The organism is Streptomyces kanasensis, assembly GCF_043077165.1.
Classification (GTDB): domain Bacteria; phylum Actinomycetota; class Actinomycetes; order Streptomycetales; family Streptomycetaceae; genus Streptomyces; species Streptomyces changanensis.
Genome location: NZ_JBIBSF010000001.1, coordinates 712,096 through 768,394, shown reverse-complemented (window position 1 = coordinate 768,394; position 56,299 = coordinate 712,096). Strand labels below are relative to the sequence as shown.

50 protein-coding genes, 1 tRNA gene and 1 pseudogene (1 of these 52 cut by a window edge) are annotated in these 56,299 nt (G+C 75.3%); 21 read left to right on the top strand and 31 right to left on the bottom strand.

Features of this window, described 5'->3' with window-relative positions:
* Window positions 1-20 precede the first annotated feature (20 nt).
* Window positions 21-542 (bottom strand): DUF309 domain-containing protein, encoded by a 522-nt coding sequence (locus ACF053_RS03370; RefSeq protein ID WP_391952240.1) that lies wholly within the window; start codon window positions 540-542, stop codon window positions 21-23.
* Window positions 543-708: 166 nt separating this feature from the next.
* On the opposite strand from ACF053_RS03370, the gene ACF053_RS03365 reads away from it, so the two are divergent.
* Window positions 709-782 (top strand) — tRNA-Pro (locus ACF053_RS03365).
* Between the two features lie 548 nt (window positions 783-1,330).
* A complete protein-coding gene (locus tag ACF053_RS03360) occupies window positions 1,331-1,735 on the top strand; it encodes a hypothetical protein (protein ID WP_391952239.1) in 405 nt (134 codons plus the stop codon).
* Window positions 1,736-1,851: 116 nt separating this feature from the next.
* On the opposite strand, the gene ACF053_RS03355 is transcribed toward ACF053_RS03360, so the two are convergent.
* From ACF053_RS03355 to ACF053_RS03345, 3 genes are all read right to left on the bottom strand, one after another.
* Window positions 1,852-3,297, bottom strand: a complete 1,446-nt coding sequence (locus ACF053_RS03355; protein WP_391952238.1) for a serine/threonine-protein kinase — start codon at window positions 3,295-3,297, stop codon at window positions 1,852-1,854.
* Complete coding sequence (locus ACF053_RS03350; protein ID WP_391952237.1) at window positions 3,294-4,103, bottom strand: serine/threonine protein kinase; 810 nt, start codon at window positions 4,101-4,103, stop codon at window positions 3,294-3,296. Before ACF053_RS03350 ends, ACF053_RS03355 begins: the two co-directional genes overlap by 4 nt.
* 612 nt (window positions 4,104-4,715) lie before the next feature.
* The gene (locus ACF053_RS03345; protein ID WP_391952236.1) at window positions 4,716-5,912 is read right to left on the bottom strand and encodes a hypothetical protein; all 1,197 of its coding nucleotides are present in this window, start codon (window positions 5,910-5,912) and stop codon (window positions 4,716-4,718) included.
* Window positions 5,913-6,346: 434 nt separating this feature from the next.
* Between ACF053_RS03345 and ACF053_RS03340 the strand changes: the two genes are divergently transcribed.
* Window positions 6,347-7,000, top strand: a complete 654-nt coding sequence (locus ACF053_RS03340) for a cutinase family protein (protein WP_391952235.1) — start codon at window positions 6,347-6,349, stop codon at window positions 6,998-7,000.
* Between the two features lie 192 nt (window positions 7,001-7,192).
* Here the strand turns inward: ACF053_RS03340 and ACF053_RS03335 are convergent, their stop codons facing one another.
* From ACF053_RS03335 to ACF053_RS03300, 8 genes are all read right to left on the bottom strand, one after another.
* Window positions 7,193-8,392 (bottom strand): BTAD domain-containing putative transcriptional regulator, encoded by a 1,200-nt coding sequence (locus tag ACF053_RS03335; protein WP_391952234.1) that lies wholly within the window; start codon window positions 8,390-8,392, stop codon window positions 7,193-7,195.
* Between the two features lie 528 nt (window positions 8,393-8,920).
* Window positions 8,921-14,347 (bottom strand): NaeI family type II restriction endonuclease, encoded by a 5,427-nt coding sequence (locus tag ACF053_RS03330; protein ID WP_391952233.1) that lies wholly within the window; start codon window positions 14,345-14,347, stop codon window positions 8,921-8,923.
* Window positions 14,340-15,275, bottom strand: coding sequence for an AAA family ATPase (locus tag ACF053_RS03325; RefSeq protein ID WP_391952232.1), 936 nt, complete (start codon window positions 15,273-15,275; stop codon window positions 14,340-14,342). The genes ACF053_RS03330 and ACF053_RS03325 overlap by 8 nt, the downstream gene beginning before the upstream one ends.
* Complete coding sequence (locus tag ACF053_RS03320) at window positions 15,272-17,335, bottom strand: vWA-MoxR associated conflict system protein (RefSeq protein ID WP_391952231.1); 2,064 nt, start codon at window positions 17,333-17,335, stop codon at window positions 15,272-15,274. Before ACF053_RS03320 ends, ACF053_RS03325 begins: the two co-directional genes overlap by 4 nt.
* Complete coding sequence (locus ACF053_RS03315) at window positions 17,332-18,309, bottom strand: alpha/beta hydrolase (protein ID WP_391952230.1); 978 nt, start codon at window positions 18,307-18,309, stop codon at window positions 17,332-17,334. Before ACF053_RS03315 ends, ACF053_RS03320 begins: the two co-directional genes overlap by 4 nt.
* 295 nt (window positions 18,310-18,604) lie before the next feature.
* Window positions 18,605-19,639 (bottom strand): 2-dehydropantoate 2-reductase, encoded by a 1,035-nt coding sequence (locus ACF053_RS03310; protein WP_391952229.1) that lies wholly within the window; start codon window positions 19,637-19,639, stop codon window positions 18,605-18,607.
* A gap of 49 nt (window positions 19,640-19,688) precedes the next feature.
* Window positions 19,689-19,964, bottom strand: a complete 276-nt coding sequence (locus tag ACF053_RS03305; protein ID WP_391952228.1) for a hypothetical protein — start codon at window positions 19,962-19,964, stop codon at window positions 19,689-19,691.
* Window positions 19,965-20,036: 72 nt separating this feature from the next.
* Window positions 20,037-20,357, bottom strand: a complete 321-nt coding sequence (locus ACF053_RS03300) for a CU044_2847 family protein (protein WP_391952227.1) — start codon at window positions 20,355-20,357, stop codon at window positions 20,037-20,039.
* Window positions 20,358-20,592: 235 nt separating this feature from the next.
* Between ACF053_RS03300 and ACF053_RS03295 the strand changes: the two genes are divergently transcribed.
* A complete protein-coding gene (locus ACF053_RS03295) occupies window positions 20,593-21,549 on the top strand; it encodes a CAP domain-containing protein (RefSeq protein ID WP_391952226.1) in 957 nt (318 codons plus the stop codon).
* 149 nt (window positions 21,550-21,698) lie between these two features.
* On the opposite strand, the gene ACF053_RS03290 is transcribed toward ACF053_RS03295, so the two are convergent.
* Entirely contained in the window at window positions 21,699-23,327 is a 1,629-nt protein-coding gene (locus tag ACF053_RS03290; RefSeq protein ID WP_391952225.1) for a sigma-70 family RNA polymerase sigma factor, read from the bottom strand.
* Window positions 23,328-23,551: 224 nt separating this feature from the next.
* On the opposite strand from ACF053_RS03290, the gene ACF053_RS03285 reads away from it, so the two are divergent.
* Window positions 23,552-24,223: an SGNH/GDSL hydrolase family protein gene (locus ACF053_RS03285; RefSeq protein WP_391952224.1), complete on the top strand. Its 672-nt coding sequence runs from the start codon at window positions 23,552-23,554 to the stop codon at window positions 24,221-24,223.
* Here the strand turns inward: ACF053_RS03285 and ACF053_RS03280 are convergent.
* A complete protein-coding gene (locus tag ACF053_RS03280; RefSeq protein ID WP_391952223.1) occupies window positions 24,189-24,953 on the bottom strand; it encodes a peptidoglycan recognition protein family protein in 765 nt (254 codons plus the stop codon). The genes ACF053_RS03285 and ACF053_RS03280 overlap by 35 nt on opposite strands.
* 221 nt (window positions 24,954-25,174) lie before the next feature.
* On the opposite strand from ACF053_RS03280, the gene ACF053_RS03275 reads away from it, so the two are divergent.
* Both ACF053_RS03275 and ACF053_RS03270 read left to right on the top strand, forming a co-directional pair.
* Window positions 25,175-26,626 carry a WGR domain-containing protein gene (locus ACF053_RS03275; protein WP_391952222.1) on the top strand — a complete coding sequence of 484 codons (1,452 nt, stop codon included), beginning with the start codon at window positions 25,175-25,177 and terminating at the stop codon, window positions 26,624-26,626.
* Window positions 26,623-27,117 carry a hypothetical protein gene (locus ACF053_RS03270; protein ID WP_391952221.1) on the top strand — a complete coding sequence of 165 codons (495 nt, stop codon included), beginning with the start codon at window positions 26,623-26,625 and terminating at the stop codon, window positions 27,115-27,117. The genes ACF053_RS03275 and ACF053_RS03270 overlap by 4 nt, the downstream gene beginning before the upstream one ends.
* 398 nt (window positions 27,118-27,515) lie before the next feature.
* On the opposite strand, the gene ACF053_RS03265 is transcribed toward ACF053_RS03270, so the two are convergent.
* Window positions 27,516-27,938: a DUF350 domain-containing protein gene (locus ACF053_RS03265; RefSeq protein ID WP_058941194.1), complete on the bottom strand. Its 423-nt coding sequence runs from the start codon at window positions 27,936-27,938 to the stop codon at window positions 27,516-27,518.
* 279 nt (window positions 27,939-28,217) lie between these two features.
* Between ACF053_RS03265 and ACF053_RS03260 the strand changes: the two genes are divergently transcribed.
* Together ACF053_RS03260 and ACF053_RS03255 are read left to right on the top strand one after the other, a co-directional pair.
* A complete protein-coding gene (locus ACF053_RS03260; RefSeq protein ID WP_391952220.1) occupies window positions 28,218-28,883 on the top strand; it encodes an NADPH-dependent FMN reductase in 666 nt (221 codons plus the stop codon).
* Window positions 28,884-28,992: 109 nt separating this feature from the next.
* The gene (locus tag ACF053_RS03255) at window positions 28,993-30,798 is read left to right on the top strand and encodes a thiamine pyrophosphate-requiring protein (protein WP_391952219.1); all 1,806 of its coding nucleotides are present in this window, start codon (window positions 28,993-28,995) and stop codon (window positions 30,796-30,798) included.
* Between the two features lie 82 nt (window positions 30,799-30,880).
* On the opposite strand, the gene ACF053_RS03250 is transcribed toward ACF053_RS03255, so the two are convergent.
* Window positions 30,881-31,732 carry a TetR/AcrR family transcriptional regulator gene (locus tag ACF053_RS03250; RefSeq protein WP_391952218.1) on the bottom strand — a complete coding sequence of 284 codons (852 nt, stop codon included), beginning with the start codon at window positions 31,730-31,732 and terminating at the stop codon, window positions 30,881-30,883.
* A gap of 166 nt (window positions 31,733-31,898) precedes the next feature.
* Here ACF053_RS03250 and ACF053_RS03245 point away from each other — a divergent pair, with 166 nt between their 5' ends.
* From ACF053_RS03245 to ACF053_RS03235, 3 genes are all read left to right on the top strand, one after another.
* Window positions 31,899-33,107: a cytochrome P450 gene (locus ACF053_RS03245; RefSeq protein ID WP_391952217.1), complete on the top strand. Its 1,209-nt coding sequence runs from the start codon at window positions 31,899-31,901 to the stop codon at window positions 33,105-33,107.
* Window positions 33,108-33,110: 3 nt separating this feature from the next.
* On the top strand, window positions 33,111-33,347 hold the full coding sequence (locus ACF053_RS03240; RefSeq protein ID WP_391952216.1) for a ferredoxin: 237 nt from the start codon (window positions 33,111-33,113) through the stop codon (window positions 33,345-33,347).
* Window positions 33,348-33,532: 185 nt separating this feature from the next.
* The gene (locus ACF053_RS03235; RefSeq protein WP_391952215.1) at window positions 33,533-34,051 is read left to right on the top strand and encodes an HAD domain-containing protein; all 519 of its coding nucleotides are present in this window, start codon (window positions 33,533-33,535) and stop codon (window positions 34,049-34,051) included.
* A gap of 4 nt (window positions 34,052-34,055) precedes the next feature.
* On the opposite strand, the gene ACF053_RS03230 is transcribed toward ACF053_RS03235, so the two are convergent.
* The 9 genes from ACF053_RS03230 to ACF053_RS03190 all read right to left on the bottom strand — a co-directional run bounded on the left by ACF053_RS03230 (window position 34,056) and on the right by ACF053_RS03190 (window position 43,347).
* Window positions 34,056-34,496, bottom strand: a complete 441-nt coding sequence (locus ACF053_RS03230; RefSeq protein ID WP_391952214.1) for a thioesterase family protein — start codon at window positions 34,494-34,496, stop codon at window positions 34,056-34,058.
* A 111-nt stretch (window positions 34,497-34,607) separates the two neighbouring features.
* Window positions 34,608-35,912: an MFS transporter gene (locus tag ACF053_RS03225; protein WP_391952213.1), complete on the bottom strand. Its 1,305-nt coding sequence runs from the start codon at window positions 35,910-35,912 to the stop codon at window positions 34,608-34,610.
* A 47-nt stretch (window positions 35,913-35,959) separates the two neighbouring features.
* A complete protein-coding gene (locus tag ACF053_RS03220; protein WP_391952212.1) occupies window positions 35,960-37,162 on the bottom strand; it encodes an acyl-CoA dehydrogenase family protein in 1,203 nt (400 codons plus the stop codon).
* A 212-nt stretch (window positions 37,163-37,374) separates the two neighbouring features.
* Window positions 37,375-38,358, bottom strand: a complete 984-nt coding sequence (locus ACF053_RS03215; protein WP_391952211.1) for a 3-oxoacyl-ACP synthase III family protein — start codon at window positions 38,356-38,358, stop codon at window positions 37,375-37,377.
* Between the two features lie 17 nt (window positions 38,359-38,375).
* Window positions 38,376-39,713, bottom strand: coding sequence for an aminotransferase (locus tag ACF053_RS03210; protein WP_391952210.1), 1,338 nt, complete (start codon window positions 39,711-39,713; stop codon window positions 38,376-38,378).
* A gap of 30 nt (window positions 39,714-39,743) precedes the next feature.
* The gene (locus ACF053_RS03205; protein ID WP_391952209.1) at window positions 39,744-40,481 is read right to left on the bottom strand and encodes an SDR family oxidoreductase; all 738 of its coding nucleotides are present in this window, start codon (window positions 40,479-40,481) and stop codon (window positions 39,744-39,746) included.
* Between the two features lie 4 nt (window positions 40,482-40,485).
* Window positions 40,486-41,484, bottom strand: a complete 999-nt coding sequence (locus ACF053_RS03200; RefSeq protein WP_391952208.1) for a hypothetical protein — start codon at window positions 41,482-41,484, stop codon at window positions 40,486-40,488.
* 471 nt (window positions 41,485-41,955) lie between these two features.
* The gene (locus ACF053_RS03195; RefSeq protein WP_391952207.1) at window positions 41,956-43,185 is read right to left on the bottom strand and encodes an ATP-grasp domain-containing protein; all 1,230 of its coding nucleotides are present in this window, start codon (window positions 43,183-43,185) and stop codon (window positions 41,956-41,958) included.
* A 3-nt stretch (window positions 43,186-43,188) separates the two neighbouring features.
* Entirely contained in the window at window positions 43,189-43,347 is a 159-nt protein-coding gene (locus ACF053_RS03190) for a hypothetical protein (RefSeq protein ID WP_391952206.1), read from the bottom strand.
* A gap of 119 nt (window positions 43,348-43,466) precedes the next feature.
* On the opposite strand from ACF053_RS03190, the gene ACF053_RS03185 reads away from it, so the two are divergent.
* The gene (locus ACF053_RS03185; RefSeq protein ID WP_391952205.1) at window positions 43,467-44,441 is read left to right on the top strand and encodes a LuxR C-terminal-related transcriptional regulator; all 975 of its coding nucleotides are present in this window, start codon (window positions 43,467-43,469) and stop codon (window positions 44,439-44,441) included.
* A gap of 126 nt (window positions 44,442-44,567) precedes the next feature.
* Window positions 44,568-45,302, top strand: coding sequence for a 3-keto-5-aminohexanoate cleavage protein (locus tag ACF053_RS03180; RefSeq protein WP_391952204.1), 735 nt, complete (start codon window positions 44,568-44,570; stop codon window positions 45,300-45,302).
* A gap of 34 nt (window positions 45,303-45,336) precedes the next feature.
* Here ACF053_RS03180 and ACF053_RS03175 read toward each other — a convergent pair whose 3' ends face one another.
* Window positions 45,337-46,131: an MBL fold metallo-hydrolase gene (locus ACF053_RS03175; RefSeq protein WP_391952203.1), complete on the bottom strand. Its 795-nt coding sequence runs from the start codon at window positions 46,129-46,131 to the stop codon at window positions 45,337-45,339.
* Window positions 46,132-46,206: 75 nt separating this feature from the next.
* On the opposite strand from ACF053_RS03175, the gene ACF053_RS03170 reads away from it, so the two are divergent.
* The 5 genes from ACF053_RS03170 (at window position 46,207) to ACF053_RS03150 (ending at window position 50,774) form a co-directional block, all read left to right on the top strand.
* The gene (locus ACF053_RS03170; RefSeq protein ID WP_391952202.1) at window positions 46,207-46,869 is read left to right on the top strand and encodes a CGNR zinc finger domain-containing protein; all 663 of its coding nucleotides are present in this window, start codon (window positions 46,207-46,209) and stop codon (window positions 46,867-46,869) included.
* A gap of 268 nt (window positions 46,870-47,137) precedes the next feature.
* Window positions 47,138-48,511 carry a TrkH family potassium uptake protein gene (locus tag ACF053_RS03165; RefSeq protein WP_391952201.1) on the top strand — a complete coding sequence of 458 codons (1,374 nt, stop codon included), beginning with the start codon at window positions 47,138-47,140 and terminating at the stop codon, window positions 48,509-48,511.
* Window positions 48,504-49,214 (top strand): potassium channel family protein, encoded by a 711-nt coding sequence (locus ACF053_RS03160; protein WP_391952200.1) that lies wholly within the window; start codon window positions 48,504-48,506, stop codon window positions 49,212-49,214. The genes ACF053_RS03165 and ACF053_RS03160 overlap by 8 nt, the downstream gene beginning before the upstream one ends.
* A 217-nt stretch (window positions 49,215-49,431) precedes the next feature.
* Complete coding sequence (locus tag ACF053_RS03155; protein ID WP_391952199.1) at window positions 49,432-49,836, top strand: BlaI/MecI/CopY family transcriptional regulator; 405 nt, start codon at window positions 49,432-49,434, stop codon at window positions 49,834-49,836.
* Window positions 49,837-49,841: 5 nt separating this feature from the next.
* On the top strand, window positions 49,842-50,774 hold the full coding sequence (locus tag ACF053_RS03150; RefSeq protein ID WP_391952198.1) for a M56 family metallopeptidase: 933 nt from the start codon (window positions 49,842-49,844) through the stop codon (window positions 50,772-50,774).
* An 86-nt stretch (window positions 50,775-50,860) separates the two neighbouring features.
* On the opposite strand, the gene ACF053_RS03145 is transcribed toward ACF053_RS03150, so the two are convergent.
* Window positions 50,861-51,316 carry a tellurite resistance TerB family protein gene (locus ACF053_RS03145; protein WP_391952197.1) on the bottom strand — a complete coding sequence of 152 codons (456 nt, stop codon included), beginning with the start codon at window positions 51,314-51,316 and terminating at the stop codon, window positions 50,861-50,863.
* A 120-nt stretch (window positions 51,317-51,436) separates the two neighbouring features.
* Window positions 51,437-51,712: pseudogene (locus tag ACF053_RS03140) on the bottom strand (sporulation protein); the annotation flags it as partial.
* A gap of 259 nt (window positions 51,713-51,971) precedes the next feature.
* Here ACF053_RS03140 and rpmF point away from each other — a divergent pair.
* Together rpmF and ACF053_RS03130 are read left to right on the top strand one after the other, a co-directional pair.
* Window positions 51,972-52,142 carry a 50S ribosomal protein L32 gene (rpmF, locus tag ACF053_RS03135; protein ID WP_058941174.1) on the top strand — a complete coding sequence of 57 codons (171 nt, stop codon included), beginning with the start codon at window positions 51,972-51,974 and terminating at the stop codon, window positions 52,140-52,142.
* Window positions 52,143-52,147: 5 nt separating this feature from the next.
* Window positions 52,148-53,320 (top strand): GTP-binding protein, encoded by a 1,173-nt coding sequence (locus tag ACF053_RS03130; RefSeq protein ID WP_391952196.1) that lies wholly within the window; start codon window positions 52,148-52,150, stop codon window positions 53,318-53,320.
* A gap of 300 nt (window positions 53,321-53,620) precedes the next feature.
* Here the strand turns inward: ACF053_RS03130 and ACF053_RS03125 are convergent, their stop codons facing one another.
* The 3 genes from ACF053_RS03125 to ACF053_RS03115 all read right to left on the bottom strand — a co-directional run.
* The gene (locus ACF053_RS03125) at window positions 53,621-54,094 is read right to left on the bottom strand and encodes a Fur family transcriptional regulator (protein ID WP_391952195.1); all 474 of its coding nucleotides are present in this window, start codon (window positions 54,092-54,094) and stop codon (window positions 53,621-53,623) included.
* Between the two features lie 103 nt (window positions 54,095-54,197).
* On the bottom strand, window positions 54,198-55,442 hold the full coding sequence (locus ACF053_RS03120; protein WP_391952194.1) for an MFS transporter: 1,245 nt from the start codon (window positions 55,440-55,442) through the stop codon (window positions 54,198-54,200).
* A gap of 197 nt (window positions 55,443-55,639) precedes the next feature.
* On the bottom strand, window positions 55,640-56,299 hold the 3' portion of the coding sequence (locus ACF053_RS03115; RefSeq protein ID WP_391952193.1) for a Rossmann-like domain-containing protein. It continues 162 nt past the right edge of the window; only the last 660 of its 822 coding nucleotides appear in the window; its start codon lies beyond the right edge, outside the window; its stop codon occupies window positions 55,640-55,642.

Genomic DNA, 56,299 nt, shown 5'->3' with positions numbered 1-56,299 from the left:
AGGGCGCCGGGCCTGGCGAGTCAGTGCGTCGTCAACCGTGGTGCCTCGGTGACCGGGTCGACGGTGACCGCTCCTCCCTCCGTCCCGGCGCCCTCGGTCAGCCGCTCCGCGAGCCCGCGGGCCCACCGCGCCAGACCGGCCGTGTCGACACCGTGCGGCCCCCGCCCACCGGTCCCGTACGGGGTGATGCGGTCCGCGCCGCGCAGCAGCAGCCGCACGCCGCCGACGGTGTTGCCACGCGCGGCGTGCGTCAGACCCACCGCAAGCTGCGCCAGACCGCGCCACAGCTCACGTTCCGGCCCGCGTCCCTCGTCGCCGCACGTCTTCCACGCGTCCTCCAGCACCTCGTGTGCGTGGAACGGCATGCCCGCGTCCAGCAGCCGCTGGGCCTCCCGCAGGCTTTCCTCCGGGGCGCGCACCACCCCCTCCGGCTGCCGCTCCACCCCCGGCGCCCCGTACGGCAACGGCCTCCCCAGACCGTCCCGGGGCCGGGCGCTGCGGGCGCGCCCCTCGTCGTCGCGGTCCCTCCGAGCCCTCTCCATCCGCCCATTGTCACCCCGGGGGCCCGTCCCACACCCGTCCACCGCCGGCGGCCCCCTGGGTGGCCTGCCGCGTCCTCGGCGCCCGGCCGGGCCCTGTCCGAGTCGTCGGCGGAGTGGGGTAATGTTCTCTTGCGCGCTCACCCGGCGGGAGTCGGATCGAGCGCACCGGGACGTGGCGCAGCTTGGTAGCGCACTTGACTGGGGGTCAAGGGGTCGCAGGTTCAAATCCTGTCGTCCCGACTCGCGAGAGTCGCAGGCGAAGGGCGGTTTCGGAGGAATCCGAAACCGCCCTTCGTCCATGTCCGGGGGCTGCCGACGACAGGGCGTCGGCGCCGGAGACGCCGGCTGCCGGGCGGCGACCGGCCTGTTCGATCGGGTGCGAGGGCGGAGGGGGACCAGGAGCCGTGTCGCACAATCCGAAAGACGTGTTCTTCGGCAGTCCGGGCTTCATGTGTCTGAACATCGCGGCCTTCGGTTGGACAGCGGCCAGTACCGGCCACGGCCCCTGGTCGAGGGGGGTGGCGGCGGTGATTCTGGCGGCCTGGGTGGCGCTGCTGACGAGGCTGCTCGTACGACGTACCCGCGCGCGGTCGGCGGAGCGCCGGAGGGGTGCCGTCGAGGACCGGTGATCCCGGGACGGACCTGATCCCCTCTTGTGGCACGCCGGACCGGAAGGCGGCCTGGCCCAGTCGGACGGGCGTCGCAGCGTCGTGCCATGCCGTGCCGGCGCCGGAGCCGCGGCTGAGGGACGGGGCCCACTGGGGGACTGCGACAGTGACGCCTGGCGCGTGGTCGCTCGCGCCTATGCCGCTCTTGGCGCGGCCTTCGCCGTCCTGAGCCTGGTCCGCGATTGCGGAGGAGGGCCGCTCAGCCTCGCGGCCGCCGTGATCGCCGGGGTGAGCGCCGCCCTCGCGCTGATGGCGGCGGCGGGGTCCCGGCGGCTCGCTCCGGGGGCGGGTCCGATCGTCGCGGATCTGGCGCAGTGCGGTCGGGGCTTCCTGAGCCTGCTGTGGACGCCGCTGTCGCTCCTGATGCCCGCCGCCGTGGTCGTCTGGCTGTTCGCGCCGGCCGAGCGCCGCACCGGAGAAGGGCTGCGGGCGACGGTCGCGCTGCCGGTGTTCCTGGTCTTCGGGGCCCTCGTGCGCCAGGCCCACCGCCTGGCGGCCGCGACGTTCGACCGCAGCACCCGGTGAGGTCGGGACGCGTGCACCCGCGCACCGTGCACCTCGGGAAGGCGGGGCGGCTTCCTGCGGCGACGTGGGCCGGGCCGCAGGAAGCCGGGTGGGGCCGGTCGCGCTGCCGCCCGGCGTCAGCGTGCGGACGTGGGGCGCGGGCACTCCGGCAGAGCCGGTCGCTCCTTCGTACGGACGGCGGGGAGCCACGCCGCGGGGGGAGCGGAGCCGGGCGGGAGGCGGACACGGAACCAGCGGGTGGACCGCAGGTCCTCCTCGTCGATGATGGGCTGCCCCTCGGCCAGCTGGCAGTCGGCGGTGAGGACGTCCCCGTGCCACACCCGGGTCGGTACGACGTTGTCCGCGACGTACGGCTGTACGGGGTCGATCGCCAGGCCCAGGCTGCACTGCGGGTCCCGGTCGGCCCGGTCCTGGCAGCCCCGCTCCGCGTTGAACACCCGGATCGCGCCGGTCGCCGCGGCGCGGTCGGGCGGTGCGGACGGGACCACCCGTACCGCGTCCGAGGCCAGGCCCGGGCCGGCGATCCCACAGAGCGCGGTGGCGAGGACGGCGGCACGGGTCCGGCCCCGCAGCCCTGCCACCCCCGCCCCGCGCGCCTCCTGGTGGGCGCGGATGCGGGCGAGCAGCCTCTCGGCGGTGTGCGGGGCACGCGCCGCGTGGGTCGGGGCGAGGCAGTCGGCGGCCAGCTCGCGCCAGAACGGCGGCAGGGCGGAGTCCATGCGCAGCGGGGCGCGCCCCGCGCCGTACTCCTGGACCGCGGCGCCCCGCGCCACGGGCGTGGCCCCGTGAAACGGTGAGCCACCCGACGCGAACACCTCGTGGATGACGATGCCCAGGGCCCAGATGTCGGCACTCGGCCGGACCTGCACCCCGAACTCCCCGAGAGGCGCCCGCCAGCGCTCGGGCGGGAGGTAGTCCAGGGTGCCCAGGGGAGGGGCGTACCCGTGCGTCCCCGTCAGCTCGGTGGCGAGGCCGAAGTCCGACAGCCTCACCGAGTGGTCCTCGCCCAGCAGGATGTTCTCCGGCTTGAGATCGGCGTGGACCCAGCCTGACCGGTGGAGGTGGGAGAGCCCCTCGCAGATCTCCGCGATCAGCCGGCTGCGGTCGGCCTCGGGCACCCCGGTGTGGACGAGCTCCCGCAGACTGCCCGCGGCCCTCTCCATGACCAGGACGAGCGCGCCGTCCAGGGCGGGCCGGTCCGGTGCGGCGAGGACGAAGGCCTCCAGGAAGCCGATCAGCCGCGGATGCCCCGCCCGGCGCCCGAGTTCGACCTCGCGGCGGGCGGACTCCACGATCCTGCGCGCCTGACGCGGCGCGAGCCCGGCGGTCGGCATGATCTTGAGCGCGACGTCCGTGGGCCGGGCGGTGGGGCGGCCCGCGGGCCGGTCGGAGGCCCGGTCCGGGTGCCGGTCGGCCGACCGTGCCGCGTAGACCGTGGACCAGCCTCCGGAGCCGATCAGCTCGGTCACCACCCAGGCTCCCACCCGGTGGCCGGGCGGGAGCAGGTCCGTGCGCTCGTCCCCCGCCTCCGTGATGCGGCCCGGCCCGTGCGGCGGGGTCACCGCTCGGCCTGCCGCTCCCGCCCGCCGGCCTCCGTCAGGGGCGGCAGCAGGGCGAGGTGTTCCTCCCGTACGAGCCCGAAGCGCAGGGCCAGTGCGACGATCTCCTCCCGCTTGCCGTTGCGCCGGTCGCCCTTGCCGTGGTCGCCGGGGGCCGGGGCGCCGATGCGCAGCTTCTCCTCGGCCAGGTAGTCGATGTGCGAACTGACCGCCCGCGCGGTCAACGTGCGGCACGGGGCGAGCCGCCTGAGCCGCTCGACGACCCGGGGGGTGGTGGGCACCGCCACCCGGGACTGGTCGCGCAGGCGCGGTTCGCAGAGCGCGACGAGGACGAGGAAGTACGTGGCTGTCTCGTCCAGGGAGTACGCGGTGACCGTGTGGTTGCCCCACGGGACGCCCGTGGCGTCCGGGTCCAGATAGACGTGGTCGGGCGCGAACACCTGGAAGGAGACCGGGACCTCACCTCGGGTGGGCAGCACCACGCGTGAGAACTCGAACGGGATGGGAACCCCGACCCGTCGCGGCGGGACCCTCAGGTACTCCCCCGCCCCCTCCGGGTTCTCGACGAGGTAGCTGTGGGCGGCGCTGTGGTTCGTCAGCTGCCAGTGGTCGTCCGTCACCCGGATCTCCCCGGCGAGCCGGGAGATCGCCGCGTCGGAGAGGCGCAGCTCGACGGGCACCGCCGTGGAGCCCCGCCCGAAGCGGGCGACCTCGCCGGGGCCGAGGCGTAACGTCACCGCGCCGTCGCGGGGTTCGCCGAGGTCGGTACCGCCGCTCCCCGGCGGCAGATGGACGACCACGCCGCTCACCGTTCCCCCTGTTCCCCGCGTCGCACCAGTCGGACGAGCCGAACGATACTCATCCGTCGGGGGAGTTCACCGGCGTACTTCGGCCACTTCGGCCGGGACCGTCGGTGGTCCGGACCACCGACGCCGGCGGCGCGTGCGGTCCCGGGGTCGCGCGCGGTGGGAGCGTTCGGCGCCGGAGGGCCCGGTCGGCCCTCGCCCGCCGGGCCCGAGGCCACCGCGTTCGGTGGTGGGAGCCCGGCGATTCGGCCCCTCTCCCGCGCCCCGCCGTGGCCGTGCGGTGCCGTTGGCCGCAGCCGAGGTGAGCGGGGCGGTCCGCTGGTCCCGGGCGGCCGGGGCGCTGAATCCGCCCCCCGACGGGGGCGGGCGCCTCGTCGCGCGCCCCCGCGAGGTGGGGAACGTCACCGTGTGGCGGGCGGTGGAACGGCGGTTCGGACGGTGCGGTGGCCCGGTGGAACCGCTGCTCCCCCCGTTCACGTGGCGAGATCCGCACTCCGCCGCCGACGCGGCGGTGCGTCCGCCGGACGACGTGGGTCGTAACGGTGGCGGGGGCGGTGGATGTGGCACTGGCGGGTGGGGTCGGTGGCGGGTGGCCGGGCGGGCGGTGGGGGTGGGTCAGCCGAGGATGGGCCCGGCGGTCTCGTTGAGCCAGGTCCAGTCCGACCACGTGGCGGGCCCGGTCTGCCGCGTGCGGAGGATGCCGGTACCCCCCGCGCCGAAGACCTCGATCCGGCCGTCGGCGTGGGTGGCCGCGGCGACTTCGCTGCCCCCGGGACCGAAGGCGGTCCAGCCGCCGTAAGGGGCGTTGGGGGAGGTCTGCCCGGTGCGGGCGGTGGTGTCGCCGTTCATGGCGAAGACCTCGATCCGGCCGTCGGGGGTGCGGTCACTGGTGAGCTGGGCGTCGGCGGGACCACCGGTCCGCTCCCACCCCGACCAACCGGCGGGCCCGGTCTGGTACTTGTGGAACACTCCCTCCGGGCCGGACGCGAAGACCTCGAGGCGGCCATCGGCGTTGTGATCCGCGGTCAGATCGTGGCCGCCGCCTCCGAAGGAGGCGTCCCACCCGGACCAGCCGCCGTTGGGCGCCGTCTGGTAGCGGTGCTGGAACGTGGAGCCGTTGAGGGCGAACACCTCCAGGCGGCCGTCCGGTGACTTCTCCATCTCGACACGGCTGTCCGCCGGACCTCCGCCGGTGGACTCCCAGTCGGACCAGCGGCCGTTGGGGGCCAGTTGGTACCGGTGCAGGATCCCGGCCGGCCCGGAGGCGTACACCTCGATGCGCCCGTCGGCATTCACTCCGGCCGCGGTGTCGCGGCCGCCGCCTCCGAAGGGCGACCAGTTCGACCAGCCGCCCGAGGGGGAGAGCTGCCAGCGGTGCCGGAAGACGTTCCCGTTGAGGGCGAACAACTCCAGGCGGCCGTCCGCGTTCCGTGCGAGGGCGAGCTGGGCGTCGCCCGGTCCGGCGAGCGGCTCCCACGCCGACCAGTCGCCGTTCACCTCCCGCTGCCACGCGTGGTGCACGCCGTCCGGGCCGGAGGCGAACACCTCCAGGCGGCCGTCCGCGGACCGCGCCGAGACCACGCGGCCCGACTCCGCGGGGTGCTCCTCGGGGCCGACGCCGTTGTGGCCGCCGGGGGAGCGTGGGGAGGCGAGCCCGGCGGCCGGGTCCGCCGCGGTGGGCCCGGCCGCGGCCCGGGGCGTGGGGGAGGCGGTCGGAGCGACGGTCCGGGCCGTGGCCGAAGGCGCGGCCGGCAGCGCCGACAGGAGGGCGGCCGTCGCCGCGACGGCACCGATCACTGCGCGTCGGGACAATCCGGGCGATCCGGGAAGCATCAGGCGCTCCTCCCCCTGGCGATCTCGGGGTGTGTGGGACGGGCGTGCGGGACGGGGGCACCGGTCTGGCCGTGCGCGGCCGGCCGATGGCGCCGTCGCCGGTTCGGGCCGTGCGGTCGGGCGGTGTGGAAGGTAGCAGCGGCGCGGGGGCCGGGGGCACCCGGAACGTTACGGACTGACAGACACGAGCGCGTCTGCCAGTGCCATCCCGGCCGCCGTGGCCCTGCCCCGCACCGCGGGTTTCATCGGGATGTCATCGACCGCTGTCACGGTCATCCGGTGACCTCGGCCGACCGCCGCGCCGCACCGGAATGCGGGCGGGCGGCCGGCTGTACGGACCGGGTCACACCGACCGGCCGCGCGGGTCCATCGCACGGGCCGGGCGGGCCGACCACACACATGGGGAGAATCGCATGCGACGCAAAGGGATGGCGGCGGCGTCAGCCGGTGTTCTGCTGGCAGCCGGGCTCTCGGTGACGCAGGGGTCCGCGGCGTACGCGGCGGCTCCGTGCCAGGGCACCTACACGATCGTCGTCGGTGGTACGGGCAGCTCGTGGAACAACGACGGCTTCTACGGCAACATCCAGCAGCACGTCGGGTACCCCACCCAGATCCCCAACGGCGCGAGCGCCCGGGCCGGTGTCAACGAGCTGAACCGCCTGGTCCGCGACCAGCGCGCCGCCTGCCCGAACCAGCACGTCAAGATGGGCGGTTACTCCCTGGGCGCGGCGGTGGTGCACATCTGGGTCACCGAGAACTGGCAGACATTCGGAAACGTCAACGCCATCCTCATCGCGGACCCCAAGCGCCAGGGCCCTCCCGGCGCCAACGGCGGGTCCGTGCCGTTCGGCGGGATCGTCGGCGCCCCGCTCGCCGGCGCCGACCGGTTCTTCGGCAACGTGCCGGTCAAGACGATCTGCCACTGGGACTACGTCTGCGACGAGTCGGCGGGCATCTGGACCTACCCGAACAACCACGTCAAGAACTACCCCCACGACTTCAACATGGATCACCACAACGACACCGCCAACGAGCAGTGGTACAACGGCGTCTGGTACCCGGCGTAGCCGCGGGAGCACCCTCCGCGCGAAGCGCCGCCGGGGCGGAGCACCGTCCGCGCGGAGGGCCGTCCGCGCGGGGGCCGTCGGCCGGGGGCGCGGGCGCGCCCCCGCCGCCTGTCAGGGGCCGGGACGGACCGGCCGCCGGCAGGCGGTGTGGTGACGTGTCCCCGTGCCGCGCGGGGTGCACGGGGGCACGGGTCATCGGCGTTCCGTCGGGCGGCCGCGCCGCGCCCGCGTCCGCCCGGCCGACGGGGGCGGGGCGAGGCCGAGGCCGGCTTCGTCCCCGCGCAGGATCATCTGGTACGTCCGCCGCAGCAGCCGGCTCGGAGGCACCCCCAGGTCATCGGCGAGGCGGCGGCGGGAGCGGTCGAAGACGGCCAACGCGTCGGCCTGCCGACCGGTGCGGTACAGCGCGCGCATGAGCATCGCGGCGAGCGGCTCGTCCAGGGGGTGTGCGGCGGCCAGGGCGAGCAGCTCGGCGATCGCCTCCGCGTCCTGGCCCAGCCGCAGTTGCCACTGCGCCTTCCGCTGCACGATCGCGATCCGGCGTTCGGCCAGCCGCAGCCGCTCCAGTTCGGCGAGCGGCCCCGGCAGCCCCGCCAGCGGCTCCCCGCGGAACAGGTCCAGTGCCCGGTGGCACAGGCGTACCACCTCCGGCCCCTCACCCGCCCGATCCGCCGCCGCGCTCTCGGCGACCAGCTCCTCCATACGTGTCGCGTCCACGTCGACCGCGCCGGGGGGCAGCCGGTACCCGCGCCAGGCGTGCTCGATGACCGCGTCCGCGACGTCCTCGAGGCGCAGGGCCTTGCGCAACCGGTAGATGTACACCGGCACGACATTCGCGACCGGCGGCTCCGTCCCCCACACGTCGTCGAGGAGCTCCTGCCGGCTGCGGATCTGCCCCGCGCGCAGCGCCAGCGCCGCCAGGACGGCCTGCTGGCGCGGGTGCCCCAGGTCCAAGGGGCGTCCGTCCCGCCAGGCCCGCAGCGGCCCGAGCACGGATATCCGCAGCCTTGGTCCGGCCGCCCGGTCGGAGCCCACGTGGCCGGAGCCCACCCGATTGGCGTCCGCCCGTGGCGCCGTGCCCGGCGGCTGCGCGCGAGGGCCGCCCCCGGGGGCGACGAGGCCGCAGTCGAAGGCGTGGACGATGGCCGCCGCCCGGTCGCGCAGGTCGAGCTTCACCAGGACCCGCGCGAGGTGCTCGGCCACGGCCTCCTCCGAGAGCGCGAGGGCGGCCGCGATCTCGTCGTCCCGCAGCCCGCAGCCGACCGCGGAGAGCACCGAAGCCTCCCGGCGCCCGAGCATGTCGACGGTGGCGGTGGCGGTGGCGGTGGCGGTGGCGGTGGTCGGGCGGTCGGCGTCGGCGGTCGGGCGGACGGTGGCGGCGGTCGTCGGCATCGCTGCTCCCGGGGCTGGTCGGTGTGGCGGGCGCCGTCGAAACGTAGTGGCCGGACCGTCAGGCAGGACATCCGGAACGATCCGGAGTGACACGCCCGCCCGGGCCTCCTTCCTCGGGGGCAGCATGTTGCCCGGGGGGTTGTCGGTGAAGTCCCACAGAGCCTCGGTGGTCGGCACGGTCGGACGGTGCGAGAGAACGCAGACCAGGCGCCGGCGTGATCGAAAGGAGATCGCCCGGATCTCATGCGTTCTCCACATGTCGGCAGGCCGGATTGGCGGACATGACGGAGGTGCTCGTGACGGGCGTGGGGGCCATGACCCCCGTCGTGGGGGCGCCCCCGGCCGCGGTGGACACAACGTCACTCTGGCCGTCACCCGCTGACGGGGCCTCGGTGGACCGGGGCCCCGGGCCCGGGGGGCGGATCGGGATGGGCGGACGGGGCCCGGGGCGGACCGGGCCCGGGAGGCCCGGGGCGGGCCGGCGTCGATCGCCGTTCGCCGTACGGCTCCGGGCCGGTCCGCCCCGGGTCAGCGGGGACGGCGGGGGCTCGGGAGTTCCTGGGGGAGGGGCTCCACCGGGTCACCCGGCCCGGCCACCACCCACGCCACGCCCCCCGCCACGACCGACGGGCCGGTGTGGTGCGGGCGCCGCCGGGTGAGGCGGACGCTCAGATAGGCGTGCGGGTCCGGTACCGGCAACCGCAGTACGGCGGCCAGCTCCCGGCCCCGGCGGTTGCCCCCCAGGACCAGGACCCCCTCGTCGCGCAGCACGGCCGCCGCCTCCCGTACCCGCCGCGCGCTGTCGTGCCGTCGGGTCACCGCACGCAGCGCCGCGTCCGGTACGGGCCGCTCCCGCACCCGACGGAACAGCTCCGCCGTCCGCTCCGTGGCGGAGGGGGCCGCCAGCACCGCCCTGCGGTCGGCGTCGGCCATGCGGAGCAGCACGTTCTCCGGGAGCGTCGCGCCGCGGTGCAACCACAGGACCGCCAGCCGGGCCTGCGGGGTGAGCGGTGAGGGCGCGCCGCGGTGGACCGGGGCGACCGTCATACCGGGCCGTATCCGCAGGAGGCCGGCCGACCAGCGGGCACGTCCGTCGTCGGCCCGCACCACCAGGAAGACGCCACCGTGGTCCGCCTCCCGGAACGACCAGTTCGGCTCGTCGAGCGACAGCCTCAGCCGGAAGGGCGTCGCCGCGGGGAAGGCACGGCGCAGCTCCCGTTCCATCAGGGACCTGATGCGCGCCCGCTCCTCGGCGTCGAGTTCCGCGAGGTCGAACCGCCCGGTCGTCTCCGGCTCCAACCCCGTGTCCAGGCAATCCCGCACGATCGCCGCGAGCCGGGCGCCGTCCGGGTCCAGGTCGTTGAAGACCCGGGCCAGCATGAGGAGTTCCGCGTCGTACGCCGACAGGTCGATGCGCGGGGTGAGGATGACGCACATCGCCTCGCCCGTCGCGCCGGTGACCTCGCGCGGCACGAACCGGCCGGCCACGAGGCCGTCGGCGGGGCGGGCCCCGGGGGCGTCGACGGGCCACACCCCCCGTCCGTCGGCGGGGGGTGCCCCTCCGTCTCGGGCCTGCGTTTCGCGCGCCTCGGCGGACCGTTCCTCCCGGGTCCCGGCCGGCCGGGTGGTGAGCCGGCCGAACACCTCGGGGGAGATGCAGAAGGTCGGGTGGAAGGGGAAGTTGTCCGAGACCCTGCGGAACTCGGCCGACCGGAGCATCGCCAGGGTCAGCCGGACGTCGATCTCCGACGGCGTCCCGCCCTCGGACGCGTCCGTGGAGGCCCTGTGCACGGCCAGCCTCGCCGCCGGGCGTTCCCCGTCCGCCTCCAACCGCGCGGGCAGCCGGTCGGCCAGCGCGCGCGTCAACTGGTCGAGCGGGACGTCCGGGTCCACGTACAGCAGGCAGGCGTCCCGGTCGGCCTCCCAGCGGCGCCGGTGCCGCGGCATGAGGACGCCGGTCTCCTCCAGGGCCTCGACGACCGGCGTCAGGATCCGCAGCTTCTCGACCTCGTCGCCGCCCTCCGCGGCCACGGCCACCACGGTCCACGTGGTGCGGCCCTCGGCGCCCCGGCCCGCCCGCGCCTCCGCGACGAGCCGGGCGGCCTCGGCCCGGTCGGGGGTGTCGCCCGCCCCGTCCAGGAGGGTGAGGGCCTCGCGCGCGGCAGCCCCGGCCTCGGGCGCGCGCCCGAGCGCCAGCAGGGCGCGGGCGACCCGCGTGAGCAGCCGGCCCTCCTCGGCCGGCGGTGCGCCGCGCGTGCGCAGCACGTCCCGCAGCCGGCGCTGGGCGGCGAGGGCCTCCTCGTACCTGCCGGCCCTGTCGAGCGCCTGCTCCAGGCAGACCAGTGCCTCCTCGGTCAACGGATGCGGGCCCGGTTCGGGGAAGCAGACGAGGGCCTCCCGCGCCAGCCCGGCCGCCTTGCTCGTCCAGCCCAGCCTGGTGAGCACCCGGGCCAGTGCCAGGCACCCCACGGCGAGCGCGAACCGGTCGTCGTCGGCCCGGGCAGCGGTGACGGCCTCCTCCAGGAGCTCCATCGCCTCCTTCTCCGCGGCCCGTCCGGCCGCCAGGCTGCCGGCGAGCCAGGCCGCCGCCGCGCGCGTGGCCGGGTCGTCCCGTCCGGCGCGCGGCCCGAGCCCCTCGAGGGCGCGCGCGGCGCGGAGGGGGCGGCCCGCGGCGTGGTGCGCGAGGGCGAGCGCGAGCCCGGCGCGGTCGTGGGCGGTGCGGTCCACGGCGGCCGCCGTGCGCATGAGGGACTGGGCGGCCGCCTCGTACCGGGAGCGGTACGGGGTGGCCGCGCCGACGTCCTGGAGGAGGAGCAGCAGGTCCGCGAGGCAGCGCGGGTCGGGTGACGCGTGGCCGTCGGCCGTCTCGACGGGGTCGGCCGCCGCCAGGGCGTTGGACACCCACACGTCGTACGCCTCCCGGTCGATCCGCCGGGGGACCACGTCGAGCCGCTCGGGCAGGGTGGAGCCGGGCCGCCGCTCCTCGTACAGGGCGGCCGCGGCGGCCAGGTGGCGGCGCAGCAGACGGGTGGCGGCCTCCTCGGCCTCCGGTTCCGGCCCGAGCCCGGACGTGCGCCGCACATGGTGGTGCACCACCTGCGGCATCCGGTACGCCCCCGGAGCCGGACGCTCCAGCAGCCCTTCCGCCACCAGTCGGCTGAGCGTCGCGTCAGGTCCCTGGGGGCCTTCCAGGAGGGCGGACGCCTCGTCGATGGTGAAGACCCCGGTCTCCGCGCGGGCGAGCAGGCGCAGGGCCGCCGACGCGTCGGCGGTCAGGTGCCCGAGCCGCAGGCGCAGGACTGCGTCCAGCTCCTCCGCCGGTGGCGCGAGCGTTCCGGTGGGCCTGGCCGCGCGGAGCAGGCGGGCGAGTTCCGCCGGTGGCGGGGCCGACCCCGACGCGATCCACGAGCCGACGACGCGGAGCGCCGCCGGCCACCACGACCGGCCTTCGGTCAGCTCGCGGGGCGGCCCACCGCCCTGCCTGCCCCCCACTCCGCCGGCCGCCGACGTCCCCGCCGCTCCGGCGAAGGCGGTGAGCAGCGCGTGGGCCTCCGCGTCGCGCAGGGGGGTGAGCTGGACGCCGGGCAGCGGCTGCGCCGCCCGGGTCGTGACGATCACCGAGCATCCGGGCTCGGTCGGGAGCAGCGCGCGGATCCGGTCGGGGTCGGGGGCGTCGTCGAGGACGAGGAGGATCCGCCGGCCCGCGAGGGCGGACGCCAGCGCCGCCGCCAGTTCCCCGGTGGTGTGCGGGCCCTCTTCGGGGGGAGCGCCCAGGTCCGTCAGCAGGCGGTGCAGGGCGGCTTCCGGCGGCACGGGGTGGCTGCTCGAACCGCGCAGGTCGACGTAGTACCGCCCGTCCGGGTAGTGGGCCCGCACCCGGTGGGCCACGTGCAGGGCCAGCGCCGTCCGGCCGGCGCCCGGAGCGCCCACGAGCGCGGTCACCCAGTGGACCCGGCCGTTCGGCGTGCTGAGCTGCTCGACGAGGTACCGGACGTTCTCCGCGCGGCCGACGAAGGGCGAGGGGCCGGGTGGCAGCGACGCCCCCGCCTCCTCCGGCCCGTCGGCCGGTGCGAAGTCCCCGCCCGGCTCCGGCTCCCGCCGGGTGGGGACGGCGAGGCCGAGCAGTTCGAGCGTCTGGCGGGAGGCGTGGGCGAACGCCTCGTGCCCGGCGGGCAGTTCACGGGGCCCGGAGGCGTCGCGGGCGACCGACGGCAGCCGCGCCGGGCCGCCGCCACCCGACGCGACGTACCGGTCCAGGGCCTGATGGACGCGCCACACCTCGTGCGCGGGAAGCCGCTCGCGCAGCACCGTCCGTGCCCCGTCCGGCAGCACGAGGGTCAGGGGTCCGGCGTCCCCGGCGGGTTCCTCCAGGGTGAACAGGCCACTGGTGACCACCTCCGCCACGTCTCCGGTGGTCGCCTCGGGCACCAGCTCGCGGCGGATGACGTGCAGCAGGGGGAGGCTCAGCCGGTCGAACGGCGAGCACAGCACGGCCAGCCGTACCGCCCGCGGAGCCGCCGTCCGCAGGAACCGCTCGGCGGCCGTCCCCGGGGGCAGCGGCGTCGCCGGTGGCCGTGGCCGGCCCGGCGGACGCCCGCCGGGAGGGACGAGCACTGCCGTGCAGCCCTCGGGAGCACCGCGCATCGCCGCCCGCGACCAGCGGTCCAGCGAGTGGGGTGACAGCGAGAGCACCGGGATGGGCAGCCACGCCCCCGTGTCCCGCGCTCCGCCTCCCGGCGCGGCTTCCTGCGGCCCCGTCCTCGCCGGCTCGGGGCCGCCCGATGGCGGGGCGTCCGGGGCGAGTCCGTCCCGTGCGCCGCCGTCCCGCGCACCGCCCGTCGGGGAGCCGTCCGTCGCGGAGCCGCGCGGTGCCGAGTCGGCCGGTTCCGTGCCGGTCCGTGCGGGGCTCGTCGAGGCGTGGCCGGGCGGCGTGGAGCCGGTCGGGCTGCGGTCGGTCGCCTGCGGGACGCCGGAGAGCGGGGCGTCCGGGGCGGCGAAGGCGAGCAGCGGCGGTGGCTCGTGCGGCAGGCGGCTGCGGTGCGCGCCCGGCGCGGCGGGAGTGAACCGGACCGTGGGCAGGTTCAGCCCGCCCCTGCGCCACAGCTTCGTGGGGAGGGGGTTGAGCAGCGCCATGGGCGTCGTCGCCGCCCACTCCCGCAACAGCCGCCACACCGCCGGCGCCCGCCACGCCGGCGCCATGCAGTCCGAGACGACGACCACGAGCCTGCGGCCGTCCGCGCGGCGCAGCTGGCCCGGCACCGTGGGCCGGCCGTCCGCGTCGAACAGCAGGTCCCGCACCCGCAGCGTGCGGAAGGCTCCCAACCGGTCGAGGACGGCCGTGAAGTCGTCGAGGGTCTCCTCCCACACCCGCATGTGGGGGGAGCGGTCGACGACCAGAGCGAGGTCGAACCAGCGCTCCGGCGCGGCCGAGAAGACCGGCAGCAACTCGCCGCTGCGGGCGTAACCGTCCACCGTCGCGTCGATGTCCAGGGCGCCGCGCCGCCCCTCGGGCCACGGACGCTTCCACGGCCGCAGCGCCCGCGTCACCTCCAGGGCGCGCGGCAGCCCGGTGGCGCGCGGGGCGGCGACGGCGTGGCCGCGCAGCGGCGCGCCCGCCCCCGGCAGCCGCTCGTGCAGGCGGCGCGCCCCCACGGCGGGAGGCGCGGGCGCACGCGGCACGATCGGGTCCCGCGGCGTCGGGTGCCGCCGGGGCGGGTCCTGCGGCGGCGTGACGCCCCGCGCCACCGGCTCCGCGTCCTCCGGCACGTCCGACGGCGGCCGGTCCGGCGCCTGCGGAGCGGCGGGCCGCTCCGCCATGCGGGCGGCCAGCCACAGTGCCTCGGCCAGCGCCGTACCGTCCAGCCCCGTCCCGGTACGCGACTCCCCGCCCGCCGGGTCCAGGTCCGGGACGGCGGCGCGCACGGCCGCCAGGACCCGGGCCAGGGCGTCAGACACGGGACAGCTCGCGCAACAGCAGGTCCACGACGGCCTGCCGCCGCTCCTCGTCCGGCGCGGCGCTCCCCGCGAGCAGGTGCACGGCGTTCAGCAACTGGTCGACGGCGAGGCCCTCGCCGGCCGTCAACCGCTCGACGAACGCCCCCACCAGCTCCCCGGCCGCCTCCGAGCGCGCGGCGTCGGCCCCGAGGTGAGCGGCGACGACCCTGAGCAGCGTCTCGGGCGTGGGCATGGGCATCGTGAAGCGGATGCAGCGGCGCAGGAACGCGGCGGGGAAGTCCCGCTCGCCGTTGCTGGTCATCACGATGAAGGGGAATTCCGTGCACTGCACCCGGCCGCGCCGCACCTCGTGCAGGTCCTCGCCGCCCCACTCCCGGACGGCCACCACGTCCCTGCCGTACCTGGCCAGCTCCGGGATCTCGAACTCGCCCCGCTCCAGCACGTCCAGCAGGTCGCTGGGGAGGTCCAGGTCGCTCTTGTCGATCTCGTCGACGAGCAGTGCGCGCGGCCGGTCCGACGGCAGGAGCGCCGTGCCCAGCGGGCCCATCCGCAGGAAGGGCCCGATGTCGTCGCTCCCTCCGGGGCCCTCCAGCCGCTGCGCGTGGATCCGGCCCAGCGCGTCGTACCGGTACAGGGCGTCCGTGAGGCCGCTGCGCGAGGTGATGTGCCAGCGCAGCACCGTGCCGAGGTCCAGCTCGGCCGCGACCTGCTCGATCACGGTCGACTTACCCGAACCCGCCGGGCCCGTCACCAGCAGGGGGCGCCGCAGGACCAACGCGGCGTTCACCGCCTCCACCAGCCCCTGCGGCGGTACGAACTGCTGGTGCAGGGACCGGCGCGGGAACTCCCGCCAGGGCGGCGGCGCGGACAGCTCCACCCGCCGCTCCGGCGCCTCGCCGGTACCCGTGTAGAAGGGCTGCCAGGTCATGCGGGACTCTCCCCATCCGTCGCCGACTGTTCGAACCACCTGCAGAACTCGAGCCACTCCGGGTCGTCCCACACCGTGCGCAGCGGGGCGAGGTGCCCGCGCCCCGCCGCCGGGGTCCGATCCTGACAGCTCCACCGGTCGCGGTACGCCCGGCAGAACTCGCCCGGCAGCAGGTGCCAGGACGCGTCCAGGTAGCGCCGCGCCTCGACGGGGACGCGGTGCGCCTCGTCGTCCGGCCACAGCACGATGGGTGACGACTGCAGCAGCAGGTCCAGCAGGGCCTCCAGGTGCCGGGGCCGGTGCTCCAGCGCCACCGCGCGCGTGCGCGGCTCGCTGCGGAGGCGGGCCTGCAACTCCTGTGGCTGCCGGGTGTCGCTCTCGCCGAGCCAGTCCACGCGCCTCCCGTCGGAGGAGCTCTCGAGCGCGTCCAGCGTCCGACGGGCGCGCTCGTTGATCCACCACCGGTCCTCGGGCGGCTGGATGCGGTCGCTCCACCGCAGCACCACGTCGTACTCGGCGCCGAGCCGCATCCCGAAGTCGGTCTCCTCGGGCCGCCACTGCACCAGGAGCGGCGCGGGCGCGGCGACCTCGACCCGGCGCAGTGGGGTGTCCATGCCGGCCGCGAGCCGCGACGCCCATCGCAGCGCGGCACCCACCTGCCGCTCCACGCCCGCACGGTCCGGGGCGCACGCGAACTCCTCCCGGCCGTGGACCGTCCCGCCGTCGAGCAGCCACACCGCGAGGGACTCCGGCCACTCGTCGCCGACCGCGGCGTGCAGACTGACCACCAACCGCAGCCGCATGGCCCGCGTCCGGTCGGCGAGCCGCTCGAAGGCGTCGTTGAGGTCGATGCCCACGCCGAGGGCCGCCGCCCAGCCCCGGACGGCGGGCGTCGAGGGGTCGACGCGCGTCTCGTGCGCGAGCAGGGCGACGAAGTCGGCGAGCGGCCGGGTCCGCCGCTGGCCCGCCGTCGGCGCCCGCAGCAGCAGGTACTCGACCGCGTCGCGCAGCAGTTCCCTGCCCGACGACTCGGGCGGCGCCTCCACGGGACCGGGGCAGGCGGCGGCGAGCGTCCTGCGCAGGAGGCCGGAGGTGAGCGGCGCCCCGGGCCAGGCGTCCAGCAGGCCGACCGTCCGGACCGCGGCGGCCAGCCCGTCCACCACGTCGAGCGCCCATGCCCGCGCCGGGGACGACGAGGCCGCGGCCAGCCCGCGCCGCAGCGCCTCCAGGTCCTGCACCGTGGTCAACTGACCCACGGGGAGCGGTTCGTCCACGGCCTCGACGGCCCGCACCAGCTCCTCCGCGCCGACCGGCCCCAGCAGCCCGCCCGCCGGGTGCGTGCCGTGGCGGGCGTTGCGCGCGAGCCACAGCCCGGCCGGGGCGAACAGCGCGCCGTCGAACTCGGCCCGCAGGATGGCCTGCCCGGCCGTGCCGCCGTCCTCCCGGACCGCCTCGACGACGGCGTGCGGCGGCAGCGTCTCACCGGCCGCGGGGATCCCGTCCTGGAGGACCTTCACCAGAGTGCGGCTGAACCGCAGGCCGTAGGCCTCCTCGGCCGCGCCCGACCCCATGAGGAGCGACAGCCGAGTGTCGCCCTGGCGGATGCCGTTCGCGACGGACTTCAGATCCGGTACCGCGTTGCCGGCGTGACAGGTGTCCACGATGGCGATCACCCCGGCGAGGCCCTGCGTCTCCAGTACCTGCGCCAGCAGCGACCCGACGTCGACCGCCGTGACCGGCGCCTCCGCGCGGGAGTCGCTCGCCATGAAGCACAGGCCCGTCCCCGATGCCATGCCGTGGCCGAGCAGCGCGACGACCAGCACCGCGCCCGCCTCCCCGGCGGCCAGGGCGGCCGCCCGTACCGCCGCTTCGACGTCCGCACGCGCCACCGCCTCCCCGCACAGCAGCGTCGCCGCGACCGGCGGGTCCTTCTCGCAGGCGCCCACCCAGGGGGCCGTCAACGTGTCGTGCAGCGCCTCCGCCGCCGCCTCCAGTCCGTCCAGGAGGCCGAGGTCCGGGCACTGCGCCCCGATCACCAGGGCGTGGCGCGGGCCCGTCATGATCCGCCGGCGGCGGTCAGGGCCTCCATCAGCGGCCCCGCCACGGCCGCCTGCGCCAGGTACTTCGCCGCCGGGTGCACCCACGCGCCGTCCGAGTCGACCCGGGAGCTCACCGGGCGGGCCGCGGCGGCGTTCGGCAGCACGAACCGCTCCAGGTCCGGACGCGCGGCCACGATGTCGTCCCGGTCCCAGAAGTTCAGCCACCGGTCCACGCACGCCGGGGTGGCGAGGGGCTGGGGCCGGACGCGCGGCAGGACCGCCGTCCGCACCCCGAGCGGCGACCCCAGCGTGATGAGCAGCGGCACCCGGCCCCGGTGCCCGTGGAGGGTCTCCAGGGCGACGACGGTGCCCAGCGAGTGGGCGACCACGACCGTCGGACCGTCCGCGTCCAGGCTCGTCGCGACCCTGCGGCGGACCCGGGCGTCCAGCGTCACTCCGGCGTCGTCCGGCTCTCCGCGGTTGAGGTAGCGGGCCACCTGGCCCAGCATCCCGGCCGTGAGCCGGGCGCTCAACCATCCGCCGCCCGTGCGCAGTCCGGGCAGCGCCAGCAGGCTCGTCAGCGCGTTCACGACGTGCCGGCCGGGGGCTCCCGCGCCCTGCGCGCCATCCGGAGGGGCGAGCTGCACGCGGGCGTGCCGCAGCACCCTCAGCTCCGTCGGCGTCAACGCGGGGTCGGCCAACCGCTCGTCGACGACCTCCAGCAGCAGCTCCGCGACCAGTTCCTGTTCCTCGTCCTCACCCGGCCGTGCCGACCCCGCCGCCGAGCCCGTGCCCTGGGAGCCCGCCGTGCGGAACAGATCGCCGTAGTAGGCGAAGCGGGTGTCGGCGGCCCAGCCACCCGTCAGCCCGGACAGCCGGTTCCCGTGCCCGGCCGCGCGAGCCCCGTGGGCCGCGGCCCGTAACCACTCGTCCAGATCCGCGCCGGCGTCCCGGGGACCGCCGATGCCGTGGACGAACACCAGACGAGGCTTCATCGCTCCCCCTCCTCGACGTCCGTTGTTGATCGATCCTTTCGCGGACGGCCGACGACCGGCAACCCCTGTGGAAAACCCGCGCGCCGACCGGAGCGGCCCTGCCGTCGAGCCGCCGCTCCGCCGCTCCGGCGAGCCGCCGAGCCACGGTCGTGCCGTACGCGTCCGCGGGCCGCCGCGCGACCGCCCGCACCGCCCGTCGGGCCGCCGCGCGACCGCTCGCACCGCCCGTCGGGCCGCCGCGCGACCGCCCGTCGTTCCGCCCGTCGACGCGGCAGGCGCCGCGATCCCGCGGCGGCTACCCCCGCCGCGCCGCGGCCGCCACCTCGGCGTACAGCTCCGCCCCCGTCCAGCGGCGGGGCCGGCCGGCGACGGCCTCCGCCTCCGCCTCGCGCACCAGCTCGGCCAGGCGGGCGTTCACCGGCGCGCCGAGCCCGTGGCGGGCCGCGAGGGCGACGACCTCGCCCTGCAACGAGTCGATCTCCGTGGGCCGGCCGCGCTCCAGGTCCTCCCACATCGACGACCTGGCCTGGGCGTCCACCCGCAGCGACGCCGCGGCGACCCTGCGGAACACCGCGTCCGGCCACCGCAGGAGACGGGGCGTCACCGAAGCCGGCACGGGACCCAGCCGCGCCGGCACCACCCCCTCCGCCCGGAACACCGCCAGCGCCTCCTCCTGGCACAGGGCGAGACACCGGCGGTACGCGCGCGAGCCCAACTGCTCGCGCAGGGGCAGCCCGGAGAGGGCGTTCACGGCGTTGTTCAGGTTCATGAGCAGCTTGGCGTGCTGGACCCGCGGCATGTCGCCGCGTGGCTCGACCGCGAGACCCGCCCGCCGCAGCGCCGCCACCAGCGGACGCGCGGCCGTGACGTCGTCCACCATCAGCGCGCCCACCGTGCCCTGGTGGAAGGAGGCGGGGCCGGTGCGCACCACGTTGTACGGCACCATCCCGGCCAGTACGGCGGTCCCCGCCGGAAGGGCGGCCCGCAGTTCCGCGGGGTTGCGCAGCCCGTTCTGGAAGCTCACCACCACCGTGCCCGCCCGCAGGTGGGGGCCGATCGCGCGGGCGGCCTCGCGCGTCGCGCCCGACTTGACCGTGACCAGGACGTAGTCGGCGCCGGCCACGGCCGCCGGGTCGGCGGAGGTCCGCAGGCGCTCCGGCGCGATCCGTGCCTCCGGGCGGCCTCCGCCCGTCAGGAGGAGCCCCCGCTCCCGTACGGCGTCCATCGCGGACGGCCGTCCCACAAGCGTCACGCCGCAGTCGGCGGCGAGCGCCCCGCCCAGGTGGCAGCCGATGCTGCCCGCGCCGAACACGGCGATCTCCAGTGCCATGCGGACAGTGTGGACGCCGCTCCCGCGCGCGTCGAGGTCGGTGCGGCGGTCACGCGCACCGGCCCGGATCCTGTGCCGCTTCCCTCGGATCGGCCCGCCGGCCGCGGCGCACCCGTCCACCTCCGGAGCGGTCGCGCCGGGCCCGGGTCAGGCCCCGCCCGCCTCCGGAGCGGGCCGGCGTCGCGGTGCGCGCGTGGCGGAAGAGCTCCTGCCGCCCGGGTGGCGCCGCCCGGTGCTCGGCGAGCGGCAGCCCGTGCCGCACCGGCCTGCGGTGGTCGGCCATCTGCCGGTCCACGTCGTACACCCGGCCGAACTTCCACGGCATCCGGGGGAAGTCGGTCCGCCGCGCAGCAGGTTCCGGCCGAGCACGCTGACGTTCCCGTGCTGTCGCGCACGGTCAGCCGCGCCGCCAGACCAGGCGCACGGCGAAGTTCACCCCCACGGTGCCCTTCGTGACGACCACCCCGGTCTCGCCGCCCACCTTCAGGCCGAACTCCACCTCCGCCTCGTCGGGACCCATGTCGCGGAGCGCACGCGACAGGCTCGACAGGGTGGGCCCGAGCTGCTCCAAAGCCTCCTGGAACGACACCCGGGCCCGGGCGCTCAGGCCTTCGCCGGGGACGCCCTCGGTGTCCACCGGCACCAGGGCGGCGTCGGTCTCGAAGACGGCGGTACCGCCCCTGCCGTCGCCCACCTCGATCGTGATCAGCTGCGCCACGGGGTCCAGCCTCACCCGGGCGTCCGCGCCCCGCACGCCGGGGCCGCCCGTAGGGGCCACGACGGCGTCCCGCTCGGCCGTTTTCCACCGCGCCGCGCGCGGGGACGGTTTCCCCGGCGGACCGTCACGGAAGGCTGCTTCCACGGACGCGTTACGGACGTCGCTGCGCCCGATCTCCCGAGCACCGGACCGAACCGGCAGCCCGCTGCCACGAGACGGAGAGAGTGGAGTACCCGTGCAGCACCACCGAGACCCCATCGACCAGCCCGGCCGCCCCACCCGCGACCGCGAACCGGGTCACCCCGGGGCAGGGACCACCGCCCGCCACGACCGGCGCCGAGGCGCCGCCGTCCGCCGGCGCCGCGCCGGACGGCGCTGGACCTACCAGGGGGTCGGCACCATAGTCGCCGGCGCCGTCGCGGTGGCCGCCGTGATGGTGGGCACCCTCCTCCTGGACGGCACGGGAGGGGAGGGCGGCTCCCTCGCCACCCGTACGGCCGCCCCCGGCCCGACCGCCGGGGACCGCCGGACCGGCGACGACCGGACCGGCGACCATCAGACCGGCGACCGCCGGAGCGCGGTCCCCGCGCCGCGCCCGTCCGCGCCCGGCGCCGTACCGGACACCTCGCCGCCGGTGCTCCCGCAGGCCGGCCCCGCCGTCTCCGCGGCGCCCCGGACACCCGCTCCCCCCGGGGACGCCCCCGACGGGCGGCGGGCCCCCGCCGAGACGGCTGCCCCCCGTGCGGCGGCCGAGGTCACGCCCCGCCCGGGCCGCGCCCCCAGGGCGGGCACCGCATGGGGCACGGCGGCCCGCCAGGTACGCCGCGTCGTCGCCCTCACCAACGCCGAACGCGCCAAGGCCGGGTGCCCCGCGCTGCGCGCGGACCGGCGCCTCCGGAAGGCGGCGCAGAGGCACGCGGACGACATGGCGGCGCGCGACTACTACCAGCACGACACCCCGGAGGGGCGCGACGCCGGCGACCGTGTCCGGGCCGCCGGGTACCGCTGGAGCACCTGGGGGGAGAACATCCACCGCGGCCCCCGGGACCCCGTCACCGCCGTGCGGGACTGGATGAGGAGCCCTACGCACCGCGACAACATCCTGAACTGCGCGTTCCGGGACATCGGTGTCGGCGTGAACCTCGGCTCCGACGGCCCCTGGTGGGTACAGGACTTCGCCGTGGCCAAGTAGGACGGCGGGGACGGAACAAGTAGGACGGCGGGGACGGACGGGGAAAGGGGTAGGGGGCGGCGGGCCGTCGGGGGACGGAGGGGGACGGCCGTACGGGGAGCCGGACACCCCCCTCGGTGCCAGGGGCGGGATGCGGCGGGGCCGGCGGGTCAGGCCGGGTCCGCCAGGGTCTGCACCCAGACGGTGCCCTGCGGGCCGGGCACGGCGGCCACCCCCGTGTCCCGGTACCGGCAGCCGAGCATGTTCTCCTCGTGCATCGCGCCGTCCATCCAGTCGTCCACCACCACCGCCGGGTCGCGGGGGCCCCGGTGCAGGTTCTCGGCCCACGCGCCGGCGTCGTACCCCTCGCCCGCGATCCGCGCGTCCGCGTTGCGGCCCTCCGGGTCCGCGTGCGCGAAGTAACCCCTGTCGACCATGTCGCGCGCGTGGGCCCGTGCGGCGGCCGTCAGCCGGGGGTCCAGCCGCAGCGGCGCGCACCCGACTTCGGCGCGGCGGGCGTTGACCAGGTCCGTCAACCGCTGTGCCGTGCTCGATCCGGCGGGTCGTGAACGGCTCGCCGACGGAGTGGGGGAGGGGGCGCTCGGGCTGGGCGACGCGGTCGGTGAGGGGTCGCGCGGCGGCGCGGGGGAGGACGCGGGCGTCCGCGGCGCGGTCGGCCCCGTCGTGGGGGAGGCGGTCGTCGGCGGGGCCGGTACGGGAGGCTCGCTCGTCGCCGGCCAGAGCGCGGCCAGCAGCGCCCCGCCCACGGCGAGGCCGCCCACCGCGGCGGGCAGCCGCCATCGCGCCGCCCCGGCGGCCGGGCCACCGCCCGTGACGCGCCCTGGCGGGACACCTGCCCCGCCCGTTCCGCCGCCCACGGACGAGACTCCGTCCGGCACGGGCGCCCCGTCCGGCACCGGTACCGCGTCGCCCGTCGCGCCCACCGTGCCCGCCGCGTCCGGAGCGGCCCACCAAGAGGCGTGCGCCGCCTCACCGACACCCGCGCCGGCACCCCCGCCCGATACCAGCGGGTACCCCGACACGGGGACGACCAGGGCGAGTCCCGCCAGGAGACCCTCGGCCGGGACGAGACCGGCCCGGTGCACCCCGCAGGCGCGGCAGCCCCGGGCGTGCCGGGCCACGCGCTTGCGCCACACGGGCGCCGGACGCCCGTCCCAGTCCGCCGTGAGCCGTGCCAGCGCCCGGCACCGCGGCCGCGCCGCCAGGGCGCGCACCACCACCCGGCCGGTCTCCAACTGGGTCCTCATCCGCTGTACCCGCACCGCCGCGTGCCGTGCGGGTACGCCCAGCGCCTCGGCCAGCTCCGCGCGTGTGAGCTGCCCGGCGGCCTCCTGCCACCACAGGGCCAGCAGGTCCCGGTCGCCGTCGTCGAGCCACCGGGTCGCCTCGGCGACCTCACGGCGCTGCCCCGAGAGGCCGAGCCGCAGGATCGTCAGGTCCACGAAGTCCCCGGCCGGGTCGGGCCGTTCGGCGAGGCGCTCCACCGACGCGACGGGCGCCTGGCGGCCCTCGCTCCAGCGGCGCCGCACCTGGTTCATCGCGATGGCGACGAGCCAGGACCGGAACCGGGACGGCTCGCGCAGTCCGGACAGGCCGGTCAGTGCCCGGTACATGGTGTCCTGCACCACGTCGTCGACGTCCGGGTGCCCGTCCAGGGCCCGTCCGACGACGTTGTAGACCAGCGGCAGGTAGTCCGCGACGAGGCGTTCGCGCGCGCGGCCGTCACCCGCCCGTGCCGCGCTCACCAGCTCCGGTATGTGCTCGCCGTCCGTGTGCATGCCCCGCCTCGCCCGTCGTGTTCCCGTCACCCTGTCGTCGGGGGACCCGTCAGCGGGCGCGCGACAACAGAAAACAGCCGGACACTACGCACCCGGCGCGCCGGCGCGAAACTTTCGGAAGGGCGCGCCCCCGGCGCCGGTCTTGCCCACCGCTCCGCGCGGAAATAGGTTCCGGGTGAAACCATCCAGGTCAGGCCCCCAGGCCCCCGGCTTCCGGAGTCCGCATGCCCCTGCACGTCCCCGCCGGCTCGCACATCCTCTTCCAGGGCGACTCCATCACGGACGGCGGCCGCGACCGGAGCGTGGACGCGGACGTCAACGCCGCCCTCGGCCACGGCTACGTCCACCTGGTCGCCGCCCGCGCGACCGCGCGGGCGCCCGGCCACCGCTGGCGGTTCACCAACCGGGGTGTGGCCGGCGACAAGGTCGCGGAGCTGGCCGCCCGCTGGCAGACCGACGCCCTCGACCCCGCGCCCGACCTCCTGTCGGTCCTCGTCGGCGTCAACGACGCCTGGCGCGTCGTGGACGGCGAGTGCGGCGACATCGACGCGGACGGCTTCCACACGGCGTACGACGCCCTCCTCACCCGGACCCGTCAGGCGCTGCCCGACGTGCGGATCGTGCTGTGCGAGCCGTTCTCGCTGCCCAGCGGCCCCGGCTCCGACTTCGACGAGGCCCTCGCCGCGCAGGTGCTGCTGCGCCAGAAGGTGGTGGCCGAGCTGGCCGCCGCGCACCGGGTGGAACCGGTGCGCCTCCAGCCCGTGTTCGACGAGGCGGCGCGGCGCGCCCCGGCAGCGCACTGGCTCCACGACGGGGTGCACCCCACGCCCGCCGGCCACCAACTGCTCGCCGACGCGTGGATCAGCGCCGTTGCAGCCGGGCCGCCCGCGCGCTGATGTCGGGGAGCCGCGCGTACAGGGCCGCTCCCGGGCAGCCCGTCGGATAGCCGTCCGTGTGGCCACCGACGACCGGGAGCGCGGCCCTCGTGCCCTCCGGGAAGCGGGACTCGTCGCTGGTGGAGACCAGGCTGACCGTGCCGCGCGGATCGGGGCCCGCGGGGTCGAGCTTCCAGGCGACCAGCCGGGCGATGGCGTCGAGCATCGGCTCGGGCACCGGGGTGCCCTCCGGGAACGTCCCGATGGCGGCGATGCCCACCGTGCCCTCGTTGAAGCCCTTGGTGTGGGCGCCGATGACCGCCCGGTCCACCCCGCCCGCCCGGCCCTCGTAGATGGTGCCGCAGGCGTCGACGAGGAAGTTGTACCCGATGTCGTCCCAGTGCCTGCCGTGGGCGTGGCCCGCGTACAGGCCGCGCAGGGTCCCCGGCACGCTCGCGCAGTCGTAGTCGTTCGGCGTGCTGGTGTGGTGGATGACGGCGGCCCGCACCGCCGGCGCGTACCGGGCGGCGGGCGCCGTCGACACGCTCTCCGCGTGCCATGCCGTGCGCGGCACGATCGCCGGGCGCGGCGGCCGGTGGTGGGCCCCGCGCGGCGCTCCGGTGCCGGCGGGGCGCGCGGTGGTCTGCGGGGACCCCGCCGTCCGGCCGATGACGACGCTTCCGGTCGCCAGCACCGCGAGGACGGTCAGCGACGCCGTGACCCGGGCCCGGCGCGTACGCGGCAGACGCATGGTCCACGCCTCCTCCGCCCGGCCGCTCCCGCCGTGGTCTCGTCCCCGTCGACGGACGCACCGGCGACGACACCATCGTCACCGCCGGTGGGCCCGGGCGCCCGCCGGAGTGCTCCGTCCGGGAGCCGGGGCCGGGCGACTGTCAGTGGCGCGCCCTACCGTTTCGAGCAGTGGGACCCCGCGGGAAAGGCCGGGGGGACCGTCCTGGGGAGGGGTCTGCCATGTCCGCTGTGTCCACGGCGTCGACGACGTACCTGGAGCTGTCGCAGGACGGCGGCGGCGCGCACAAGTTCTACGAGGTCACCGTCGACGGGCTCGTCGTGACGGTGCGGTACGGGAGGATCGGCGCGGCCGGTCAGGTGCAGACGTCGACGTTCGCCACGGTGGAGAAGGCCAGGGCCGCCGCCGCGAAGAAGGTCGGCGAGAAGGTCCGCAAGGGGTACGAGCCGGCCGTGCGGGGCGGGCGCGCCCCCCGCTCCGTGACCCGCCGTCAGGTCGCCTCGACCCCGTCCACCGCGCGGGCGGTCGCACCGGTGCTGTGGCGGTTCCGCACGGGCTCGGCCGCGTTCGGCATCCACGTCGACGACGACCGCTGCTGGGTGGGCAACCAGGCCGGGGACGTCTACACCCTCGACCACGACGGTGGCGTCCTCGCCCGCTTCACCCTCCCCGACGGCGTGAAGTGCCTGGTGGCGGACGACTTCTGGATCTACGCCGGCTGCGACGACGGCCGTGTGTACGACCTGTCGTCGAAGCTGCCGTTCGCGGCGTACGACATCGCGGCCGACGTCGACATCTTCTGGCTGGACATCCACGAGGGCGTCCTCAACGTCTCGGACCGGGGCGGCCGGCTCACCGTCATCGACCACGAGGACGAGCACCAGTGGGCCCGCGCCGGGCGGGGCGAGCACGCCTGGATGGTCCGCGCCGACGACCGCGCCGTCTACCACGGCCACCACCGCGGCGTCACCGCCTACGCCCCGGACGGCGGCGGCGAACTGTGGCACACGCCGACCCGCGGCGGGGTCCTCTTCGGCTGGCAGGAGGACACCGAGGTGTACGCGGGGACGGCACACCGCGTGGTCCAGCGCCTGGCGAAGGACGACGGGCGGATCGAGGCGACCTACGCCTGCGACAGCGCGGTGTACTCGTGCGCGACGTCGCCCGGCGGGCGCTTCGTCTTCGCCGGCGACGGCTCGTCGTCCGTGTACTGCTTCGACCGGCACGGCACGCGCCTGTGGAAGCTGGGCACCGGCGGCGGCTCCGCCCTGTCGATGCAGTACCGCGACGAGCGGCTGTACCTGGTGACGACGGACGGCGCACTGGTGTGCGTGGACGCGAGCGAGGCCGCCATCGCGGCGGCGCAGCAGGGCACGGTCCCGGTCGCGCGGGACGTCAAGCTCGCCGCGACCCTGCCGACGTACGCCCCGGCGACCACCGCGACCTCGGTGGCGTCCGTGGCGCAGGCCCCCGCCGGCGCGGTCGTCGTGGAGTGCGTCCAGGACGGCGGGCGGGTCCGCGTGCACGTGGTGTCGGAGGGGTACGAGCCGTCGTGGAACGTCCAGTTCCCCCGCGCGATACGCGAGCCCGGCGCGCGGTACGTGGTGGACGCGCTGCACGCCGCGTCCGGCGGCTTCTACCGGGTGCGCGGCGACATCAGGAGGCTGCGGTGACCGACGCGGGCGGCGCGGGGTTCGAGGCCGCCACGGGGGACGGGCCGCCGCCGCCCGACCCGGCGCGGGACCCTGACGCGGCCCGCCGGCGCGCCACCGAGGTGCGCGTGGCGTTCGAAGGGCTGCTCCAGATACGGCGCCTGACGCACACGGGGGGCGGTGACCCGCAGGCGGTGCCGGCCGCCTGGGAGCGCAGCCGGCCGGTACGGGCGGTCGCGCTGGCCCTGGAGGCCGCCGGCACCCCGCCGTCGGCGCTCGACGCCGACGGGGCGCGCGCCGCGACGGGCTACCGGGTCGTGCCGGGGGAGCGGCCCGGTCAGGTACGGGTCGAGTGGGTGGGCCCGCCGGGCGGTGGCGCCGCGCAGGAGGAGGAGGCCGCGCTGACCGCGTGCGCGCGGAGGCTGGAGCGGCTGGGCTGGGAGGCCCTGCTCTACCGGGGGCCGCGCAGGCGCCGCCACCTGGAAGTGGAGCCGGCCGCCCCGGACACGTGACGCCGCGTCGCCTCCCTCGGCGCGTGCACCGCGTCGGCACGACCGACGGCCGCGTCACGTCCCCGGGTCCGCCCCGCCCGACCCGCTGCAGCCGCCATCGCGGGTGGCGGCGGCAGCGGGTCGGGCTGCAGCGGTACGGGGCGGCGGGCGGGCGGACGAGAGAGTGGCGCCGGGCGTGCCCGGGCGTGCAGGCGTGGCCGGCCGGGACCGGGCCGCGACGGGTGGGCCACGCCGGACGTGCCGGCGGGGTGTGCAGGCCGGGGCGAGCATGCGACCGGCGACCGGCGACCGGCGACCGGCGACCGGCGACCGGCGACCGGACGGCGGGCCGACCGGACGGCGGGCCGCCCGGACGCCGCCGCGGCTGGTACGGCGGACGGCGGCCGGGCCGCCGCGGATCAGGCGATCGACGCCGAGACGATGGCGGACACCGCGATGTTGCAGGACGCCGTCACCCACACCGCCGGGTGCGGCTCCGGCTCGACCAGGAGCGCGCCCAGGCGGCCCGGCGTGATGACGTCCACCACCACGAACGCCAGCGCCATCATCACCAGGCCCAGGAGGCCGAAGACGGCCGTCGACACCAGGCCCTTGCCGAAGTCGTCGTACGTCGTCCAGATGGAGGTGAAGACGATGCCGCCCACACCGAGCAGCGCCGAGCTCAGGAGCAGGGCGCCGTTGCGGTTGCGCTGTTCCCAGACGAGCCGGCGGAGGTTGCCGGGCGTCAGGACGTCGACCAGGACTATGCCGAGGATCAGCAGGACCAGGCCGAGGCCGCCGTAGGCGGAGGCCCGGCCGAGTCCGTTGACGATGTCGATCATGATGAGCCGGCTCCCCGTGGCAGAAGTGATCGTGGGTGATCGTGGTCAAGGCGACGCAAAATGTAGCGCACGTCCTCCGGGGGCCGATCAGTCCGGGGGGACGGGACCCGGTGCCCCGTATGGCCGCGCCGCCCGGCGCACCGCGCCCGGTACCGCGCACAGTGGTGGGGCGGGGCGCGGCACCACCGCGGCCGCGCCCCGCGCCAGCCCCGTCACCGGACGCGCCCGGCCGCCCCTCGGCGGACGCTCAGCCCGGTGTCCCGCCCGAAAGGCAGGTCCATGAGCACCCCCACCCGCCGCCCGCTGTCCTTCCTCGTCGTGACCGGCTCCCGCCGCACCGACTCGTTCAACACCAGGCTCGCCGAGCTGGCCGCCGCCACCGTCCGGGCCAACGGGGCCGCGGCCGCCTTCGCCTCCGTCAAGGACTTCGAGGTGCCCGACTACGACGCCGACATCGAGGCGGCCCACGGCATCCCGGCCGGCGCCGAGCGCTTCCGCGAACGGCTGCTGGAAGTGGACGCCCTGATCATCGCGTCGCCCGAGTACAACGCCTCGGTACCCGGCGTGCTGAAGAACCTCATCGACTGGACCTCGCGGTTCCGCCCGCAGCCGTTCAACGAACTGCAGGGACTGCTGCTGTCCGCGTCCCCGTCGATGGCCGGCGGGAACCGCGGACTGTGGGCCCTGCGCGTCCCCCTGGAACACCTCGGGGCCCGCGTCTACCCGGACATGTTCTCCCTCGCGGCCGCCCACACCCAGCTCGACGGCGGCGGGCGCATCGCGGACGAGACCCTCCGGGAGCGGTTCGAGGCGAACATCGTCAACTTCATGAACCTGGTGGAGGCGGCCACCCACTACCCCTGCGTCAAGAAGGCCTGGGTGGAGTACCTCGGCGAGCGCCCGGACCCGGCCCTCGACCGCACCCAGACGCAGACCCAGCACTAGGAGTGCGCGGACGTGCCGTCGCGGGCTGCGGGCACGGGGCGGGCTGGTTTGCCGCGTGCCGTGGCGGTGACCCGGACGGGACGACTGACCGCGTGCGGGAGGAGAAGCGATGACCTCGGTGGCCGACTTCGTACTGGAACGCGTCCGCGGATGGGGTGTCGAGCGCGTGTACGGGTATCCGGGCGACGGCATCAGCGGACTCCTCGGCGCCTTCGACCGCGCGGAGGACGGCCCCGAGTTCATCCAGGCGCGGCACGAGGAGGCCGCGGCGTTCATGGCGTGCGGACACGCCAAGTTCACCTCGGAGGTGGGCTGCTGCGTCGCCACGTCCGGGCCGGGGGCGATCCACCTGCTCAACGGCCTGTACGACGCCAAGCTGGACCACCAGCCGGTCGTCGCGATCGTCGGCCAGCAGAAGCGGATGAGCCTCGGCTCCTCGTACCAGCAGGAGATCGCCCTGGAGAGGCTCTTCGCGGACGTCTCGGAGTACTGCCAGATGATCGTCCACCCGGGGCAGGCGCGGCACGTCGTGGACCGGGCCTTCAAGACGGCGCTGACGACCCGTTCGGTGGCCACGATCATCATCCCCGGTGACGTGCAGGAGGAGGACGCGCAGCCCTCCCCGCCGAAGGAGCATGGTTCCGTCTTCTCCAGCATCGGCTGGAGCCGGCCGCGCGTGCTGCCCGACGAGAAGGAGCTGCGCAGGGCCGCCGACGTCCTCAACGAGGGCTCCAAGGTCGCCATGGTCATCGGTCAGGGCGCCGCCGGGGCGGAGGCCGAGGTCATGGAGACCGCCGAACTCCTCGGCGCGGGCGTCGGCAAGGCCCTGTTGGGCCGCGAGGTGCTCCCCGACGACCTGCCCTACGTCACCGGCCCGATCGGCCTGCTCGGCAGCACGGCCAGCGACGACATGATCCGCGGCTGCGACACGCTGCTGATGGTCGGCACGTCCTTCCCGTACGCCGAGTGGCTCCCGGACGAGGGACAGGCGCGCGGTGTGGAGATCGACATCGACGGTCGGATGATCGGTATGCGCTACCCCATGGAGGCCCACCTCGTCGGTGACGCGACGGAGACGCTGAGGGCGCTGATCCCGCTGCTCCGCCGCAAGGAGGACCGCGGGTGGCGCAGGAAGGTCGAGGCGGGCGTCGAGGAGTGGCGTCGCGTCTGCGAGCGGCGCGCCGCGCAGTCCTTCGACGGCAGGATCAACCCCCAGGCCGTCATCGCGGAGCTCTCCCCGCGCCTGCCCGACGGCTGCCTCCTGACCGCGGACTCCGGTTCCGCCACCAACTGGTGGGCGCGCCACCTCGACCTCCGCGAGGGCATGCACGCCTCGCTGTCCGGCACCCTCGCGACGATGGGCCCCGCGACGCCGTACGCCATCGCCGCGCGCTTCGCCCACCCCGACCGGCCCGTGATCGCGATCATCGGGGACGGCGCGTTCCAGATGAACGGCATGAACGAGATGATCACCGTGAAGCGGTACGCGGACCGGCTCGCGGGCGGACCGCCCCTGATCTTCTGCGTCTTCAACAACCAGGACCTCAACCAGGTCACCTGGGAGCAGCGCGCACTGGCCGGCGACCCGAAGTTCCCCGGCTCCCAGGACCTGCCCGACGTGCCGTACGCCCGCTACGCCGAACTGCTCGGCCTCAAGGGCGTCTACTGCGACGATCCCGAGGAGGTCGGGAACGCCTGGGACACGGCGCTGCGCAGTGACCGCCCCGTCGTCCTGGAGTTCCGGGTCGACGCCGACATCGCGCCGATCCCGCCGCACGTCCCGTTCGAGCAGGGGAAGAAGACGGCGAAGGCCACCCTGCGGGACCCCGACGGCGCGGCCGTCGTCACCCGGGGCGTCCGCCAGAGGCTCGCCTCGCTCACCGGACGCTTCGGCGGCCGGGGCGGCTCCGCCTGACGCGGCGCCGGGACCCGCCGTGCGGGCCCGCGCCCCGCGCGGTCCGCGGGTGTCGCCGGCCCGGTGGCGGGGTGGGGCCGCGTCAGCGCGCCGGACGCGGCCCCGGCTTCGCCTCCGCGTCCGGAACGGCGACCGGTGCCGGCTCCGCCTCCGGGGCCCGGCTCCCGTCCCGGTCCGGGTCCCGCTCCCCGTCCCGGTCCGGAACGGCGACTGCTGCCGGCTCCGGGTCCCGGCCCCCGTCCCGCTCCCCGCCCCGGTCCCGATCGCGGAGACGGGCTTCGAGGCCGTCGAGGATGGCCTCCACACCGAACGCGAACTTCTCCCGCGACAGTTCCGCCGGGTCGGCCCCCTGGTGCGCCTCCAGGCGGGTCCGCAGCCGCGGGTACTGCGAGGCGATCCCGGTCGCCCACTCCGTGACGCTCTGCACGGGCCCGCTCTCCCCCTTGCCCCGGGGTGCCTGCGCCGTGGTCGCGGCCGTGTCGATCGCGTCGACGAGCGCGGTGCCGGCCGCGAAGGTGAACACGGCGTTGGCCGCCCAGTCGAGCTCCCAGTCCCGGAAGCCGGCCGCCTCGTAGATGGCGTAGGCGTGGTCCTGGAAGCGGGCCATGCCGGGTCCGTACACCAGGTGCGTACTGACGGCCGACAGCAGCCAGGGGTGACGGCGGGTCAGATCGAGCGTGTCGTACACGAGCGTGCGGGCGGCGGCGCGCCAGCCCGCTCCGACGGGGTCGGGCAGTTCCAGCTCGCCCCACACCAGGTCCGCGGCGAGCACGACGAGGTTCTCCTTGCTGCCCACGTGCCAGTACATGGCGGTGGCGGCCGAACCCAGCCGCGCGCCCAGGCGCCGCATGCTCAGACCCTCGACGCCGTCGGCGTCGAGGAGCTCGACGGCGGCGCGCACGATCTGGTCACGGGTCAGGGTCTCTCGCGGCATGCGGCGAGCCTAACGGCTTTCCGCCACCCCGTTCAATCACCTACTTGCACACCGTGCAACTCGTCTCCTACGGTGGTGCGGCCAGCACTTGCACATCGTGCAAGTGCTGGCCGCACCTGGCCTCGCCTGGCCGTGCCCACCCCGTACGTACGCCCGAGGAGACCCCATGTCCCACGACGCGCCCTTCGCGGCGTCGACCCTGCTCACCGCCCGCCCCGCCGGCTGTCCCTTCTCGCCGCCCGACGCCTTAGGTCGGATCCGCGACGAGCGCCCGCTCGCCCGGATGCGCTACCCCGACGGGCACGACGGCTGGCTCGCCACCGGCCACGCCGCCGTCCGGGCCGTCCTCGCGGACCCCCGTTTCAGTGCCCGCTACGAGCTGATGCACTACCCCCTGCCCGGCGGTCCCACCGGCGAACTGCCCCCCGCCCCGCCCGGTGACATGACCGGCATGGACGCCCCCGAGCACACCCGCTACCGGCGTCTGCTCATGGGGAAGTTCACCGTCCGCCGCATGGCACTGCTCACCGAACGCGTCGGGGAGATCACCACCGAGCACCTGGACGCCATGGAGCGCGGCGGCCGCACGGCGGACCTGGTCCGGGCGTACGCCCAGCCCGTACCGGCCCACGTGATCTGCGAGCTCCTGGGCGTGCCGTTCGCCGACCGCGACCTCTTCCACCGCCACACGGTCACGCTGATGAGCCTCGACGCCACACAGGAGGAGCGGACCGCCGCCGGGACGCGCCTGCACGAGTACATGGGGTCGCTGGTGGCGGCCAAACGGGCCGCGCCCACCGACGACCTGCTCAGCGACCTCACCACCGGCGACCTCACGGAGGAGGAGCTGACCGGCCTCGGCGGCCTGCTGCTCGCCGCCGGCCTCGACACCACGGCCAACATGATCGCCCACGGCACCTTCGCGCTGCTGCGGCACCCGGACCAGCTGGCCGCACTGCGCGCCGACCCCGACCTCGCGGACCGGGCGGTGGAGGAGCTGATGCGCTTCCTGAGCGTCGCCCACACCACCCTCCGCGTGGCCCTGGAGGACGTCGAACTGGCCGGTGAGGTCATCCGTGCGGGCGAGACCGTCACCCTGTCCATCGAGGCCGCCAACCGCGACCCCGAACGCTTCCCGGACCCCGACGCCCTCGACCTGCACCGCAGGGCCATCGGCCACCTCGGCTTCGGCCACGGCATCCACCAGTGCCTGGGCCAGCAACTGGCCCGCGTCGAGATGCGCGTCGCCCTGCCGGCCCTCTTCCGCCGCTTCCCCGACCTGCGCCTCGCCGTCGACCCGGGGGAGGTGCCGCTGCGCACCGACATGAACATCTACGGAGTGCACCGGCTCCCCGTCGCCTGGGGAGGGGCGTAGGCCATGGTGCTCCACGCCGACCGGGAACGCTGCCAGGGCGCCGGCATGTGTGCGCTGACCGCCCCGGACCTTTTCGACCAGGACCCCGAGGACGGCCGCGTCGTCCTGCTGCGTCCAGCGGCGGCGTACGGGACCGGGCCGGCCGGGGCGGCCGCCCGGGAGGCCGTCTCCCTCTGCCCCGCCGGAGCGCTCACCCTCGCCCCGGACCCGCCCGACGCCCCGCCGGTGGGCCGGACATGACGCCGCGAGCGGTCCGTGACGCGGGAGTCCGTGAGGCGGGAGCTCCGTGACGCGGGAGTCCGTGAGGCGAGCGGTCCGTGACGCGGGAGGTCCGTGACGCGGGAGGTCCGCGATCCCGTCGGGGCGCGGGGACGGGGAAGCGGGCGCCGACCGAGCCCCTCCGCCCGGGTCGATAGGGTGCCGCCGTGACCGGCTCCCCGCAGCGTCCGCTGCTCTTCCTCGACGTCGACGGACCTCTCATCCCCTTCGGGGCGGAGCCCCACGAGTACCCCAGCCATCCGACGGGGCACGTGCCGGGCTGCGGGGCCCATCCGCTGCTGTCCCGGATCGACCCGGCGCACGGGCCCCGGTTGGCGGCGCTGTCCTGTGACGTGGTCTGGGCGACGACGTGGGCGGACGACGCGAACGAGTGCGTCGCCCCGCTCATCGGCCTGGCGGAACTGCCGGTGGTGCGCTGGCCCGAGCCGTCCGACGCCGATGACCGGGACGCGCGGGACGGGTTGCACTGGAAGGTCCGCGGCCTCGTCTCCTGGGCGGCGGGCCGTCCGTTCGCCTGGGTCGACGACGAGATCACCGGGGTCGACCGGGCATGGGTCGCCGCCCACCACCCGGGACCCGCCCTGCTGCACCGGGTCGACCCCCGTCGTGGGCTGACGGAGGTCGACTACGCGGCTCTCGACTCCTGGCTGCGACGGCCGGCCTGATCCCTCACGCGCTCCGGTCGGTGGTCCGCAGCCGGGGGGCGAGCTTCTCCGTGAACCGGGCGCGGTTGATGACCGCCCGGGTGTGGCGCCCGCTGAGGACGGTGGCGGCCGCGTCGCGTGCGACGACGTCGAAGACGAGCTTGCGGCCCTCCACCCCGGTCAGGGTCGCCGAGACGGTCACCTCCTCGCCGACCGGGGTCGGTGCGAGGTGTGCCGAGTCGTGCGCCAGCCCCACCGTCATGTCCTGGTCGGTGACGGCCGGGTCGATCACCTTCATCGCGGCGATCTCGCTCAGCCACAGGAGGACGGGCGTGGCGAGGACGGGCAGGTCGTTGCCCCAGTTGGTGGCCGCGTCCTTGTCGGTGACCCGGTGGACGACGTCGGCGCTCCTGCCGATCAGGGAGGCGAGGTCGGTGGTGCCGGTCCGGGCGGGCGTGCTGGTCATGGTGTCCCTCGCTGTCGGGGTTGGGGTTCGGGTTCGAGGCGCTGAGTGAGGTGTCGGGCGCGGTGCCGGCGTGGTGGCACGGCGCGGTGCGCGCAACGTGGTGATCGTCCGTCAGGCCGTGTGCGCCGAGGCGTCGGTGGCCGGTCGGGTGTACACGGTCATGGGGATCGCCGCCGCGCAGACGACGCAGCCGGCGAGCACCAGGACCGGACGGGGGCCGAAGTGGCTGCCGATGACACCGGCCAGGGCGGAGCCCACCGGCAGGCAGCCGAAGGCGATCAGCCGGTACGCCGACGTGACCCGGCCCAGGAGGTGCTGCGGGACCGTGCGCTGCCGGTACGACACGGTGACGACGTTGATCAGGATGAGCAGACCGGTGAGACCCAGTCCGACGCCGAGCACGGCCACCGTGGGGCGCAGCCCCGGCAGGAGGAAGCCGGCGGCCATCCCCGCGAGCCCCAGTGCCATGCTGGGGCGCGCCCCCAGGCGGCCGATGGCGGTGGCGGACAGCAGCCCGACGACGAGGCCGCTGACGCCCGCGACCATCAGCAGGGCCCCGTACGACGCGCTGCTCAGCCCCAACGGGCCGGGGGGCAGGGCCAGTACGGGCAGCGCGGCGTAGACCGCGGCCCAGGCGAGGTTCAGGGCGCCCACGCCCAGGGCGTAGACGAACAGGGTGCGGTTGCCGACGAGGAAGCGCAGTCCGGTGCGGATGTCGGCGATGATGCCGGGCCGCCCGGCAGCGGAGGTGTCGCCCCCGGCCCCCGGAGCGCCTGGAGCCCCCGGAGCGCCGGGAGCGTCCGGGGTGGTCTTCCCGGAGGCGGGCAGGGCCAGGAGCGCCAGGACGGTGGCGAGGTAGAGCAGGGCGGTGGCGCCGAAGGCCAGACCGGCGGACAGGCCGAGCAGGATGCCGCCGAGGGGCGGGCCGGCCATCTGGTTGGTGGTGATCTCGGCGGCCTGGAGCCGCGAGTTGGCCCGTTCCAGCTGGTCCGGCGCGACCAGGCCGGGGGTCGTGGTGTGGAACGCCGTGTCGAAGATCGTCTCCCCGATGCCGAGGAGGAACGCGGCCGCGGCGAGTACGGCGATGTCGGCCCGGCCGAGCGCCAGTAAGAGCGCCGTGGTGCCGAGGACGACGACGCGCCCGCTGTTCACGATCCGCATGAGCCGGCGCTCGTCGCACCGGTCGACGAGGAGGCCGGAGAAGAGCGCGAAGACCAGCCACGGGGCCCGCGACATGGCCGCGACCAGGGCCACCCCACCCGCACCGCCGCCGAGGTGGACGGCGGTGACGGGCAGGGCGACCTGGTAGATGCCGTCGGCCAGGTTCGAGCCCGCGCACGCGTGCCAGAGCCAGACGAAGGGGCGTCCGAGGGGGGTGGGCGGCCGGGTGTCGGACGCCACGGGGGTAGCGGTCATCAGGTCCTCGTTCGGTTCGCGTACGCGGGTGCGGGGGTGAACCGCCGTCAGCCCCTGTGGTGCGCCAACATCTGGTTGAGGATGTTCTTGCGCTGCATCTCGGTGGTTCCCCCGGCGATAAGGGTGCCCAGGGCGTCCTGGACGATGCGGGTCAACGGGCCGCGCTCGTAACCGGCGTGGCCGTGCAGGCGCATCAGGTTCTGCGCGGCCTCCACCAGCCCCTCGGACCCGGTCAGCTTCGCCACCGAACAGCGCAGGGACGCCTCCGGGTCGCCGGCGACCAGCGCCTCGATGCCGGCCATCGCCGTCGCCCGGGCGACCTCGATGGTGATGCGGATGTCGGTGAGGCGCCCCTGGACGTACTGGTGCTCCAGGATCGGCTGGCCGAACGCCTCGCGCCGCCGCGTGAAGGAGATCACCTCGTCGAGGCGCGGCTCCAGGAACGCCGCGGCGACGAGACCGTACAGGGCTCGGTCGAAGCTGATGATGTCGTACAGGGTGCGCAGCCCCTCGCCGGGCGCGCCCAGCACGGCGCCCTCCGGCAGCGCGACGTCCTCCAGGTGGATGGCGCCCGTGGGGCTGGTCCGCAGTCCGAAGAGCTCCTCGGCGGGGCCGCGCCGGACGCCCGGGCTGTGCAGGTTCACCAGGAACAGGGTGATGTCGCGGCGGCCGAGCTCGGGTACGCGGCCGAGGATGAGCGCCCGGTCGGCGACGGGCGCGTTCGTGATGTGGTCCTTCAAGCCGGTCAGGCTCCACCCCTCGGGGGTGCGCACGGCGGTGGTCCGCGTGCGGGCCACGTCGGACCCGCCGTGCGGCTCGGTGAGGGCGGTCGCGCCGACGGCACCCTTCATCAGGGACGGCAGGACCGTCCGGTGGTGGTACTCGCCGCCGTGCTCGACCAGGGCGCGCACCAGGCCGGCGTGGGCGATCAGGGAGAGGACGAAGCCGAGGTCGTCGCCCTCGCGGGCGATGTCGGCGATGCGCTCGGCCAGGTCGCGCCACGTGCCCCCGACACCGCCGAGGTGCTCGGGGACGCCGACGCGCCACAGGCCGCGGTCCGCCAGGCGCTGCCAGGACAAGCGGTCGAGGATCTCGGCCCGGTAGGCGCCGTCGGCGCGGGGGGCGATGTGCGTGCGGGCGAACTCGGCGAAGCCCGGGTCGTGCGGGAGCTCCCCCCGCCCGCCCCGGGGCTCCTCCAGGTGGGGGAGCGGGCCGGCGGGGGTGGACGAGGTGATGACGGGTGCGGTCACGTGAGGGTTCTCCTGGCTCTCGGACGGGGTGTCTGGACGGGGCTACCGGTGCCGGCGCGCAGGCGCGGGGCACCACGTGGGCGGGTCGGCGGGGGCGTGCACGGCGTGGGTGACGTGCGCGCCCTGCGCGCCGGGGTCGAGTGGTCGCGGGGACGTGCGCGGGGCCGGGGCGGGCCGGCCGCCGGTGGCGCAGCGGGACGGGGGAGGGGCGGTCAGTACCAGCGCAGGACGAGCGCGCCCGCCGTCATGCCCCCGCCCACCGCGGCCAGGACGACGACGTCACCGCGCCGGATGCGGCCCGCGGCGTGCGCCTCGGCCAGGGTGATGGGCACCGAGGCGGCGGCGGTGTTGCCGTAGCGCTCGACGGTGGTCGGAATCCGGTCCAGCGGGATGCCGGCCCGGTCGGCGCACTCCTCGATCAGCCGGGCGTTGGCCTGGTGGGTGACGAGGAGGTCCACGTCGCCGACGTCGAGTCCGGCCGAGGCGAGCGCGCCCTTGACGACGCGGGGGACGGCCTGGGTGGCGAAGTTCCAGACCCGGCGCCCGTCCATGTGGAAGTAGTGCCGCCGCTCCCGCACGGTGCGCGCGTCCGCGGGCTCGGTGGCGCCTCCGGCCGGGACGCCGACCACGTCCAGCTGGGTGCTGTCGGCGATCAGGTCGCAGCCGAGGACGCCGTAGCCGTCGGGCACGTGCCCGAGGACGGCGGCGCCGGCGCCGTCACCGAAGAAGACGCAGGTGCCGCGGTCCTCGTAGTCGAGGATCCGGCTGTACGTCTCGCAGCCGACGACCATGACGCGGCGGTGCTGGGGGAAGCTCCCCATCAACCCGGCGGCGGTGGCGGCCGCGTAGACGAAGCCGCTGCACACCGCGCCGACGTCGAAGGCCGGCACCTGGGTCAGCCCCAGCTTGGCGTGGATGTGGCAGGCGGTGGACGGCTGGATCCGGTCGGGCGAACTGGTGGCGACGACCAGCGCGTCCACCTGGTCCGCCGTGAGGCCGCCGTTGTGGAGGGCGGCCACCGCCGCCCGGTGCCCCAGGTCGGAGGTCGTCTCGTCCGGCCGGGCGCGGCGGCGCTGCCGGATGCCGGTGCGGGAGGTCACCCAGGCGTCGGAGGTGTCCACCGTCCGGGCGAGGTCGTCGTTGGTGACGACGTGGTCGGGCAGGTACGAGCCGGTGGCGAGGATGCCGATGGCCATCGGTCTGCTCCTTGGGGTCAGGCTGCCTGTCGACGGCGGGAGGCGAGCACGTCGTCGTAGGCGGCGGTGAAGCGTTCCAGCACCTCGTCGACCTGGCCGGGCGTGATGATCAGCGGCGGCGCGAAGACGACGGTGTCGCCCATGGCCCGCAGCAGCAGACCGCGCTGCTTCGCCGCCTCCAGGACCTCCTGGCCCAGCCGGCCGGGCTCCGCGCCGGCCTGCTCCGGGTCGAACTGCACCCCGCCGAGCAGGCCGTAGTGCCGCACGTCGCGGACCAGTTCCGCCCCGCGGAACTTCTCCAGCCCCCGTGCCAGGTGGGGGGCCACCTCGCACACGTGACCGGGGATGTCCCGCTCGCGCACGATGGCCAGGGTCTCGCGGGCCACCGCGGCGGCCACCGGGTGGCCCGAGTAGGTGAAGCCGTGCCCGAAGGTGCCGATCTGCCGGCTCCCCTCGGCCAGGACCTCGCTGACCCGCTCGCCGACCAGGGTGGCGGAGATGGGCAGGTAGGAGGAGGACAGGCCCTTGGCGCTGGTGATGATGTCGGGGCGCAGCCCCAGGGCCGTGGTGGCGAACATCTGCCCGGTGCGGCCGTAGCCGGTGATGACCTCGTCGGCGATGAACAGGATGCCGTGGCGGTCGAGGACCTCCTGGATCCGGGCGAAGTACCCGGCCGGGGGGATGATGAGCCCGCCGGCACCGAGGACCGGCTCGGAGATGAAGGCGGCGACCGTCTCGGGCCCGGTCTCCAGGACGAGGTTCTCGAAGTCCCGCACGAGCCAGTCGACCTGCTCCTCCTCGCTCATGCCGCGCGAGGCCGGGTGCAGCGGGTCGGGGCAGTGGGCCGAGAGGAAGTCGTCGCCGGCGAGCCCGAAGCCGTGGTGGATGTGGGGCAGTCCGGTGGCCGAGCCGGCGGCCAGGGTGGTGCCGTGGTACCCGCAGTGGTGCGAGATGATCTTGCGGCGTTCCGGCCGGCCCTGGGCCCAGTGGTAGTAGCGGGCGAACTTGATGGCGCTGTCGTTCGCGTCGGAGCCGGAGTTGCCGAAGAAGACCCGGCCCATCGGTATCGGGGAGATCTCCGCGATGTCGGCTGCCAGGGCGAGCGCGACGTCGTTGGTGCGGTGGTTGAACGAACCGTAGAACGGCAGCCGGTTCATCTGCTCCGTGGCCGCCCGCACCAGGCGGGGTTCGCTGTAGCCGAGGGTCACGCTCCACAGGCCGGCGACACCGTCGACGTACCAGCGGCCCTCGGCGTCACGGACCTCGATGCCGGAGCCCTCGGTGATGACGTGCGGGGGCGTGTCCAGGTAGAGGGGGGTGTGGGGTTCGAGCATGCGGGTGGGTGCAGTGGACATGGTGGCTTCTTCCCGTGCGCGGGGCGGGGCTCAGCGGCCGCCGCCCACCTCGAGGACGGACCCGGTGATGTAGGAGGCGGCCGGGGAGAGCAGGAAGACCACGGCTTCCGCGACCTCCTCCGGGGTGCCGATGCGACCCATGGGCACGGTCGTCTTGAGGCGTTCGGGGCGGTCCGGGACCCCGTTGGCCTGGTGCAGTCCGGTGTGGATCAACCCGGGGGCGACGGCGTTGATCCGTACGCCGTCGGCCGCCGCCTCCTGGGCGGCGCCCCAGGTGTGGGCGTTCACGGCCGCCTTCAGGGCGGCGTAGTGGACCCATTCGCCCCCACCGCCGGTACGGGCGCCGGTGGAGGAGATGTTGACGACGCAGCCCCCGGGGCCGCCGCGGCTGAGGGCCATCGCCCGCAGCGCCTCCCGCGTGCACAGCACCACGCTGCGCAGTACGGCGCGGTAGGCGGTGTCGAGCCGGGCGACGTCCAGGTCGATCACCCGACCCAGACCGCCGGTGACCCCGGCGTTGTTGACGACGGCGCTGAGCGGGCCGAGCTTGTCCGTGGCGGTCGCGAAGAGCCGCACCACCTCGTCCTCCTCGGTGACGTCGGCTTGGACGGCCAGTGCCTCGACACCCGCCTCCCGCACGTCCCGTACGACCTGTTCGGCGCCGGCGGCGCTGGTCCGGTAGTTGACGCACACCGGTCGTCCCAGCGCCGCCGCGCGGCGGGCGATGGCGGCACCGATGCCCTGGCCACCGCCGGTGACGATGATCATGCGGTCAGCCGTTGACGACGCCGTAGCGGTCGCCGAGGAAGAACTCCTCGAACGCCTGACGGGTGTAGACGTTGTGGGTCTTCAGCAGCCAGCGCTGCTTGAGCCCCTCGACGTCGTGGATCGCGTGCACCTCACGCCCGTGGATCACGTGCCGGTTGGAGAAGGTGACCGAGTCGCCCGGCTTGGACACGCGCATCCGCTTGCGGGAGTGCAGCGCGGCGACGAAGCGGTCCAGGACCTGCTGCGCCTCCTCGTCCAGCCCGCGCGTGCGCCCCTCGAAGACCCGCGCGCCCTCGTCGCCGCTGAGGACGGCGTGGTCCTCGGCCCGCCGGCCCTCCAGGAGGTTGCCCTCCCGGGTCGACACGTCGTCGAAGGGCGTGTAGAAGCGCCGCTGCGCCAGGATCTCGCGGTCCCTGTCGCTCAGCTCCTCCAGGGCGTGGGCCGTGACCGTGAACGTGGAGTACACCTCGTTCGTCGGGGTGTCCCGGAGCGTCAGCGTGTTGACGAAGTCGGGGCTGACGAAGTGGTTGGTGAAGTCGCGGTGGAACTTCAGCGTGCCGAGGGTCTTCTGCGACTGGGTGTCGAACATGGACTCCTTGGGGTAGATGTCGTGGAAGAAGTCACCGCCGTTCACACTGAGGTGGCCGATGATCTCGGTGCCCGTGAGGACGGCGTAGGCGGCCAGGAACCCCTCGGCCACGAACGTCTTCTTCAGGCGGTACTTCTCCTGTACGGGGTCGGCCGAGCCGAACCTCGGCAGGTCGAGGTCGATGGGCGCGTTGCCGATCACGACGAGCGGGCGCTCGGCGAAGTCACGCAGCATCGACATCTCGCAGAAGTCCGTGAACCTGCTGCCGAGCCGCTGGTCGCGGTGGAGCCGGGTCATGTCGGAGATGTAGGAGTCGAAGTCGCTGTAGGGGCTGGTGGCGATGTCGGTGAGCACCGCCCGCAGCGCGTCCCGCTCGGCGTCGGTGAAGACGAAGTCGTACTCGATCTGCTGCATGGTGCGTCCTTCCATGAGGGCGTGAGGGTGCACGGCCGTGGGGCCGTGGATGAGGGATGGGACCAGGGGGAGTGACCGCACCGCCGCCGCGCCCGTACCCGCGCTCGGCGGGCAGGACGGACGGGGGAGGGCGCGGTGGGGTTCGGCCGCGAGGCGTCCCTGGGGCGCCGGCGGTCGCGGCCGCGCGGGGACGCCGCTCGGACCGGCCGGGGTGACGAGGGTCGTACCCGGCCGGATGGTGGCGGCGCGCGGTGACGGGGGTGGGGGGGTGAACCGGCCGACCGTGGGCATCGGCGGGCCGTGGGTACCGGGCGCACCGGCGTGCACCGGTGGGCCGGACACCGGCCGGCCGCAGGAGCCCGGCCGGGCACGGATGGCGTGCCGCGCCGTGGCGTCGGCCGGTCCGGGGCCGTCCGGCGCGGCGCGGGGCTGCCGCGGGGGCCCGCCGTCGGCGACAGCGGTGCGCGGGGGTCAGTCGGTGATGACGGCCGTGTGGGAGTCGAGGACCTCCAGGTCGCGGCGGAGCGTGTCGAAGTCGTCGTTCCAGAGCAGGACGCTCGCGGCGAAGTCGCGGATGTCCTGCGGGGCGGAGGTCGTCTGACCGACCTCCACGTTCCACTGCCAGTGGTGGTCACTGCGCAGTCGCGCGCGGTCCAGGCGGGAGACGCGCCCCTCGACCTTGGGGAAGTACACCCAGGCCGCGTGGGGCCCCTCGGTCCTGCTGCCGGGCAGGCCCTCGCCCCGCTGCAGACGGAAGTGCGCCTCCTCGATGTCCAGGCCCCAGCGGATCCGGCTCGTGGAGGGCACGAGCGCGGCCGGGGCCCGTGCGGCGATCTCCAGGAACACCAGGCTGCCGTCGGGCCGTTGGTAGATCTCGTGGTGGTAGGCACCGTTGCGGGGCTTGTCCGCCAGGGCGTCGAGGACGCGGCGGTTGAACTCCAGCAGGGACGGCCGGGCCGGGTGGTCGTCCGGGAGGGTGTGGCTCGCGCACACCCGGCCGTCGACGTACTCGTAGCACGGGTGGAGGTAGGCGTTCGCCTCCGCGTGCACGATCTCGCCGTCCTGGACGGCCGTGTCCACGTGGTACAGGGTGCCCCGCAGGAACTCGTCGACCTCGAACCGGCGGGACCCGGCCTCCTCGGCCCACGCGTGGAGCTCCGCGGCGTCGTCCAACCGCCGGGCGCCCACGCTGCCGGACTCGTCCAGCGGTTTCACGAACATCGGCCAGCCGAGGGCCTCCTCCAGCGCGGCGACGTACCCCTCGGGATCGTCGCGGTGGGCGGCGGCGTCCCACTCGCGGTGCGCCGGCAGGGCGATGCCGGCCGACCGCAGGGCCTCCTTCATGGCGATCTTGTTCGTGAACGGTGCGAGCCGTGCGGGCTCGTCACCCGCAAGTCCGAGCCGTGCGCGCACCTCGGCGACGACCCCGAGGGAGTACTCGTCGTGGCACAGCAGGGCCACCTCGTCCCGGTCCGCCCCGGGCAGGTCGGCCCGCATCTCCTCCACGCACGCCGCGAGGGAGTCGGCGGTGAACTCCTCCAGTACGGCCGTCTTCGAGAAGACGTCGGCGCGGCCCCGCTTGAGGAGCTTCTGGTGCTGTGCCGGGCTGGTGACCAGCCAGGTGCGGCGGTGCGGGCGGCTCAGGACGGCGGGGTCGATCCGGAAGGAGGCGACGTCCTGCACGACGATGTCAGTCCGCACGTCTCAGCCCTCACGCAGCGGGACGAAGTCCCATATGTTGCCGTGGCGGACGACCGTCGGCGCCGACTCCGGCGACAGCGCCGACGCGGGCGCCGGGGAGGCGACCAGGACCACTCCGGCCGTCACCGCGGCGATGGCCCATGCGGCCGTTGACCGTTCCATCTAGTTCCCCTTCATCACACGTCGATCCGGGCAAGCAGACGGCTATCCGGATACTCCTGGGGCATGCTCAGCTTCGTGTGACAGGAAGTGGTCAGACCACTACTGGACAGGGGAAAGGCATGACCATCCGACTGGATCGCGTGGATGTGGAGCTCTACCGGGCCGAGATCCAACGACCCAAGAACGGCGAGGCCGAACTGGCCCGGCGGTTGGGAGTGGCACCCGACGAGGTGTGCCGGCGCAGGCAGCGGCTGACCGAGCTGCGTCTGCTCGAACAGGTCGACGACGAGACCTGGGTCGCGCGCAGCCCCCACGCAGCCGCCGACGCCCTGCTGGGCGAGGAGGAGAGGCAACTGGAACGACGACGTCTCGACGTCGCGCAACGCCGCGAGGCACTCACCGCCCTGACCGCCGACTACCTGGACGCCCGCCGCCTGCGGTCCGACGCCGGCCAGGTGGAGGTGCTCCAGGGGGTCGAGACCGTCCGCGCCACGCTCAGCGAACTGGCCGCGCTCGCCGCCACCAGCGTCGACTCGATGGCCCCGGGCGGGGCCCAGAGCGAGCACGCCATCCGCGCCGCCCTGCCCCTCGACAAGGAGTTACTCGGCCGCGGAGTCGCCCTCCGCAGCCTCTTCCTCGAGTCCGCACGATCGCACTCCGCCACCTTCCGCTACCTCAAGGACATCCACGACGCGGGGGCCCACGTCCGTACGACGAGTCTCCTGCCCACGCGCATCCTGATATACGACCGCAAGACGGCCATAGTCCCCCTGGACGCGCAGAACACCGCGCGCGGCGCGGTGGTCGTCCGGGACCTGCCGCTGCTCAACCTCCTCAACCACCTCTTCGACCTCTACTGGGACCAGGCCGCCCCCTTGGACGCCGCCCGCACGAGGCCGGTGGAACTCAGCGACCTGGAACGGACCGTCCTGCGGCTGATGGCCGCCGGCCAGCTGGACGAGGTCATCTCCCGTCACATCGGCCTGTCGGTCCGCACGACCCGCCGGATCATCAGCGACCTCACCAGACGCCTCGATGCCAACAGCCGCTTCCAGGCCGGGGTGCGGGCCGCCGAGCGGGGGTGGATCGCCTGACCGCCGCCGCCCACCTGCCGCACCCCGGCCGAGGTGGGCGACCCGCTCCGCCGCCGTGCGGCGCCGCGCCGGTGACCCGCCGCCCGGAAGAGCGGTGCGGCGGCGGAGCCGTGGCACGATCGGAGCATGATCCAAGCGTGTCTGAACGGTCGGCGCACGACGCGGGACCACCCGGCGGTACCCCTCACGGCGCGGCAGTTGGCGCGGGACGCCGAGCTCGCCCGTGCCGCCGGGGCCTCCGGTGTGCACCTGCACCCCCGGGACCGCCACGGCGGGGAGAGCCTGGACGCGGCGGTCGTCTCGGAGGCCGTGCGCGCGGTCCGCCGGGCCTGTCCCGGACTGGAGGTCAGCGTGTCGACCGGCCTGTGGATGTGCGAGGGGGACGCCTCCGCGCGCGAGGCCGCCGTGGCCGGGTGGGCCGACGCGGAGCACCGCCCGGACGTCGTGTCGCTCAACCTCGACGAACCGGGCTTCGGCCGCATGGCGGGCGCCTTGGGGGAGCTCGGTGTCGGCGTCGAGGCGGGCGTGTGGTCGTCGGCGGACGCCGAGCGCCTGCTCGACGGCCCCCACGCCGCCACCTGCCACCGCATCCTCGTGGAGATGATCGACCTCCCCACCGAGCGGGCGCTTCCCGAGGCCGACGGCATCCTGGACCGACTGGCGCGGGCGCGGCTCGACGTCCCCGTCCTCCTGCACGGCGAGGGCGAGTGCACCTGGCCCGTCCTGGACCACGCGCTCGCCCTCGGCCTGCAGACCCGCATCGGCCTGGAGGACACCCTCACCGACCCCGAGGGCCGGGACGTGGACGGGAACGCCGCGCTGGTGCGCCACGCGGTCACCCGCCGGGCGCGCGTCCACTGACGCCCCGCCACGCCGGCCCGCGGGTGCGGGTGCGTCAGCCGCGGGTGCCGAGGTCCAGTCGGTCGGCCAGCCCGGCCGCGCCGAACGCCGCGACGAGCCGGTCGCGGCCCTCCGTGAAGTGCGCCCAGCTGTCGTAGTGGACGGGCACGACACGGCGGGCGCCGAGGAGGACGGCGGCCTCGGCCGCCTGCGCGCTGTCCAGCACGATGGGTTCGCCGCCGAAGACGACCGGGAAGCGCGGGGCCCCGGCGAAGAGGACGGCGGTGTCCACGGGCCCGAACCGGGCCGCGATCTCCTTCACCAGGTCGAGTGAGGCGTTGTCGCCGCTGACGTAGACCGTGGGGAGGCCCTCGCCGGTGAGGACGAAGCCGACGACCTGGCCGGTGATCGCCTCGACCTCGTCGCGCTCCCCGGGGCCGTGGAGGGCGGGCACGCCGGTGACGGTCACCGTGCCGCCGCCGGGGCGTTCCAGCTCGACCGACTCCCAGTCGGCCAGGCCCTTCGCCCCGTCCCCCAGGCGCTCCCCGCCGCCGGGCGTGGTGAGGGTGAGCGGCACGTCGGCCAGCAGGGCCCGGCCGGAGGTGTCGAGGTTGTCGGGGTGCTCGTCGTGGGACAGCAGGACCACGTCGACGCGGCCCAGGTCGGCGGGGACGGCGGCGGCGGGCGCCGTCTTCACCAGGCGCGGGCCGCCCGGCGTGGCGTACTCGCCCGGCGCGTCGAACGTCGGGTCGGTGAGGAAGCGCAGGCCGCCGTACTCGAACAGCGCGGTCGGGCCGCCCAGGACGCGGACGGGGAACGGCTCACCGGTGGGACTCGTCGCAGAAGACATCAGAACCTCACGGATCGTAGGAGGTTTATCCGTGAGTACGGTAGGGGGTCCTCACGGATGGGCGCAAGCCGTACCATGAGAGCCATGGAGGAGACCGTGATCGCCGACCCGCTGCCGCCCGCGTCCGGCGCCGAGCAGTACCCCGCGCTCGACCTCGCCAACAGCGCTGTCACGCTGCCCGGCGGGCAGCGCCTCGACCTCCTCGACACCCCCGCGGGAGCCGAGCGGTGGCTCGTCGACCGCGGACTCGCCCCGGTCGACACCGGCATGCAGGAGCTCTGCGCCTCCCTGCTGCGCTCCCTGCGCGAGCACGTCCGCGCCCTCCTCGCGGCCCACACCGCCGGCCTGCCCGCCCCCGCCGACGCGCTGACCGCCCTCAACGGCGCGCTCACCCGGGCCCCGGCCGCCTCCCTGCTCCGCTGGGACCCGGACCGCGGCCTGTACCGCGAGACGGCCCACCCGGTCACGCAGATCGTCGAACACGCCCTCGCCGTCCTCGCCGCCGACACCGCCGACCTGCTGACCGGCCCCGACGCCGACCGGCTCACCGCCTGTGGCTCCACCCCCTGCAACCGCTACCTGCTCCGCCACGGCCGCCGCCACTGGTGCTCGGTCCGCTGCGGCGACCGCGCCCGAGCCGCCCGCGCCTACGCCCGCCGCACGGCGGCCGCCGCCCCGCATCGCGGCGGCACCACGACGCCGCCGGACGGCACGCGCCCGCCGCGGGCGCGGCTTTGACGGATCCTTGACGCCGGACCGGCACCGCGCCGGAAACTGCCGGGTCCCGGCAGGAAAGTCCCGCCAGGATGATCTCCGGCCCGAGGCCGGTTGCCCGTCCCCGCGGAGGCTCGCTCCCGCGGGCCGGGCGCCGGTGCCGCGCGCCGCCCGGGATGGCGCGACGGCCCCCGCCGGAGGCGTTCTGCGGAGGTAGGGTGACTGGCGCCTCCGGCCGCGGGTCACCCCTGCCGGCGGTGGCGGTATCCGAACGTACGAAGAAGGCTGGACAGTGGCGGGGCAAGCGATGAGGGCGTGGCGGTACCTGCTCGCCAGACATCCCGCCCGTACCGTCGTCGTCGCCTTCGCCGCCGTGGTCCTGGGCGGCACCCTGCTGCTCGCCCTGCCGGCCTCCTCCGCGCACGGCGGCGCGACCGACCTCGTCACCGCGCTGTTCACCGCCACCTCCGCCGTCTGCGTCACGGGCCTGGCCGTGGTGGACACCGGGACGTACTGGAGCGGGTTCGGCCAGGGGGTGATCCTGGCGCTGATCCAGGTCGGCGGCTTCGGCATCATGACGTTGGCGTCGCTCCTGGCGCTGCTCGTGTCGGGGAGGATGCGCCTGCGGCTGCAACTCACCGCCCAGGCCGAGACGAAGAGCCTCGGCATCGGGGACGTACGGCGCGTCCTGCTCGGAGTCGCGGGCTCCACCCTCGCCGTGGAGCTCGCGGTCGCGGCGTGCCTCGCCCTGCGCTTCCGGTTCGGCTACGGCCAGTCCATCCCGGACGCCGTGTACTCCGCCGTCTTCCACGCCGTCTCGGCGTTCAACAACGCCGGCTTCGGCCTGCACGCCGACAGCCTCACCCGGTACGCCACCGACCCCTGGGTGACGCTGCCCGTCGCGGCCGCCGTGATCCTCGGCGGCATCGGCTTCCCCGTGCTGCTGGAGGTGCTGCGCCACCGCAACCGGTACCGGACGACCGGTCGGCGCGGCTGGTCGCTGCACACCAAGCTGACCGTACTGACGACGGCGACGCTGCTGGCCACCGGCACTCTCCTGACCTGTCTGCTGGAGTGGGACAACCCGGGCACGCTGGGCCCCCTGCACTGGGGCGGGAAGTTGCTGAACGGCTTCTTCCACTCGGCGATGGCCCGGACCGCCGGGTTCAACGCCGTCGACATCGGTGCGATGGAGGCGTCCACGCTCCTCATGACGTGCACCCTGATGTTCATCGGCGGCGGCAGCGCCGGCACGGCGGGCGGCATCAAGGTCGGCACCTTCGCCGTCCTGGCCGCCGCGATGGTCGCCGAGGTGCGGGGCGAGCCCAACTCGACGGTCATGGGGCGGCGCATCGCACCCCACGCGCTGCGCCAGGCCCTGACGGTCGCCCTGCTCGGCGTGGGCTTCGTCACGGCCGCCACCCTGGCGCTGCTGGTGGTGGTGGACGCGCCGATGGAACCGGTGCTGTTCGAAGCCGTGTCGGCCTTCGGCACGGTGGGGCTGTCGACAGGCATCACACCGGACCTCCCCGTGGCGGGCGAGCTGATCGTGATCCTGTTGATGTTCGTCGGCCGGCTCGGTCCGGTCACCCTCGTGTCGGCGCTCGCTCTGCGCGAGCGGACCCGCCGCTACGAGCTACCCGAGGAGCGACCTGTCATTGGGTGACTACCTGCACTCCCTGCGCCGGCGCCGGAAGCGGACCGCCGACCCCGAGAAGCGGGACCAGCGCGTCGCCGTCATCGGCCTGGGCCGGTTCGGCAGCTCCCTGGCCCACGAGCTGACCCGCCGGGACTGGGACGTCCTCGGCATCGACACCGACCGGCAACTCGTCCAGCGCTACGGCGACTCCCTCACGCACACCGTCCTGGCCGACTGCACCGACCCGGAAGTGCTGCGCCAGCTCGGCGTCCACGAGTTCAGCAGCGCGGTCGTCGGCATCGGCACGGACATCGAGGCGAGCATGCTCATCGCCTCCAACCTCCTCGACGCCGGGGTGCCCAACATCTGGGCGAAGGCGATCAGCCGGCAGCACGGCAGGATCCTGGAACGCCTCGGCGTCCACCACGTGGTGCTGCCCGAGCACGAGATGGGCGAGCGGGTCGCGCACCTGGTGACCGGCCGGATGCTGGACTTCATCCAGTTCGACGACGACTACGCCCTGATCAAGACGGTCGCCCCCGCCGTCGCCACGGCCGTGCCGCTGGGGGAGAGCCACGTGCGCAGCAGGTACGGGGTGACCGTCGTCGGCATCAAGCGCCCGGGCCGGGCCTTCACCTATGCGACCGCCGAAACGGTCATCGAGAAGGGCGACGTCATCGTCGTCACCGGCAGGACGCAGGCCGTGGAGGCGTTCGCGGAACTCGACTGACCCGTGTCCCGGCCGCGGTCGCCGGCCGTGGCCCGCCGGTCGTGATGTCCGTGCGCGGGGGGAACGCCACCTGCCGCCCGTGCCAGGGGACGGGGACGGGGCGGTCGACGAGGAGGCGCCGCGCGATGTTCCACCGGTCGTTCCCACCGCGTCACCCCTCAGTACGATGAACCACTCCGGCGGCGCGTGCCGGGCATGCGGAGCGGGAGGAGGCGGCGTGACGGACCGGAACCAGGGTGGTGCCCCCCACCAGCCCCGTCGCCGTGGCCAGGGCGAGCTGGAGGCGCAGGTGCTGGCCGCGCTGCGGGAAGCTCCCGGCCCCGTGAACGCCGGGTGGGTGCAGGAGCGGCTCGGTGGTGGACTCGCGTACACCACCGTGATCACCATCCTCACGCGTCTGCACGGCAAGGGAGCGGTCGCCCGGGAGCGGGCGGGCCGGTCCTTCGCGTGGACGCCGACCGCGGACGAGGCGGGGCTGGCGGCGCTGCGGATGCGGAGGGTGCTGGACGCCGAGGAGGACCGGGAGGCCGTCCTGGCGAGCTTCGTGACCGCCCTCCCACCGGGTGACGAGCAGGTGCTGCGCGACCTGCTGGCCCAGGCGGCCGACGAGGGGGAGGACTGACCGCCATGGGGGTCTTCGTCTTCCTGCCGCTCGTCCTGCCCTTGAGTGCCTGGCCGATCGCCCGGCTCGCCGAGCAGCACCTGCATCCGCGTGCGGCCACCCGGATCCTGGCGGGGGTCGCCTGCGTGCTGGCCGTGTGCAGCACGCTGTGCCTGGCGCTGCTCGTGGTGGTCGGGACCGCGCAACTGCCGGGCAACCCGCTCCCCGACGGCTGGTCCGACCCGGAGGTGCGCGCGGCGCTCCCGTACGACGAGGTCGCGGGCAAGGTGGCCATCCCCGCGCTGATGGCCGTGACCGCGGCGTGCGCCAGGACGGTGTGGCGCCACCACCGCGTACGCCGACGGGCGGCGCACGCCCTCGCGCCGCTGCCGTACCGGTCCGTTGTCGTGCTGCGGGACGCGGCGCCCTACGCGTACGCCCTCCCCGGCGGGCCGCGCGGCCGGGTCGTGGTCACCACCGGCATGCTCGACCGGCTCGGCTCGTCCGAGCGGCGCGCCCTGTTCGCGCACGAGCGGGCGCACCTGGCGGGCCGGCACCACCGCTTCCTGCTGGCCGTGCGGCTCGCGGCCCGGGCCAACCCGTTCCTGCGGCCGCTGCGCACCGCCGTGGCCTACACCGCGGAGCGCTGGGCGGACGAGGACGCCGCCGAGGAGGTCGGCAACCGGCGCCTGGTGGCGCGGGCCATCGGCAAGGCGGCGCTCGTCACCCGCGGTGCGCCCGTCGCGACGCTCGCGGGCTTCGCGGGGGCCGGGCCCGTACCGCGCCGGGTGGCCGCGCTGCTGGCGCCGGCGCCCGCCGCGCGCGTCTGGCCCCCCGCCTCCACCACCGTGGGCCTGGCGGCCTGGGGCGCCGCCGCGGGGACGACGGTCTCGGCGCTGTCGTCGGCGAACTCGGCCGTCACGCTGTTCTTCGTCCTGAAGGCGGCCACACCGCTCTGACGCACGGCGAAGGGGCCTTCCTCCCGGACTCGGAGGAAGGCCCCTTCGCCGTGCGTCCCGGTCACGGCGCGGGCGGACCCGGTGGGTCAGAGGTCGAACTCGTGCGGCGGGAGCCCCAGTACGTAGCAGGCTTCCCGTACGACCGCCTGCTCGGTCTTGTCGAAGTCGCCGTCGGCGCCGCCGATGACGATGCCGATCTGGACGACCGCGCGGGCCTCGGCGGGCTTCTTCTTCGCCTTGGCGATCTCCTGGAGCAGGCTGACCTTGCCGAAGTCGAAGTCGGCGGTGAGCTTGTCGAGGCCGGCGTCGAAGCGGCGCCGCAGCTCGTCGGCCGGGAAGTTCTGCAACACCTCGTTGCCGGCGATCAGTTCGGCGACGCGACGCCGCTCGGCCGGGTCGATGGTGCCGTCGGCCGCGGCGACCAGGGCGCAGATCGCCATGGAGGCGTCGCGGAAGGCGCCGCTCTTGAGCTCGTGCTTCTTCGCCGTGAGCTGCGTCTGCATCGTCGATGCGGACTCCTTGATGCGGTCCCACAGGGCCATGGGGACTCCGTTCGTGTGTCGGGGTGGTCCGGGCCGGACGGGGGCGGGCCCGGACCACCGCGTCTTCTACATTGCTGTAGAAGTTACCAGGGGTGCGGAGCCGCCTGGTGCGGGGGCACTTCAGCCCTCGTCACCCTCGTCCCCGTCTCCCTCGAAGAAGTCGCCGATCTCGTCCACGACTTCGGCCGCGACCATCCCACCGGCGACGCCGACGGCCAGTCCGGCCGCGCCCGCCGCGACCGCGGTGGCCGCGCCGGGGCCGGACCGGTGGCCACCGTGGCCGTGGGCGTGACCGTGGTGGAGGTCGTCGGGGTCCCCGTACGGCGCGTGGCCACCCCGGTGGGCGCGGTGCTCGACGAGTCGGCGCACCCAGCCTTCGACCTCGGCGTTCCAGTCGGTGCGGGGGTGGCGACGTTCCTCCGGGAGGGATTTCCGGTCTTCCTGAATTCAGGATCTGCCGACCTCTCTCGTCGTGCCCGCTCTCGCCTCCGCCGCCTCCCCGCTCGCCCTCTTCGTGGGTGCGGGGGAGGGTGCGTGCGGCTGCCGTCCCGGCCGCGACGGCTGCGGCTGGGGCGATGCGGGCTCACCAGCGACTTGGTAATGGGATCCATTTTCATATAGCGTCTCGGTCACCACCTGTTCGAGGGAGTTGGCCATGGCCGTACCGAAGCGCAAGATGTCCCGCAGCAACACGCGTCACCGCCGGGCCCAGTGGAAGGCCGTCACGCCCCAGCTGGTGCCGGTCACGGTGGACGGCACCGTCCACCGGGTGCCGCAGCGGCTGGTGAAGGCGTACGAGCGCGGTCTCCTGCGCCCCGAGGGCTGAGCGCGATGGGTGCCACCGACCGCCGACTGCCGGTGACCGTGCTCTCGGGCTTCCTCGGCGCCGGCAAGACGACCCTGCTCAACCACGTCCTCGGCAACCGCGACGGGATGCGCGTCGCGGTGATCGTCAACGACATGAGCGAGGTCAACATCGACGCGGCGCTGGTGCGTGGCGGCGAGGCCGCCCTGTCGCGGACCGAGGAGCGCCTGGTCGAGATGACCAACGGCTGCATCTGCTGCACCCTGCGCGACGACCTGCTGGAGGAAGTGGACCGGCTGGCCCGCGAAGGCCGCTTCGACCACCTGCTCATCGAGTCGAGCGGCATCTCCGAGCCCATGCCCGTCGCGGCCACCTTCGCCTTCCCCCGGGACGACGGCGCGACCCTCGGCGACCTGGCCCGCCTGGACACCATGGTCACCGTGGTCGACGCGGCGAACTTCCTGCCCGAGCTCGCCGGGGGAGACGGCCTGGTGGAGCGTGGGCTGGACCAGTACGAGGAGGACGAGCGGACGGTCAGCGACCTGCTGATGGACCAGATCGAGTTCGCCGACGTCCTCGTGCTCAACAAGCTCGACCTCGTCGAACCGGCCGACGCCCTCCGGCTGCGCGCCGCCCTGAACCGGCTGAACCCCGCCGCCCGGGTGGTGACCGCCGTCCACGGACGGGTGCCGCTCGACCAGGTCCTGGGAACCGGTCTGTTCGACCTGGAGCGCGCCCAGGAGGCCCCGGGCTGGGTCATGGAGCTCAACGGCGACCACGTGCCGGAGACCGAGGAGTACGGCATCTCCAGCCTCGTCTTCCGCTCCGACCGGCCCTTCCACCCGGGCCGGTTGTTCACCTTCGTGACCGAGGAGCTCGACAGCGGCGCCTTCGGGCAGGTCCTGCGCTCCAAGGGGTTCTTCTGGCTCGCCAGCCGCCCGCTGATCACCGGACTGTGGTCGCAGGCGGGATCGGTGGCGCGCTTCGAGCCCTCCGGCGTCCGCGACGCCGCCCAGGGCCAGGAGCTCGTCTTCATCGGCACCGGCCTGCGGCCCGAGGCCCTCAAGGCGGCGCTGGCGAACTGCCTGACGGTGGAGGGCGAAGCCCTCCCCGCGAACGACCCGTTCCCTTCCTGGGGCTCGTACGGGATCGACGACGCCTGCGAACACGAGCAGTCCACGCTCGTGCGGTCGGGCTGACGCACTCCGGGTCGGGCGGTGGTCGCAGCCACGGCACCGCCCGACCCGGCCCCGCCGCGCGACCTCCCCGGTCGGACTCCGGCCGCACGCCGCTCCCTCGGCCCGCGCCGCCGGGGGCGCGGGCCACCGCACCCGTCAAGGACGGCCGCCTCCGCGCCGCCACCACCTGCCGCCCCGTGCACGCCACGTCGGCCGTGCGCGGCGCCACGTCCCCGTGCCCCCGCCCTTCACGGCGGAGGCACGGGGACGTCGGCGTGCGGGTGGCGGGCGGGCACCTCGAAGTGGCGCCGTCCGGACGGTTCAGGAGGGGACCACGTGGGACGGGTGCGGCTCCCCTCCGCCGTGCTCCCCGCCGTACTCCACCCCGCCGTCCCGGCAGTCGGCGCAGAGCCCGGTGAGTTCCAGGGTGTGCTCCACCTCCGCGAAGCCCCGCGACCGTACGACGGCGGCGACCCACTCCTCGATGACATCGGCGTCCAGCGGCTCGTCGCGGCGGCAGCCGCGGCACACCAGGTAGTGGCGGTGCCCGGCCCCGGGGCGGTGGCGGTAGAGCCGCTCGCCCGCGTCGTCGCGTACGACGTCGGCGCCGCCGGCGCGCTCCAGGTCCTGCAACGCGCGGTACACGGTGGTGAGGCCGACGCGGACGCCCGACTCGCCCATCAGCCCGTGCAGTTCCTGGGCCGACACGAACTCGGCGCGTTCCGCCAGCGCCTTGGCCACGGCGGCGCGCTGACGGGTCGTGCGCCGGTTCCTCCCGGTTGCTGTGACGGTCACGGCCGACTCCCTGCTGGACGTTGTTCCTGTCCACCCGGGCCCGGGGTCCACGGGCGATCCCCGTGGACCCCGGGCCGTGAAGGCCACCGCGTGCGCGGGTCCCTCAGTCTCCGGAGGCGGCGGGTGACCGGGCGACGACACGGGCCAGGACGAGCGCCACGAGGGTCAGCCCGCCGAGGACCGCCGCCGTGCCAGGGAAGCCGCCGAGGTCCAGGCCCACGCCGCCGAGTCCCGCGCCGACGAACACCCCGAGGCTCATCCCGGCGGCGTTGACGCTCAGTGCCGTGCCGCGCAGGGGGCCGCAGCGCCGTACGAGCAGGGTGGTGACGCACGCCGCAACCGTCGCGTGCCCCACGCCGACGAGCGCCGTCAGCGGCAGGGCCAGCCAGAGGGACCGGGTGAAGAAGACGCCCACCAGCGCGGCCAGCGCCACCACCAGCCCCAGCGTCATCAGCCGTTCCCCCGAGATCCCCGCCCGTTCGACGCTCAGCAGCCGTCCGGCGAACAGGTTCCCGAGGAAGAACGACGTGCCGCTGAGCGTCCACACCATCGCGAACGGTCCCGGCGCCAGCCCGAACCGCTCGTCGTAGAAGGCGGCGAGATAGGCGAGGTACCCCATGAACGCGGCCGTGCGCAGCATGGCGACCAGGACCAGCGGCACCACGCCGGGCAGGGCGCCCAGGAGCCGGAACGACTCCACGTAGCCGGGCCGCTCCACCTCGTCGTTGGCCCGCGCCTCCGCACCGGGCTCGGCCTTCCGCCGGCCGCGCAGCAGGAAGTACAGGGACAGTGCGGAACAGAGCGCGGCGATGACCCACAGGTCGCCCCGCCAGCCCCACAGCAGCGCCGGCAGCGCCACGAGCGGCGCGGCGAGGAGCGCGGTCAGCGACTGGGTGGCGGTGATGAGCGTCGCCGCGCGGCCCGCGGCGGCGTCGTCGTCGAAGCGGTCGGCGGCGGCCGCGGTCAGTGCCGGGTTGAGGACGGCCGTACCGGCGCCGACGAGGAGGCAGAAGGCGGCCAGCAGGAGGAGGTCGCCGCCTGCGCCGAGTGCCGCCGAGACCGCGAGCACGGCGAGGCCGCCTGCGGCCGCCCACTCCCGGCGGACGCGGTCGATCAGCGGGGCCAGCGCGGTGCCCACGGCGAGGGCGGCCAGGCCGCCGAGGCCGCGCAACTGGCCCAGGGCCGCGACGCCGCCCCCCGAATCGTCGGCGATCGGGACGAGGAAGGTGCTGTAGATGGTGAAGGGCACCAGACCCACGGCGGAGGCCAGCATGAACGGCCACAGGACGCGGGCCATGCGCAGGTCGCCGGGGACGGCTGCCGCGTCCGCGACGGCCTTGTCCGCCACTGCCGTCGCGTCCGGCCCGGCCTCCGGTCCGGGGGTCGACGGACCCGGGGCGGCCCCGGCCGCGGCCCCCGGGATCGCGGCCTCCGTGACGGCGGCTTCCGGGTGGCCCCCGGAACCCGCGCCCGCACGGGCCGCCGGCTCCGGCCGCGTCCCCGTGGTCGGTGATGGTGAGGGTGCGGGGCCCTGGGTCTCGCTGCTCACGCCTGCCCCACCCGGTACCGGTAGAGCGCGGTCGCGTCGGCGCTGAACTGCGAGAACGGGAAGGGCTCGGCGGACAGCGCGGTCACACCGGCACCGAGGAAGGCACGGGCGACGGCGCTGCCGGTCTGGGCGTAGACCACCAGGGGCAGGGCGTGCTTGCGGCAGTGTTCGAGGATCCGGTCGAAGCTGCCGTTGCTGAGGGTCATGCCGGTGGCGACCACGGCGTCGGCCGCGTCCAGGACCTGGTCCATGTCGTCGGTGACCGGGTCGCCCCAGTTGGTGGTGCGCAGGTTGAAGTCGCAGGGCAGCGGCACACCGCCCTGCTCGCGTATCGCCGCGACGAGCGGGTTGACGACGCCGATGAGCGCGACCTTCGCCCCCGGGGCGATGTCGAGGAGCCCGGCCACCGCGGCGTCCCGCGCCCGGGCCCGCTCCTCGGGCGTACCGGTGGGCAGGGTGACGGTCTCGGCCTCCGCCGCGTCGCGGTGCGGCCGTACGCGGCCGAGGTAGGCGTCGAGCGCGGCGACGCGCACCGGCGCCGACTCGTGCCGGAGGAGGGTGTCGAGGGTGTGGCCGGAGGCCTCGGCGCAGAAGTCCGGGGGGAGTTCGCCGGCTTCGAAGGAGCAGGCGCCGAAGGCGTCGCCGGAGCGGAGCAG

Excerpts from the sequence above, each read along its gene's own strand:
- ACF053_RS03370 (WP_391952240.1), bottom strand. The coding sequence starts at position 542 with ATGGAGAGGGCTCGGAGGGACCGCGACGACGAGGGGCGCGCCCGCAGC.
- ACF053_RS03340 (WP_391952235.1), top strand. The coding sequence starts at position 6,347 with ATGCGACGCAAAGGGATGGCGGCGGCGTCAGCCGGTGTTCTGCTGGCA.
- ACF053_RS03335 (WP_391952234.1), bottom strand. The coding sequence starts at position 8,392 with ATGCCGACGACCGCCGCCACCGTCCGCCCGACCGCCGACGCCGACCGC.
- ACF053_RS03325 (WP_391952232.1), bottom strand. The coding sequence starts at position 15,275 with ATGACCTGGCAGCCCTTCTACACGGGTACCGGCGAGGCGCCGGAGCGG.
- ACF053_RS03320 (WP_391952231.1), bottom strand. The coding sequence starts at position 17,335 with ATGACGGGCCCGCGCCACGCCCTGGTGATCGGGGCGCAGTGCCCGGAC.
- ACF053_RS03315 (WP_391952230.1), bottom strand. The coding sequence starts at position 18,309 with ATGAAGCCTCGTCTGGTGTTCGTCCACGGCATCGGCGGTCCCCGGGAC.
- ACF053_RS03310 (WP_391952229.1), bottom strand. The coding sequence starts at position 19,639 with ATGGCACTGGAGATCGCCGTGTTCGGCGCGGGCAGCATCGGCTGCCAC.
- ACF053_RS03305 (WP_391952228.1), bottom strand. The coding sequence starts at position 19,964 with ATGCCGTGGAAGTTCGGCCGGGTGTACGACGTGGACCGGCAGATGGCC.
- ACF053_RS03290 (WP_391952225.1), bottom strand. The coding sequence starts at position 23,327 with ATGCACACGGACGGCGAGCACATACCGGAGCTGGTGAGCGCGGCACGG.
- ACF053_RS03285 (WP_391952224.1), top strand. The coding sequence starts at position 23,552 with ATGCCCCTGCACGTCCCCGCCGGCTCGCACATCCTCTTCCAGGGCGAC.
- ACF053_RS03280 (WP_391952223.1), bottom strand. The coding sequence starts at position 24,953 with ATGCGTCTGCCGCGTACGCGCCGGGCCCGGGTCACGGCGTCGCTGACC.
- ACF053_RS03275 (WP_391952222.1), top strand. The coding sequence starts at position 25,175 with ATGTCCGCTGTGTCCACGGCGTCGACGACGTACCTGGAGCTGTCGCAG.
- ACF053_RS03265 (WP_058941194.1), bottom strand. The coding sequence starts at position 27,938 with ATGATCGACATCGTCAACGGACTCGGCCGGGCCTCCGCCTACGGCGGC.
- ACF053_RS03260 (WP_391952220.1), top strand. The coding sequence starts at position 28,218 with ATGAGCACCCCCACCCGCCGCCCGCTGTCCTTCCTCGTCGTGACCGGC.
- ACF053_RS03255 (WP_391952219.1), top strand. The coding sequence starts at position 28,993 with ATGACCTCGGTGGCCGACTTCGTACTGGAACGCGTCCGCGGATGGGGT.
- ACF053_RS03250 (WP_391952218.1), bottom strand. The coding sequence starts at position 31,732 with ATGCCGCGAGAGACCCTGACCCGTGACCAGATCGTGCGCGCCGCCGTC.
- ACF053_RS03245 (WP_391952217.1), top strand. The coding sequence starts at position 31,899 with ATGTCCCACGACGCGCCCTTCGCGGCGTCGACCCTGCTCACCGCCCGC.
- ACF053_RS03240 (WP_391952216.1), top strand. The coding sequence starts at position 33,111 with ATGGTGCTCCACGCCGACCGGGAACGCTGCCAGGGCGCCGGCATGTGT.
- ACF053_RS03230 (WP_391952214.1), bottom strand. The coding sequence starts at position 34,496 with ATGACCAGCACGCCCGCCCGGACCGGCACCACCGACCTCGCCTCCCTG.
- ACF053_RS03225 (WP_391952213.1), bottom strand. The coding sequence starts at position 35,912 with ATGACCGCTACCCCCGTGGCGTCCGACACCCGGCCGCCCACCCCCCTC.
- ACF053_RS03215 (WP_391952211.1), bottom strand. The coding sequence starts at position 38,358 with ATGGCCATCGGCATCCTCGCCACCGGCTCGTACCTGCCCGACCACGTC.
- ACF053_RS03210 (WP_391952210.1), bottom strand. The coding sequence starts at position 39,713 with ATGTCCACTGCACCCACCCGCATGCTCGAACCCCACACCCCCCTCTAC.
- ACF053_RS03205 (WP_391952209.1), bottom strand. The coding sequence starts at position 40,481 with ATGATCATCGTCACCGGCGGTGGCCAGGGCATCGGTGCCGCCATCGCC.
- ACF053_RS03200 (WP_391952208.1), bottom strand. The coding sequence starts at position 41,484 with ATGCAGCAGATCGAGTACGACTTCGTCTTCACCGACGCCGAGCGGGAC.
- ACF053_RS03190 (WP_391952206.1), bottom strand. The coding sequence starts at position 43,347 with ATGGAACGGTCAACGGCCGCATGGGCCATCGCCGCGGTGACGGCCGGA.
- ACF053_RS03185 (WP_391952205.1), top strand. The coding sequence starts at position 43,467 with ATGACCATCCGACTGGATCGCGTGGATGTGGAGCTCTACCGGGCCGAG.
- ACF053_RS03180 (WP_391952204.1), top strand. The coding sequence starts at position 44,568 with ATGATCCAAGCGTGTCTGAACGGTCGGCGCACGACGCGGGACCACCCG.
- ACF053_RS03175 (WP_391952203.1), bottom strand. The coding sequence starts at position 46,131 with ATGTCTTCTGCGACGAGTCCCACCGGTGAGCCGTTCCCCGTCCGCGTC.
- ACF053_RS03170 (WP_391952202.1), top strand. The coding sequence starts at position 46,207 with ATGAGAGCCATGGAGGAGACCGTGATCGCCGACCCGCTGCCGCCCGCG.
- ACF053_RS03150 (WP_391952198.1), top strand. The coding sequence starts at position 49,842 with ATGGGGGTCTTCGTCTTCCTGCCGCTCGTCCTGCCCTTGAGTGCCTGG.
- ACF053_RS03145 (WP_391952197.1), bottom strand. The coding sequence starts at position 51,316 with ATGGCCCTGTGGGACCGCATCAAGGAGTCCGCATCGACGATGCAGACG.
- rpmF (WP_058941174.1), top strand. The coding sequence starts at position 51,972 with ATGGCCGTACCGAAGCGCAAGATGTCCCGCAGCAACACGCGTCACCGC.
- ACF053_RS03130 (WP_391952196.1), top strand. The coding sequence starts at position 52,148 with ATGGGTGCCACCGACCGCCGACTGCCGGTGACCGTGCTCTCGGGCTTC.